Origin of the sequence: Enterococcus sp. AZ120 (assembly GCF_050546165.1) — a bacterium.
GTDB classification, from domain to species: domain Bacteria; phylum Bacillota; class Bacilli; order Lactobacillales; family Enterococcaceae; genus Enterococcus; species Enterococcus faecalis.
Map to the genome: position 1 here is coordinate 222,501 of NZ_CP172950.1, position 57,671 is coordinate 280,171.

Sequence of the window (57,671 nt, forward strand, 5' to 3'; positions counted from 1 at the left end):
GAATTAAGTTTCCTTGGTCTAATTATCGCGGGGTGGAGCAGTCAGGTAGCTCGTCGGGCTCATAACCCGAAGGTCGTAGGTTCAAATCCTGCCCCCGCAATTGCTTTTATTTTTTAAAGCATACATTTGCATAAAGCAAAAACGAATTGGTTTGGTAGTTCAGCTGGTTAGAATGCCTGCCTGTCACGCAGGAGGTCGCGGGTTCGAGTCCCGTCCAGACCGTTTTTGGCTCGGTAGCTCAGTTGGTAGAGCAATGGATTGAAGCTCCATGTGTCGGCAGTTCGATTCTGTCCCGCGCCATCCAAGAAAAATTTGCGGGTGTAGTTTAGTGGTAAAACCACAGCCTTCCAAGCTGTTGTCGCGAGTTCGATTCTCGTCACCCGCTTTTTTCTTATTTGGGGCCTATAGCTCAGCTGGTTAGAGCGCACGCCTGATAAGCGTGAGGTCGATGGTTCGAGTCCATTTAGGCCCATTTATTTCTTGGGGAAGTACTCAAGTGGCTGAAGAGGCGCCCCTGCTAAGGGTGTAGGTCGGGAAACCGGCGCGAGGGTTCAAATCCCTCCTTCTCCGTTTTTTCTTTTTAATGGCCCGTTGGTCAAGCGGTTAAGACACCGCCCTTTCACGGCGGTAACACGGGTTCGAGTCCCGTACGGGTCATAGTGAAGCATACAAACATTGTTTGTATGCTTTTTTTATTTTTATTACAAAAAAATGTCGTTGAAAGCGTTGACATTTGTTGTAAATATGTTATTCTTTGGATGTAGGGATAAGTAAATAGATGGATAGTGATTGTTTAAAGACAAGCTAAACCTAATTTTTTCATGAAGCGACATATGTGTCGTTCTTTTTGAAGAAATTGGGTTTTTCTTTTTTCAACGAAACACAAAGGAGGTGGGGCATTGATTATTCACAAAATTTTAAACAATAATGTGGTTATTACATTAGATGATGATAAACGAGAGCAAATTGTTATGGGCAAAGGAATTGCTTTTAAGAAACGCATTGGGGATTGGGTTCCTGATGAAAGTATCGATCAAGTTTTTTATTTAGCCAATCAAGAAACATCACTTAAGTTTCAAGAATTGTTAGGAAATATTCCTTTAGAGATGATGAAACTCTCGGATGACATTATTGTTTATGCAAAATCAACGTTGAAAAAGAGTTTGAATGATACCATTTACATTTCTCTGACGGATCATTTGTACACAGCTTTAGAAAGAAAAAAACAAGGAATTGCAATTAAGAATTTATTATTATGGGATATTAAACGTTTTTTTCCTGAAGAGTACGAAGTAGGAGTAAATGCTTTAAAAATGGTACAAAAGCGCGTAGGAATGGAATTGTCAACGGATGAGGCAGGTTTTATCGCATTGCACTTGGTAAATGCGGAGATGGAGGAAGAAGTCGGTAATATTTACGAATTGACAAAGTTGATGCAAGAGATTACAAATATCGTCAAATACTATTTTAAGGTAAGTTTTGATGAAGACTCTGTCTACTTTTATCGATTTAGCACACATTTAAAATTTTTCTGTTATCGCTTATTACACCAACGTGAAGTTGTCGAAAATGATGATGAAGAACTGTATGCGGTAATTAAAAAGAAATATCTCAACGCCTATCGTTGCGTGGAAAAGATCAGCTTGTATTTAAATGAGAACTATGACTATCAAGTTTCAAATGAAGAACGCTTGTACCTAACGATTCACATTGCACGAATTGTACAAACAACGGAACAATAAACGCACCACTTTGGATAGTGACATTCAGTTGGCTAAACCTTCAAATGAAAATAAATTTTTGGAGGAAAAAAAGATGGGAAAATATCATGAACTAGCAGAAAAAATTGTAAAAAATGTCGGTGGGCAAGAGAATATTAATAGTTTGACACATTGTATCACACGTCTTCGCTTCAAATTAAAAGATGAGAGTCAAGCGAATGATGATGTCTTAAAAAATATGGACGGTGTGGTAACTGTTATGAAAAGCGGTGGACAATACCAAGTCGTTATTGGGAACCATGTTCCAGCCGTTTACGAAGAAGTAGTTAGTATTGCAGGCTTGTCAGGAGAACGTGAAGAAGAAGCTTCCAGTGGGAATTTATTTGATCGCTTAATAGATATTTTAAGTGGTTGTTTCCAACCCTTTTTAGGGGCGTTAGCAGCGGCTGGGATGGTTAAAGGGTTAAATGCCTTATTGGTTTTCTTAAAGCTCTATACGGCTACGTCAGGGACTTATACCATGTTAAATGGGATTGGCGATGCAATTTTCTACTTTATGCCAGTTATTTTAGGTTATACAGCAGCTAAAAAATTCCGGTTGCATCCAATGGTAGGGATCGTGATTGGCGCAGCTTTATGTTACCCAACGATTCAAGGAAGTGCATTACAAACGGCCTTTGAAACAACAGCGGGTGCCGGAGCCGCAGCACCGTATAATTTATTCGGCTTACCTGCCTATAATACATTTATGGGGATTCCTTGGGTCGGTGCGAACTATACAAGTAGTGTCGTACCAATCATCTTCATTATTGCTTTTGCGGCACAAGTTCAAAAAGTGTTTAAACGTATTATTCCAGAAGTTGTTCAAACGTTCTTAGTACCGTTTTTCGTCTTGTTGATTGCCTTACCAATTGGTTTCTTAGTAATTGGGCCAATCGTTAGCATGCTAACAGATTTATTAAGCGCTGGCTTTACAGCATTAATGAGTTTCTCACCAGCTTTGTATGGTTTGATTCTTGGTTTCTTCTGGCAAGTCTTAGTTATTTTTGGTTTACATTGGAGCGTTGTGCCATTAGCTATTATGCAAGTGACACAAGAAGGTTCAAGCCAAGTATTAACGGGATCATTTGCAGCTAGTTTTGCGCAAACAGCGGTTGTTTTAGCGATGTTCTTCAAATTGAAAGATAAAAAGTTAAAAGCTTTGTGTCCGCCAGCAATTATCTCTGGTATTTTTGGTGTAACAGAGCCAGCAATTTATGGAATCACTTTACCAAAAAAATGGCCATTTATTTATTCAATGATTGGTGGCGCTGTCGGTGGTTTATATTTGATGATCAACAATGTGACAGCTTATACAATGGGTGGTTTAGGAATTTTCGGTGTGCTAAACTTTATCAATGGTGATGATGCAAGTGGGATGATTCAGTCCTTTATTGCAATTGCCATTGCAGCGGTCGTTGGTTTTGGTCTAACATTCTTCTTCTGGAAAGACAATACAGTTGAGGAAGAAGAAGTGATTATTGATAAAACAACGATTAAAAAAGAAAATATTACAAGTCCAGTCAAAGGACGAGTGTTATCTTTAAAAAATGCAGAGGATCCTGCTTTTGCAAATGGAGCTTTAGGAAATGGAGTCGTGATTGAACCAACGGAAGGTAAAGTGGTTGCACCCTTTGATGGAACGATTGTCACACTATTCCCAACAAAACATGCATTAGGTTTGATTTCAGATAACGGCACAGAATTATTGATTCATATTGGGATTGATACAGTTCAATTAGAAGGCGAAGGCTTTGAAGCTTTTGTAAAACAAGGTGACCGCGTGAAAAAAGGTCAAACATTAGTAACCTTTGATTTAGAAGGAATTAAAAAAGCTGGGTTTAGTACACAAATTCCAATCGTTGTGACGAATACAGCGGATTATTTAGATATTTTGGAAGTCGGCAGTAATGAAGTTTCAACAAGTGATGATTTGCTGACCGCTTTAATATAAAAAGATGTGGAGGAAGAGAATTTATGGCATTTAGAAAAGACTTTTTATGGGGTGGCGCAACAGCAGCCAATCAATGTGAAGGTGGCTATAACGAAGGCGGACGTGGTTTGGCAAACGTCGATTTAGCGCCAACTGGTCCAGATCGTTTTCCAGTAATCACTGGTGAAAAGAAAATGTTTAACTTTGATGAGGAACATTTCTATCCTGCACAAGAGGCGATTGATATGTATCATCGCTATAAAGAAGATATCGCCTTGTTTGGTGAAATGGGTTTTAAAACATACCGTTTATCCATTGCTTGGAGTCGAATTTTTCCAATGGGAGATGAAACAGAGCCGAATGAAGAAGGCTTGAAGTTCTATGAAGACTTATTCAAAGAATGTCATAAATATGGGATTGAGCCACTAGTAACGATTACACACTTTGACTGTCCAATGCACTTAGTGGAAGAATATGGCGCTTGGCGTAGTCGTAAGTTAGTAGGTTTCTATGAAAATCTTTGCCGTGTAATTTTCAACCGATATAAAGGATTAGTCAAATATTGGTTAACATTTAACGAAATTAATATGATTTTACATGCACCATTTATGGGAGCAGGTCTATACTTTGAAGAAGGCGAAAACAAAGAACAAGTGAAATACCAAGCGGCCCATCATGAACTACTAGCAAGTGCAATTGCGACAAAAATTGCTCATGAGGTAGATCCTGAAAACCAAGTAGGTTGTATGTTAGCGGCTGGTTCCAACTACGCTTATACTTGTAAACCAGAAGATGTTTTCGCTGCTCGACAAGCAGATCGTGAAAATTATTTCTTTATTGATGTCCAATCACGTGGGGAATACCCTGCGTATGCTTTAAAAGAAATGGCACGTAAAGGTATTCAAATTGAAATGGAAGAAGGCGACGAAGAACTTTTAAAAGAACATACGGTGGACTTCATTTCGTTCTCTTATTATTCTTCTCGTGTCACATCAACAGATCCAGAAATTAATGAGCAAACAGCTGGTAACATCTTTGCCTCTGTGAAAAATCCTTATTTAAAGGCCAGTGAATGGGGTTGGCAAATTGATCCACTTGGTTTGAGAATTACGATGAATGACTTATATGATCGTTATCAAAAACCACTATTTATTGTTGAAAATGGCTTAGGAGCGGTAGACACACCAGACGAAAATGGTTATGTAGTCGATGATTATCGTATCGATTATTTGGCGGCGCATATTCAAGCGATGAAAGATGCCGTTGAACAAGATGGTGTCGACTTGTTAGGTTATACGACTTGGGGCTGTATTGATTTAGTATCAGCTGGAACAGGTGAAATGAAAAAACGCTATGGCTTTATCTATGTGGATCGCGATAACGAAGGAAATGGTACGTTAAAACGAAGCAAGAAGAAATCGTTTGATTGGTACAAAAAAGTAATCGCAACAAATGGTGAAGATTTAAGTAATTAATAAAATTAGCAACTATTAAAGGGCGTTTGACGTTGGTAGAAAAAACAAGGACTCTTCTGCCAGCGTCAATTCCCTTGATGGTTTCTTTGTTATGCCTAAAAACAGAGGGAAAGAGGGATTTTATGGGATTTCCAGAAAATTTTTTATGGGGCGGCGCAACAGCTGCTAACCAATATGAAGGTGGCTACCTTTCAGGAGGCAAAGGTCTGAGTACATTAGATGCAATTACTGGTGGTAGTCAAACAGAACCGCGACGGATTACGTATTTAACTAAAGAAGGCCAAAAAGCTTCGTGTACACGCGATCAAGCATTACCCGAAGGAGCGATTGGCTATATCGATGAAGAATTATACTACCCTAGTCATGTAGCGACGGACTTTTACCATCATTACGAAGAAGATATCGCCTTATTTGCAGAAATGGGTTTCAAATGTTTTCGGCTGTCTATCGCCTGGAGCCGGATTTGCCCAAATGGAACAAAAGAGATTAATGAAGAAGGCTTAGCCTTTTATGATAAAGTTTTTGATGCTTTGCTGCGCCATGGAATTGAGCCCGTTGTGACGATTAACCATTTTGATATTCCGATGTATTTGGCCGATGAATATGATGGTTGGAAAAATCGTGAAGTGATTGATTTCTTTGTTTTCTTTTGCGAAACCATTTTTACGCGTTATCAGGATAAAGTGAAGTATTGGATGACTTTTAATGAAATTAATTTTTTAAGAAGTTGGACGCAAATTGGGATTCACAATAATGATAAACAAAGTAAATATCAAGCAGCGCATCATCTATTTGTAGCAAGTGCGAAAGCAGTTGAATTGGGACATTCCATCAATCCAGATTTCCAGATTGGTATGATGGTGGCTTATATACCGAGTTATCCTTTGTCCTGCAAACCTGAGGACGTGATGGCAGCTGTTCAATTTAACCGAGAGCAAGAATTTTATATGGATGTCCAGGCTAAGGGATATTATCCAGCGCATAAGCTCAAAGAATTTGAGCGTGAAGGAATGACAATTCAAATGGAGTCAGAGGATTTAGCGATTATTCAAAAAGGAACAGTTGATTATATCGGGTTTAGTTATTATATGTCGACTGTTTCGACTGCTTATCCCGAAGAAGTAAAATATGTCGGAGGCAACCAAATGCCTGCGGTTAAAAATCCTTATTTGCAAGAATCTGAATGGGGCTGGGCTGTCGATCCTTTAGGGTTAAGAATTTCATTGTGTCAGTTGTCAGATCGTTACAATATGCCATTGTTTGTGGTTGAAAACGGGTTTGGTGCGGTGGATACATTGCAAGAGGATGGCTCGATTGTCGACGATTACCGCATTGATTATTTTAAACAACATATTGAAGCCATGAGAACCGCAGTAGAAGAAGACGGGGTTAACTTAATTGGTTATACGCCATGGGGTTGTATTGACTTAGTTTCAGCAGGGACTGGCGAAATGAAAAAACGTTACGGCTTTATCTATGTAGACATGGATGACCAAGGTCAGGGAACCTTGAAACGAACTAAGAAAAAATCATTTAATTGGTACAAACAAGTTATCGCTAGTAATGGTGAAAACTTAACAACTGAGTAGAAAATGAGGGGAAATAAAAAATGAAAAAACGATTGACGATTGTGGGGGTGCTTTTTCTGGCCATTTTAGTAATGGTTGGTTGTGGTAAAAATCAGCAAGCAACGACAAAAGAAAAAGAGACAAAACCTGAAGGACTAACTCTTTACATTGTGCGCCATGGAAAAACCATGTTAAATACGACGGACCGCGTACAAGGATGGTCAGATGCGGTCTTAACACCAGAAGGTGAAAAAGTTGTGACAGCAACTGGGATTGGCCTGAAAGATGTTGCCTTTCAAAATGCATATAGTAGTGATAGTGGCCGCGCCTTGCAAACTGCTCAACTTATTTTAGATCAAAATAAAGCAGGCAAAGACCTTGAAGTCGTGCGTGACCCAGATTTACGTGAATTTAATTTTGGTAGCTATGAAGGGGATTTAAACAAGACAATGTGGCAGGATATTGCTGATGATCAAGGTGTTTCCTTAGAAGAATTTATGAAAAACATGACTCCTGAATCCTTTGCCAACAGCGTAGCTAAACTGGATCAACAGCGCGAGGAAAGCAAGAATAACTGGCCTGCAGAAGACTATGCTACAATTACCAAACGTTTGAAAAAAGGCATAGATAAAATTGTTGCCACAGAATCAGCCAATCCCGGAAATGGCAATGTTTTAGTGGTCTCTCATGGCTTGAGTATTTCAGCGTTGTTAGCAACTTTATTTGATGATTTTAAAGTCCCAGAAGGCGGTTTGAAGAATGCTAGTGTTACAACGATTCATTACAAAAATGGCGAGTATACTTTGGATAAAGTCAATGATGTCAGCTACTTAGAAGCAGGCGGAAAAGAGACAAAATAATCCATCGATTAGAGAAACAGTCTATTTAGGAGTTGGTGGAGCAAGAAAAGGGTTGCTTCACCAACTCCTATTGTTTTTTTATTAAAAGTGAAGGCTTACCTCATCACATTTTTAAATAGAAGTGGTTCGAGCTCAAAAATGATTTATCGCATAACTATGCTGACTAGATTTTGGACCGTTTTTTTACTAACTGAATAAAAGCATGTTCTGATGGGGTATTTTTACATTTATATTAAGTGAAAATTAGAAATTATTTTTTTAATTAGTGAATCAACTATTAAATAAATAGAATGAAAACATTGTGACATGTATCTGTTAAAAACCAGTCCTTTTTATGACTATTGTTGTTTTAGTTAATGAAATAGGTTGTTATTTATTATCTAAATTGTATAAGGCTGTTACTATGTTTGCTTATATTAGTAATGTGTCCCTATAAAATAGAATAATAGCTATGTCTATTTAAAATAGTGTATGCTACTATTTTTTACAACAGACAAATTTATGAAAGGGAGGGAATTGATGAAGAAAGTACCATAGTATGTTTGTTGATCAGCAAAAATTAACAGTTGTTAGGTATTAAAAAATCGGATATCAAAGTAAAAGGAGGAGCTTTAAATTATGAAAAATAAATTTTTAATTTCTGTAGCTGTCTTAGGCATTTTAGGAATGACTATAATTCCTATGAGAGCTTTAGCAACCGACTCAACAAGTATTTTGGATTTTGGAGTTGTTTCAGTAGATAAAATTAATGAAACAATTACGGATATTGAAAATGAATATGGAACTTTAGATAAGGAAATGTTGCAGGCTAGTGAAAAATTAGAAGGCTATTTCGATACTGTTAATGGTGTTCTTGTAATTAACACAGATGTTGAGACTTTAGCTTCGGATTTAAATATTTCAGTTTCGGATGCGCAATTGATGATTGATGCTACAAATGAAATTGATTTAAATACACCACAATTATCCAGATTTGTAGGTGTATATATTAATTTAGGACCAAAAGTAAGAAAAATGAATGCATGGGCAGCTGGCGCATTTGTAGGTGGATATGTGGGCTGGTATGCCAAGCAATTTGCAGCAGCAGGACCAGTCGGTGCAGGTGTAGCAGCAGTTATAACAGCTGGAGCAGCTGCAACAGCAAAATGGGCAGTAGAAAACGGAATTAGAAGAATAAGTTTAGGGAAATATATCGGTGGCTGGAATTGGAACTATACAATTAATATTCCTTAGAGAGAAGTGTTAGAATGGCGAGGAAGCAATGGTTTATTGTTAAGTCAATGTTACTATCATTCCTTATTTTAGGAGTCCTTTCCTTCATTTTCAAAGAATATATTTTTGAAAATGTTGGTTTATTGAGGGCTTCGTTAGCTCTGATAGTATTTTTCATTGGCGAGTATATCTATTTAGACTATACTTTATCAAATAACAGGGCTTTATTGATCTGTTCGGTGTTGATATTTCTGCTTTCAGCTTCATTGTTATTTTAATAAGGGAAGTGTAGGAAAAATAAATGATGATTTGAAACGGTTATTATCAGCTACTTAGAAGCAGGCGAAAAAGAGACAAAATAATCCCTGGATTAGAGAAACAGTCTATTTAGGAGTTGGTGGAGCAACAGAAGGATTGCTTCACCAACTCCTATTGTTGTGTTCTTTTTTTATTAAGGGTAGAATCAGAAAGAAGAATTTTTTCATTGGGAGGAAATGAGATGAAAAATAGAACAAAATCACGCTGGAAAAAAATTGTCCTAGGACTTGGGCTTTTTTTAGTAATCTTAGTCATCGGTTTGACTATTTTTATTAAAAATAGTACGTATCAAGCAACCGATTCAGCCTTAAAAATAAGTCAAAGTGCCACGCAAGAAAAAAACTATGATTATTATACAAACGGGCAAAAAAATGATACAGCACTGATTTTTTATCCAGGTGCATTGGTTGCGCCCGCTAGTTATAGTGAATGGGCGCAAGAAGTTGCTACGAAAGGTTATGATGTCTATGTTGTTCATTTTCCTTTGAATTTAGCGGTTCTTGCACCAAATGCTGCAGAACAAATTATAAAGGATCATCCACAACAAAACTTCGTTTTGGCTGGGCATTCTCTGGGTGGTGTGATGGCTAGTCGTTTTGTAGCGGAAAATGAGCAACGAATCAAAGGCATGATTTATTTAGCCAGCTATCCTGACGAAAAAGGTGCACTAAACAAGCAAGATCTGCCGGTTCTGTCAATAACAGCCACAAACGATGGTGTTTTAAATTGGACTAGCTACCAAAAAGCCAAACAGTTTTTGCCAAAAGATACGCAGTATGTATCTATCGAAGGTGGGAATCATGCAGGGTTTGGTAATTACGGTGTCCAAAAAGGAGACAACAAAGCGACAATTTCTAACGAGCAACAGCAAACAGAAATCAGTCAATTGATTGTAGCGTGGCTACAATCACGCCCCAATAAATAATCCGATGAGCCGAAATGTTATTTTTTCGGCTCATTTTTACTGCGATAAACAGAGGGGGTTACGCCTGTTTCTTTTTTAAAAGTGGTGGCAAAATATGCTGCGGTTTGGAAGCCAACTTTTTTCGCGATTTGTTGAATCGTAAGGGGTGAATGGAGAAGCAATTCTTGGGCTTGCCTAATTCGGATACTTGTTAAATAAGCTAATGGGGTTTGTTTTGTCTGTTCCTTAAAGGTTCGCTGCAAATGAAAGGGACTACCGTGGCAGGCTTGCGCTAAATAGTCTAAACTTAATGGTTCCGCTGAATGCCGATCAATAAATTGCTTAATTTGAGCAACCCATTCCTCGTTAGGAACGACTTGCCCGGTTGGTTGACATCTTTTACATGGACGAAAACCAAGTGTTAAAGCTTCCTGAGCCGTTTTGAAGATCAGAACGTGGTTCTTGTTGGGCACACGGGAAGTGCACGAAGGACGACAAAAAATTTTAGTTGTGGTCACACCATAAAAAAAATCACCATCAAATTGCGTATTATTATTTTGAATGGCTTCCCAACGTTTCTGAGTAAGTCGATACGTTGTTTTCATTGTAAGCACACCTCCCGTTTTCTTCATTGTAAAAGAATCCCTAATAAAAACAAGTAAAAAGTGATAGGAGCGCAAGATTTTGAAAGCCAAAAGAATTATAATGAAGATAAGAAAAACACGAGAAAGAAGTGTAGAAATATGGCAAAAAAGATTTATTATGCGCAACAAGAATGGCAGAACGATCACTATTATCTTGGTGTGACAGACGCTGGACTAGCTTTTGTAGGTTCAGCCAATCAATCGATAGAAGAGCTGAAAAACTGGTACCCTCAAGCACAATTAGAAGCTTCTGAAAAGAAAACTGCGCCTTATAAAGAAGCATTAATAAGTTATCTTAACCAACATTCGACAACGTTTGCTTGCCCCATAGACATCGAAGGAACGCCCTTTCAAAAAGAAGTTTGGCAGGCGTTGCAAGAAATACCTTATGGTGAGACAATGACCTATCAAGAAATTTCAGAAAAAATTGGGCGTCCACGTGCGGTTCGAGCAGTTGGCACAGCGATTGGGAAAAATCCTTTATTAATGGTCATTCCTTGCCATCGAGTCATCGGCAGCAAGGGACAATTAACCGGTTACCGTGGTGGTTTAGCAATGAAACAAGCATTATTAACATTTGAACAGTCTTAAAAGGAGGCGGCGATGAACAACTATCAATGGTATACAGAACAATGGGGAAAACCTACAAGAGAGGATGATTTGCTGTTTTTATTGTTGACGGTGGGTGTTTTTCAAGTTGGTTTAAGTTGGAAAGCAGCCGCAGGGAAAAAAGTAGCATTCATGAAAAATTTTTGCCAAATGAAGCCGGAAAAAGTTGCCGCGCTGTTGCCTGACGAAGTCGATCGAATAGTAGCTGATCCAGATATGATTCGCAATCGGCGCAAAATTGAAGCAACCATTAAAAATGCGCAAGCAATTTTAAAAGTACAAGAAGAATTTGGCAGTTTTGCCAATTATCTATGGCAATTTGTAAAAAACGTCCCCGTTTTATCTATTTATGAAGAAGCATACCAAGTCCCACGCACACAGCTTTTGTCAGATAACGTAGCAAAAGACTTAAAAAAAAGAGGATTTTCTTTTGTAGGTCCGATTGTCACCAATATGTTTCTGAAAGCTAGCGGGATTATCCAGGTGGAAATTTTAAATCCAGAATAAAGGAGTGTTAGGATGTTTGAAAATGAATCTCTTAGTTTTGAAGAACAAACAATTATTCAAGCAGCAGAGCGTTATGTTCAACAAGAATTAGCCAACGAAGCAAGTGGCCATGACTGGTGGCATATTTATCGGGTGACACAATTAGCAAAAACAATTGCAGAGAAAGAACAAGCAAATTTATTTTTATGTATATTAACAGCATTGTTACATGATATTGGCGATGAAAAATTTAACGAAAGTGAAGAGGCTGGCTTACTAAAGGTGCAACAATGGTTGGAAGCGAATAACGTATCAACAGAGCAAACGAATCACATCCTTTCCATTATTGCTAATATGTCCTTTAAAGGAGGAAATACTGGGAAAACAGTCACTACATTAGAAGGAAAAGTGGTCCAGGATGCGGATCGATTAGATGCCATCGGTGCGATTGGAATTGCACGGGTGATGGCTTATTCGGGAAATAAAGGCCGTTTAATTCACGATCCTCACAAACAACCTCGTGAACAGTTAACCCAAGAAGAATACCGGAATGGGGAAGATACTGCCATTATGCATTTTTATGAGAAACTTTTAAAGTTAAAGGAACAAATGAATACAAATTATGGTCGCTTATTGGCGGAAAAGCGTCATCAATTTATGGAACTTTATCTGGAGGAATTTTATCAAGAGTGGGATGGACACCGATAAATGAGGGCCAACTAAAACAGTCAGTACATTTCTTTTTGAATTTTAAGAGAACTCTTTTTTACAAATACCTCAGAAGTGGTAAAATGATGGATGAATAAACGGGTGGTTTATCTTAGTTTTACGTTACATATAGGAGGTAATTATGGAGACAAAAAAATCGAGTGGCATGTTTGCAGTTATTGCCGCACTGATTGCGAATATTTTAGTAGCGATTAGTAAATTTGTTGGTTTTGCTTTAAGTGGTAGTACCGCTATGATGAATGAAAGTATCCACAGTGTCGTGGACTGTAGTAATCAGGTGTTATTACTTTTTGGGAATAAGCGCGCTTCTCGTGGACAAAGTGCGTTACATCAATTTGGAGAAGGACGTGCAAAATACTTTTTTAGTACAATTGTTGCAACGATGCTCTTTTTTGGTGGGGGCGCGTTAGGCGTAATGGAGGCTATTCAGAAGTTACTGCATCCCTCTCATGAAGTAGAAAATGTGGCTATTGTCATTGGTATTTTAATTTTTGGTTTGCTTGTGGAAGGTAGCTCTTTGCGTGTAGCGATGAAAGAAATCAAAGAATTGAATACAGAGAAGTTATCGCTCTTAAAATTTTTGCGAGAAAGTCGTCACAGTGAAATTTTAATTATTTTTACGGAAGACTTTTGTGCGGTTATTGGTTTGTGTTTAGCTTTGGTGGGAACCCTTTTAACAATGGTAACTGGGATTGCTGCATTTGATGCTATCAGTGGTTTACTGATTGGTTTACTATTAATGTGTGCAGCCATTTTCTTAGCGAAAGAATTTTATAGTTTGATTATAGGAGAAAGTGTGACCGCTACAGATTTAGCAAAAATTAAAACTGCATTTGATCGGGCGGATGTTGAAAAACTAATTGATGTAAAGACCGTTCATTTAGGTCCAACTGAAATTTTAGTAGCGGCAAAAATTGATGTGGTAGAACCAATGGAAGAAGATGCACCTGATGTTGTGAATGCGATTGAACGAGACATTCGCAGTAAAATGCCTGATAAAAAAATCTATATCTATATTGAAGTTGACGATTATGATGTGAATTACGTTCGTAAATAACAAATGAAAGAATAACTTTAAAAAACAATATGGGGGAAGAAACGATGCAAGAGGCAATTATAACAAGTACAGTAGATTTAACCAGTGGTGGTTGCAACGCCTGTGGTTTAGTGGAAGATACCGTCTACACATTAGCAATGAATGGAGTGGACATTCCGTTAGATGGCTTGACAGTTGCTCATCTAGTTTCTGCTGTTGTTGCCAGAAATGGATTTAAACAGGAGCTACAAATGGATATGCTAGATGACGAATATATCCTTTATCGAAAAGAAGACACAGCAGTAACCTTTAAAGAAGCGTACAATCATTTAAGCTACGATAACGGTTCTGAAAAAATCCAATCTAAAAATAAACTGGAAGATTTACCAAAACTTTTTGAACAAGTCAATCAAATCCTAACAACTGTTTTTGGAATTGGAACTGTCAATTTTATTATAGAATAAAGTACAAAATAGAACAGAAATTGGACAATCAATGAGTGAAAGAGATCGTCCAATCTCTGTTTTTTAATGTATAAATAGAAAATAAAGACAAAAAATGATTAAGTTAAGTGAACGCCTTTATCGACATAAATGATATCACCGACCACACCACTAGCTAGCTCACTGACTAAAAAGGCACAAGTGTTTCCGACTTCTTCAATGGTTACTCCTGTTTTATCTGGTGTCCGCTCATTAGAAATACTAATCAATTGATCGTAGTCTTTTACACCAGTCACAGCCAATGTTTTAATCGCTCCTGCGGAGATTCCGTTGACACGAATTTTATCTGCAGCTAATTCAAAAGCTAAATATTTCACGGCAGTTTCTAAAGATGCTTTAGCAATCCCCATCATATTATAGTTAGGAATCGCACGTTCGGAACCTAAATACGTCAATGTGACAATTCCTGAACCAGGATTTAACAAAGGTTTCGCATAATGAGTGACTGCTAAAAGAGAGTAGCTACTAATATCTTGTGCTAATAGGAAACCATCACGAGTGATGTCACTAACGTTTCCAGACAATTCTTCTTTTTTGGCAAAAGCAATCGCATGGACTAGTCCATCGATCGTGCCCACTTCATTTTTAATTGTTTCAAAGGCTGCTTGAATGGACGCATCAGAAGCAACATCGCACTCCACCAACAAATCATTTTCATCTGCTAATTTAACCACTTGCTTTTTCATGCGTTCGTTTTGATACGTATAAATAACATTGGCCCCTTGATCTTTTAATGCTTTTGCACAGCCCCAAGCAATACTTTTTTTGTTGGCAACACCCATTACGACGACATTCTTATTTTGTAAAAACATATAAAATCTCCTTTAATAAAAAATTTTTGTTGATAGAATAGGCTTTTCTTCATCAAAATGTAAAAGTTACATTTATTGAGTTGACGAATAAAATTTCAACTGGTATTATCTGTGTGAGAATGATAACAAAATCTTCTCAATTTTCTAATCTTGAAAAAAACAGACATTTTTCCTGATGTCTGAATTATTAACCAAAATACTTTGAAAGTCAAACTATTTTTCTTATTTTTTAAGAAAAAGTGCTGGAAACCGCATGAAATAATAGTTTGATAATCAAAATAAACTCGGAGGTACAGTATGAAAAGAGTGGTCATAACCGGCATGGGTGCCGTAACACCATTAGGCAATACCGTAAAAGAATTTTGGCATAATCTAGTGGATGGCAAGCTAGGAATTGGCAAAATTACTAAATTTGATTCTGAAGATACTGGGGTGGCTTTGGCTGGTGAAGTGAAAGAGTTTGACCCAAGTGCTGTTTTAGAACGCAAAGAGCAAAAAAGAATGGACTTATTTTCTCAATATGGCTTGGTCGCTGCTTTAGAAGCGTGGGAAATGAGTGGTTTAACAGAAGCAACGATTGACCCGACTCGTTTAGGTGTGATTGTCGGTAGTGGGATTGGCGGGATGACTACCTTACAAGACCAAGTACGGGTAATGGATAAAAAAGGCGCAAAACGCGTAACACCATTTTTCGTGCCCATGGTAATTGCTAATATGGCAGCGGGAAATATTTCGATTCGTTTAGGTGCAAAAGGACCTTCTCAAACTATCGTGACTGCTTGTGCTTCTGCGACGAATGCGATTGGTGAAGCTTTTCGCACGATTAAATATGGTTTAGCGGACATGATGGTAACTGGTGGGACAGAAGCCACAGTATGTGAAATTGGGATTGCCGGTTTTGCAGCATTGAATGCTTTAAATACAACAGAAGATGCGACTCGGGCTTCGATTCCTTTTGATAAAGAACGAAAAGGTTTTGTGATGGGTGAAGGCGCAGGAATGCTGGTTTTAGAAGAACTCGAGCATGCACAGAAACGTGGCGCAACTATCTACGGCGAAATTGTTGGCTATGGCAGCAACTGTGATGCTAGCCACATGACCGCTCCTTTAAAAGACGGTAGTGGCGCGGCGGCTGCGATGGAAATGGCGATTGCAGAAGCAGGGATTACGCCGGAACAAATTGGGTATATCAATGCTCATGGTACGTCAACCCCAGCGAATGACGCTGCGGAAACAACGGCCATCAAACGTGTCTTTGGTGAGCGAGCATCGCAAATTCCAATTTCAAGTACAAAGAGTATGACTGGACATTTATTGGGCGCGGCTGGCGGTATCGAAGCGATTGCTTGTGTACAAACATTGCAAGAAGGAAAAGCTCATCCGACAGTAGGCTACCAAGTTGCTGATCCAGATTGTGATTTAGATTATGTCACAGAAGGTGCACGTGACATTACAGCGGACTATACAATTAGTAATTCGTTTGGCTTTGGTGGCCATAATGGTGTAATTTGCTTGAAGAAATGGGAGGAAAACTAGTATGAAAAAAGTAATGACTGCAACAGAAATTATGGAAATGATTCCTAATCGCTATCCGATTTGTTATATTGATTATGTGGATGAAATTATTCCAAATGAAAAGATTATTGCAACAAAAAATGTGACAATTAACGAAGAGTTTTTCCAAGGACATTTTCCTGGAAATCCAACAATGCCAGGCGTTTTGATTATTGAAGCATTGGCACAAGTAGGTTCGATTTTAATCTTAAAAATGGATCAATTTGAAGGTGAAACAGCCTATATTGGCGGTATCAACAAAGCAAAATTCCGTCAAAAAGTGGTCCCTGGTGATGTCTTGAAATTACATTTTGAAATCGTCAAATTACGTGACTTTGTCGGCATCGGCAAAGCGACTGCTTACGTGGAAGATAAAAAGGTCTGCGAATGTGAATTGACGTTTATTGTGGGACGATAAGAATCAATCAATTTTGGATACGTTAGTTTCCCTAAGAAAAGGAATAAGTCACAATGGCTTATTCCTTTTTAAATTTATATAAATAACACTAACGCAAAAAAACATGCTATAATCATAAAAAGCTTACGTGAAGGTGGTAAGCTTATGAGTAAAACAATTTACAGGAGGGTTTTTCTTTTGGATATTTCAGTAGAGTTTTCGGGACATAAATTGGCGAATGTGTTAATGAACGCATCAGGCATTCATTGTATGACAATTAAGGAAATGGACGAGTTAGCGGCTTCTCAAGCAGGTGCTTTTGTCGCTAAGACGGCAACACCTAATCCTCGTCAGGGCAATGAGGAACCTCGGTATTTTGATACACCATTAGGAAGTATTAACTCAATGGGCTTGCCTAATTTAGGGATTGATTATTATTTAGATTATCAGATTGCACGTCAAAAGGAATTTCCTGAGGAGTTACGCTTTTTATCTGTATCTGGTATGAATTATGAGGAAAATATCGCTATTTTAAAAAAAGTGCAAGAAAGTGAATACACAGGAGTGACAGAATTTAATTTGTCTTGTCCCAATTTGCCTGGTAAACCGCAAATTGCTTATGATTTTGAATTAACAGAAAAGCTTTTAACAGAAGTTTTCCAATTTTTTACTAAACCATTAGGTGTAAAATTACCCCCATTTTTTGATATTGCACATTTTGACGCAATGGCTGAAATTTTAAATAAATTCCCTTTAGTATACGTGAATAGTATTAATAGCATCGGTAATGGTTTATATATTGACAGTGACAAGGAAGAAGTGGTCATTAAACCAAAAGGAGGCTTCGGTGGACTGGGCGGCGAATATGTCAAACCAACAGCGTTAGCCAATGTTCGTGCGTTTGCGCAACGTTTGAAACCAGAAATTAAAATTATTGGAACGGGCGGTATTACATGTGGAAAAGATGTTTTTGAGCATCTTTTATGTGGTGCGACATTAGTACAAGTCGGCACACAATTGCATCAAGAAGGTCCACAAGTTTTTGAGCGTCTAGCCAAAGAATTACAAGAAATCATGGCAGCAAAAGGTTATGAAAGTATTGAAGAATTTCGTGGGAAATTGAAAGAGATGTAACAAAAAAACCGTCAAGAAATTTTCTTGACGGTTTTTTGTTATTTCACAGCCTTAACATTTTCCATAAAGGCTTCCAAATATTCAGGTTGTGTTAATTGTTGGTTACAGGTGTCGCTATCATGGCAAATGTAATTGCCTTTTTTCGTGTAGGTTCCGTCACCGCCTGATTTGGTGGTAGCTAGGAACATAGACACATTCGTGATTGTTTGACAGATGGAGCAAACACCTTTAACAATGGTGGGTGAAAGGGTGCCGTGGACGCCGATTAATTTATTTTCTCGATAAGCTAAGATAAATTTTTTCTGAGTCCCAGCGTCGTTCCAACCGACATAGGTATTGTTCCGTAAATCCATGTTTTCCCACTCAGGAATCTTTAACTTTTTCACTTTGCGAAAGACTTTCGTGACTTGTGGTGTTGAAGGTTCTTTAAAGGGCAGCACGGTTTCTTTTAATTCGTCTAAATATTTTTCAGCACGTGCGCGTGTTAAACGACGATCCATCACTTTGTCCAACAAAATCGTAACAGCAGGGTGTTCTTCTGGAAATAACCCATTGATTTTTTCGACACATAGGGCCTGGACAGTTTTGACAGTCGTAGCATCGTTAACAGACGTATAGGTGTTTAGTAACACAGCGACTTGTTCTTTAATTATGTTAAATTGGTAAGGTTGAATAGTTGGGTTCATGATTTTAAATTCCTTTCAAATAGACCGAGTACATACGCTGAAAGGCAATTTGTCTCACCAACGTATGTTTAGTGACAGACAACCTCATGTGTTTTTGATAAAGATAGCGTTTGACGTATCATATCATCACCCCCTTTAATGATTGATTTTTTCTATGTAAAAAGTGAAAATAATTGATGAAAGCTTGGTAATTCTAACGCAATTCAAGAAAAAAGGCAAGTTAAACTCGTTTTATTTCCCAATTCAATGTCTGGGGAGTGATAAACTTCTAAAAAAGATACGTGATTTCCTAGATTAATCCTAGGTTATTTGCTACAATAATGAAGAATTAACCAGAGAAAAGGAGAAATTACAATGATTGCAGCAAGCGATTTAAAAGCCGGTATGACTTTTGAGCAAGACGGCAAATTAATTAAAGTAATGGAAGCTAGCCACCACAAACCAGGTAAAGGTAACACGGTTATGCGTATGAAATTAAAAGATGTTCGTACGGGTTCAACAACAGATACAACAATGCGCCCAGATGAAAAAGTGAAAAAAGCGCACATCGATACAAAACCGGTTCAATATTTATACAGCCAAGATGATATGGCTATTTTCATGGATTTAGAAACATATGAACAATATGAAGTACCAACTGCTTTAATTGAAGAAGAATTAAAATATTTATTAGAAAATATGGAAGTAAAAATTCAATTTTATGGTGAAGAAGTCATTGGTTTAACTTTACCAACAACGGTAATCTTACGTGTTGCTGAAACACAACCTTCAATCAAAGGCGCAACAGTAACTGGTTCTGGTAAACCCGCTACAATGGAAACAGGATTAGTTGTTAACGTTCCAGATTTTGTTGAAGCAGACGAATTATTAGAAATCAATACTGCGGAAGGTACGTATTTAAAACGTGCTAAATAAGTAGCAGAAAAACAGAAGGCTAGCCTTCTGTTTTTTTTGGTCTATTAATTCTTTTGCCTATAAGAAAACCATTGGTGTGATAGGAAATAGCAATCGTTAGAATCGTTGACACTAGAAAATGGGAAATGGTATAGTTTGGTCAACACATGACGAAGGAGGAAATCAACCATGACGAAAAAACAAGCTAGCCCTTTTTTAGAAACGGAAAGCTGTTGTTGTATGGTGCAAAATAGTGCAGCATACTCTTTTGTGATGGGGAAAACCTCCGTTATTTCTGAAAAATTGCCTAACACGATTCCTCTCTGAATCTAGACAACCAGAAATAAACAAAAAAGGTGCTGATGCGATCAGCACCTTTTTGTTTTATGTACATGTATTAGAAGGAGGAATTCGCTATGATTGTTCAGTCAATTTTAGACACAATCGGAGCAACACCATTATTTGAATTTACAAGTGAACAATATCCTATGCCAGAAGGCACTAAAATTTATGCGAAACTAGAATATTTGAATCCAGGTGGCAGCGTCAAAGATCGGCTTGGTGTGCATCTTCTCAAAGAAGCAATGAAAACGGGAAAGATAAATCAAGCCACAACAATTATTGAACCGACAGCGGGGAATACAGGGATTGGACTTGCATTAGCAGCCAGTCAACTGGGCCTCAAGACAATCTTTGTTGTGCCAGAAAAATTTAGTCAGGAAAAACAACAGCTGATGCAAGCGTTAGGTGCTAAAATTGTCCCTTCGCCAACAGAGCAAGGGATTGTCGGAGCGATAACTAGTGCCCAAGACTTAGCCAAGGAAATTCCTAATAGTTACGTGCCGTTACAATTTGAAAATCCGGATAATCCTGCTGCTTACTACGAAGGATTAGGACCTGAAATTGTTCAAGACCTAGGCGGGAAGATTACTAGCTTTGTCGCAGGTTTAGGCAGTGGTGGAACGTTTGCTGGTGTTGGCAGATATCTCAAAGAACAAAATAGTAAGACGCAATTATGGGGCGTGGAGCCAGAAGGTTCAATTTTAAATGGCGGACCTGCACACGGACATGAAATCGAAGGCATTGGCGTGGAGTTCGTGCCGCCTTTTCTTAAACAGATTCCTGTGGACGGCTTTTATACCATTTCAGACGAGGATGGTTTTTTCTGGGTCAAACAATTAGCCAAGAAAAGCGCTTTGCTGGTGGGAAGCTCCAGCGGCGCAGCATTTGCGGCGGCATTAAGAGAGGCGCGCCGCTTACCAGCAGGCAGCACAATTGTAACTATTTTTCCTGACGGTAGTGACCGTTATTTATCAAAAAATATTTATTCTTAGGAGGAAAACTTTTATGAAATTCAATACCAAATTAATTCATGGCGGCATTAGCAAAGACACAACAACAGGTGCAGTGAGTGTTCCTATTTATCAAACGTCAACCTTTGAACAAAATGGCGTGGGCCAGCCAAAAGAATATGAATATTCTCGTTCAGGTAATCCCACACGTCACGCGTTAGAAACCTTAATCGCTGAGTTAGAAGGTGGGAGCCATGGCTTTGCGTTTAGCTCAGGCTTAGCTGGTATCCATGCAATCATTTCTATGTTTGGACCCGAAGATCATATTTTATTAGGTGACGATGTCTATGGGGGGAGTTTCCGTTTATTGGATAAAGTATTTGTAGCAAATGGGTTAAGCTACACGATTGTAAACGCCAGCGACTTATCAACAATTGAAGCCGCAATTCAGCCAAATACAAAAGCCTTGTTTTTGGAAACACCAAGTAATCCACTGTTAAAAATTACAGATATTGAAGCGGCAGCTAAGCTTGCTAAAAAACATCAGTTGTTAACTATTGTCGATAATACATTTGCGACGCCTTATTTTCAACGGCCGTTAGCGTTAGGTGCTGATATTGTCGTTCACAGCGGGACAAAATATTTAGGGGGCCATAGTGATGTAGTCTCTGGTTTAGTCGTAACGAATCATCCAGAAAGCGCAGAAAAGATTGCCTTTTTACAAAATGCGATTGGTGCTGTTCTAGGACCACATGATAGTTGGCTGGTCCAACGTAGTTTAAAAACATTAGGCGTCCGGATGGCAGCGCATGCCCAAAATGCTCAAAAAATCGCAGAATTTTTAGAAGCGCATCCAGCGGTAGCAACGGTGTATTATCCAGGACTAGCGAGTCATCCTGGTCACGAAATTGCGCAAAAACAGATGTCGGGATTTAGTGGCATGATTTCTTTTGAATTAGCCAAGGATGAGCAAGTCGTTCCTTTCGTAGAAGCGTTGGAAATTTTTACTTTAGCGGAAAGTTTAGGTGGCGTAGAAAGTTTAATTGAAGTACCTGCCATTATGACTCACGCATCTATCCCCAAAGAAAATCGTGAAGCCGTGGGAATTAAAGATGGACTCATTCGTTTATCTGTAGGAATTGAAGCAGTCGAAGATTTATTGGCTGATTTAGAAAAGGGATTACAAGCATAAACAAAAGGCCCTCGTCTTTAGACGAAGGCCTTTTGTTTATAATTCTTCTCCATTCGTAGCAATCACTTGTTGATACCAAGCAAACGATTTTTTCTTTCGCCGCTCCAACGTTCCGTGACCATCGTTGTCTTTATCTACATAAATGAAGCCATACCGTTTCTTCATTTCGCCTGTACTAGCGCTCACTAAATCGATGAATCCCCAAGGTGTGTAGCCCATCAAATCAATGCCGTCATACGCAACGGCTTCTTTCATCATCTCAATATGTTCACGTAAATAAGCGATTCGGTAAGTGTCGTTAATCGTTCCGTCTGGTTCTAACTCATCAATAGCGCCAAAGCCATTTTCGACAATAAAAAGTGGTAATTCATACCGATCATTGAACCAATTCATTGCATAGCGTAAGCCCATAGGATCGATTTGCCAGCCCCAATCAGATGTTGCTACATAAGGATTTCGCACCAAGTCTTTTGCTTCATTGTAGTCAAAAGTAGGGGCCTTTTCTGTACCTTTCACAGCAAACGACATGTAATAGCTAAAGCCAATATAATCAACACAGCCATTAGCTAAATCAGTTAAATCTTCTTCTGTGACATCTAATGAAATGTTTTTTCGTTTCAAATAGCATTGAATTGCACTTGGATAATGACCGCGGACATGAACATCGGTAAACCAATAACGTTTTTGCATTGCGCTAACACTCATCATCATATCCTCAGGATTACAAGAATAAGGATAAATAGGCACCATCGCAATCATACAGCCAATTTGGAAGTCGGGATTGATAGCGTGGCCAATTTTCACTGCACGTGCGCTAGCGACTAGTTCATAATGAGCAGCCTGATACATAATTGCTTCGCGGTCTTCTCCTTCCTGGTAAGCAATACCAGAGTTAGTAAAAGGTGCAAAATCTTCTTCATAATTGGCTTGGTTGTTAATTTCGTTAAAGGTCATCCAATATTTGACTTTTTTCTGGTAACGAGTGAAACAGACTTCAGCAAATTTGACAAAAAAATCAATGACCTGGCGATTGCGAAAGCCGCCATATTTTGTGACTAAATGATAAGGCATTTCAAAGTGAGACAGTGTGACGACTGGCTCAATACCATTTTTCAAACACTCGTCAAAAAGTGCATCATAAAAACGGAGACCTTCTTCATTGGGCGTTTCTTCATCTCCGTTAGGAAAAATTCGTGTCCAAGCAATAGAGGTTCGGAAACAATTTAAACCAAGTTCTTTGAATAGTTGAATATCTTCTTGATAGCGATGGTAAAAATCAATCGCTTCATGGTTAGGATAGTGTTCATCTGGTAAAACGCCTGCGGTAATTTTACGAGGGACGCCATGTGCACCGGCAGTCATTACATCCGCCACGCTCACCCCTTTACCGCCTTGGTCCCAGCCTCCTTCTAATTGATGAGCAGCGACAGCGCCGCCCCAAAGAAAATCATTTTTCAAAATTGACATATCGTTTCAGTCCTTTGTTCAAATTTTTATACGTTTTGTGCTTCGACTTTTTCAAGGGTTTCTTCAGTAATCGGTTGATTGGTTTCTTCTGCGTAGTTAAGTGCATCCATTTTTTTAGCAAACGGTAAATAGATAAAGAAACTCATCGTCAGTACTACTACTTGAAGCAACGCGGCTTGCCAACCACCAACTAAAAGTCCAGAAATGATTGGAGGAGTAGTCCAGGGAACTTGTACCGCAGTAAAGAGAGGAACCAGTCCTGTGTACAAGGCAAAATATGTCACAACAGAAGAAACAATCGGTGTGATAATGAATGGCACAGCCATGATTGGGTTCATCACGATAGGTGTAGCAAAGACAATTGGCTCGTTAATATTGAAAACAGCTGGCCCAATTGAAAGCCGACCTAATTGCTTAAACTGAGCTGATTTGGCAAAGAAAACCATGAACACGACTAACCCGATTGTCATGCCCGCACCAGTGACCGTTAAAAATTGATCTAAAAATTGTTGTGTAACAATATGGCCACCATTAGCCAGTGTTAAGTCTTTTCCAGATTTCAAAATTTCGGTGTTTTCTAAAGAGTTTGCTTGTAAAATAGGACCCATGATGCCGCCAACGATTGTTGACCCGTGAACACCGAAAAACCAAAAGAGGGGAATGACAAAACCTAATAGTAATGCGCCACCTAGTGAATCTGTGACTCCTTGAAGTGGTGATTGTAGCACTTCGTAAATAAAGTCAAAGAATGTCGTATTGAAGACTTTATCTAGAAGAATGAAAATTAGCATTGCACCAGTTACAATGACGCTGGCAGGAATTAACGCAGTAAAGGAATTGGCCACATTTTCTGGTACAGCTTCTGGTAATTTGATACGAATATCATGACGTAAAAACCAACTATATACAACGCCGACTAACAAACCAACAATAATAGCTGTAATCATCCCTTTACCAGCTGTCCAATCTTTGTTGATGACATTGCCAACTACTGCGCCAGAAACCGCATCTTTGACTTCAGATGACATAAACAAAATGAAAACCACCATGGCAATCATGCCCGCTGGGAGGCCTTCAAATCCCTCGCTTTTTACATATGAGTAGGCAATACCGATGACCGCAAATAACGACATAATCGCAAAAGATGCCCCATATGCTTGATTGAAATAAACAGCCAGACCGCTTGCGTTAACCCATTCAGAAATAGCTGTAACTGGGAAATTCGCTAATAGAAGAAACACGGAACCAACAATGGTAAAAGGCATCGTGTAAAGCATCCCGTTCCGTAAGGCAGTAATTGCTTTGGTATTGACGAATTTTAGTACTGGAGGTAATAATTTCTCGTTAATCCATTCGTTCATAAAAATCTCTCCTTTGAAGAATAATATAAATGCAAATGTATCCGTTTACATATTTACTATATAAGGTTATTTGAAGAAAAAATAGACTTTTGCCTGAATGAGAAACATGTACCAAGAAAAAAAACAAAAAAGCTCATGCTGTTTTAGACAGCATGAGCTTTTGTGAAAAACAACTAGGAAGGTGTTTCATCTAGTTCCTTTAAAAGTTGACTTGCTTGATGAGCTAGGAGTTCAATTAAAGCAATGACAGGGATTTGAGTGGTTGTATTGACTGACTTATCTGCAAATGGAGAACGTTCGTCGGGCATATAATAGGAGATGTTGTAGTCAGCCAAGCGGGCAATAGTTGAATGTTGATTGTTGGTAATGCTTAGCACTTTGGCGCCAGCTGTTTTAAAGTCGGTCATTTGTTTAATCATTTCATTGGTTTCCCCAGATACAGACAGAATCAAGGCTAATGTATTTTCAAATCCGCGCTTGGGGATAGGCGTAAAGGGATCAGCAATACTGTAAGAATTGATATTTAAGTTGGCAAAATAACGACTGCCATAACTACCTAAAATTCCGCTAGTACCAATGCCAGTAAAGGCAACGTGACGTGCTTGAACAATCATTTGGATTGCTGGACGAAGCATTTCGTAATAGGTTTCTTGGTTTAATTTTTTTAAAAAAGCATCGACGTGAACCGTGGCATCATAAAAATTTTCAAACGTTTGTGTTTGTTTGGCTTCTTCTTTCACTGCGTATTTTAATTCGGAAAAACCAGCATAGCCCATTTTGTTACAAAATCGTAGAATCGTTGAGGTGGAGACATGACAGGAAGTAGCCAGTTGGCGAATGGTCTGTTGAGGGATTTGGTGCAGGTGTTCCAATACATAATGGTAAACGAGCATTTCTAATTCATTCAAGGTCTGAACCTTCTCTAAATCAAACAAAGTAATCCTCCTTTATATAAAAACTGAATATGTTATTTTTTTGTGTAAATCAAATAAACCAATTCTTATTTTTCTTGAAAAAAATGTAAAATAACTCAATAAAAAGTTTCTTATTTCCTATTTTACAAAAAGTAGCCCAATTATCCTAGTTTTTCTCTTTTTTCTTTTAAAAATAACAATGCGCACCCCTAGAGTTTTTTGAGAAAACAAGCTAAAATAGATAAGAAGAGAAAAGGAGGCGTTGATGTGGCACGGGAAGTAATTTTATTTATTGCAGCGAGTATTGATGGTTTCATTGCGGACAAAGCGGGCGGTGTTGCTTGGTTAGAAGAGAATATTCGTGGCGATGAAGAAGATCGTAGTTACGATGAAATGTATGAAAAAATAGACACTGTGGTAATGGGGCGGACTACTTATGATCAAGTTACACAAGAATTGTCCCCAGATGTGTATTTTTATGAAGACAAGCATTCTTATATCATTACCTCTCATCCAGAACCATCAACTGCTTCAAGAACTTTTACCAAGGAAGATCCAGTCACATTAATTCGTCGTCTCAAAGAAGAAGACGGCGCGGGAATTTGGATTGTTGGAGGCCCAAAAGTGGTTCAACCGCTTTTGGCAGCTGATTTAATTGATACCTTCATTTTGACGACAATACCACTGTTTCTGGGTGAGGGCATTGCTCTATACGAGACAATGGCTCAATCAATCCCAGTTCGTTTAAAACAGGTTTATCAAAAAAATGAGTTGGTTTATTCGATTTATCAACGTGAAAACAAAAATTAAAAAATAATTATTCGGTTGGGCAAGTTGCTTTCAAGGTTTTGAGTTTCTCATAGGGCGAGAGGAACAAAGCAACAGTTGTCTAGCCGTTTGTGTTGTTTTTGATTAACAAAGAAATGGTAGAGGAGAAAAAAATGAAACATCAGATCAAAAAAAGGTTGTATATTTCACCTGTTCAAACAATTGTCTTAGGCTTTTTTTTATTAATTGTTGTAGGCACGATCTTATTAATGATGCCTTTTTCTGCACAAGCTGGACAAAAAACGCAATGGATTGATGCTTTTTTCGTGGCAACTTCCGCCGTCTGTGTTACAGGGCTTTCGCCTTTGAATACGGCGGAACATTGGAGTCCTATCGGGCAAGTTATTATTATGATTTTGATTGAATTAGGCGGCTTAGGCTTTTTAACCGTTGCCACGATTTTCTTTAGTTTGCTGCGGAAAAAAGCGTCACTAAGTGTACGGATGTTGTATCAAGAAGCTTTAAATGTTAGTGAAGTTTCCGGAGTTTTTCGTTTAATGAAATATATTATGAAGTTTGCGGCCATTATTCAATTACTTGGAGCCTTCTTGTTGTCCTTTCAATTTGTGCCAACATTTGGGTGGAAAAAAGGGTTGTTTTTTAGTCTCTTCCATGCCGTTTCGGCATTTTGTAATGCTGGCTTTGATTTGCTAGGGGATAGTATGGTTCCTTATCAAAATTCGCCTTATCTTTTACTAGTCATTAGCTTTTTAATTATAGCTGGCGGCTTAGGATTTATTGTGTGGCGCGATATTTTTGCAATGATTAAAGGCTATAAAAATAAAATTAAGCACCGTGTTAGTATTCATACACGCCTTGCTTTAACGGTGACCGCCACCTTTTTAGTCTTAGGGACCGTTATTTTTTACATTTCAGAATATCGCCATTTTCCAGCTGACATGTCTTTTTGGCAGCGTCTTGTCAACAGTTGGTTCTTGTCGGTTACACCAAGAACGGCTGGCTTTTATTCAGTTGATTATTTGAAAATGAGTAATCCAGGCCTGATTGTCACGATTTTGTGGATGTTTATTGGTGGCACTTCAGGATCAACCGCTGGCGGCTTGAAAACCACTACGTTTGGTGTGTTATTTTTACAATTTCGTGCAATTTTTAAAGGGAAACAGCGAGTGGAATTCCATGAACGCACAATTCCTGAGCGAGTAGTGCTCCAAGCGTTTACTTTGTTCTTCTTAGCAACTTTTTTATGTGTAACTGCTTCGGTTATTCTCTCGTTTACAGAAACATTACCTTTAAAAAACGGGATTGAGTATATCGTTTTTGAAGTGATTTCTGCATTTGGAACGGTCGGTTTAACAATGGGGTTAACACCAGATTTAACTGTTTTTGGTAAACTGGTGATTATTTTTCTAATGTTCGTCGGTCGTGTGGGTGTGTACACGGTGTTATTGTCATTAATTAAGAAAGGCTTGGAAAGTCAGTCGAAAGTTCAATATCCAAAAGAATCAGTGATGATTGGTTAATAGAGAAAGAGGGAAATAGAATGGAATTTTTAGGTATTTTATGTTTGATTTTAATTACAACGACTTTAGCAGGTGTTGCTTGTAAAAGAGTAGGAATTCCTGCAGTAATTGGGCAATTGCTAGTAGGGATTGTGTTAGGTCCAGCGATGTTAAATATTGTGCATCAAGATGTGTTTGTGCATGACTTTTCAGAAATTGGTGTCATTATGCTGATGTTTATTGCTGGAATGGAATGTGAATTGGAATTATTGAAAAAATATGCGAAACCTAGTGTCATGGTCGCTATTTTGGGCATCGTTTTACCGGTTGGTTTTACTATGTTGATTGGTCAGCTGTTTGCTTTTTCTTGGAAAGAAGCTTTTTTCCTTGGGTTAGTTTTAGCAGCAACGTCGGTCAGCATTTCAGTAGAAGTATTAAGAGAGTTGAATGTTTTAAGTAGTAAAGAAGGTGCAACGATTCTTGGGGCTTCCGTCGTTGACGATATCGTGGTCGTGATTATTTTAAGTGTCGCTGTCGGCATGATTGGTGCAAGTACAGGCGGCAATACAGAAGTCAGCTTTATTGTTAAGTTAATTGAACAAGGCTTATTCTTTATTGGGATTTTCTTTTTGGTCCGCTTTATCGCTCCCTATTTACTACGTTTAAGTCAAAAAATGAACATTGGGTCGTCTGTTATTATCATGTCATTGATTATCTGTTTGGGCATGGCTTATTTGGCTGATTTAGTTGGTTTAAGTTCTGTCGTAGGTGCCTTTTTTGCAGGGATTGCTGTGGGACAAACGGATGCAAAAACAGAAATTGATTTCAATATTGAAGCTATTGGCTATGCCGTGTTTATTCCCGTCTTCTTTGCCAGCATTGGCTTATCAGTGACATTTAACACGTTAGGAAAAGATTTACCTTTTATTTTGGTAATGACGATTATGGCGATTTTAACGAAATTACTGGGCGGTGCCTGGGGAGCGAAAATGGTTGGTTTCTCCAATACAAGTTCTTTAATGGTCGGTGCTGGGATGGTTTCGCGTGGGGAAATGGCATTAATCATTGCGCAAATTGGCTACCAATCTAAATTACTTTCAGAAGCGTATTATACGAGCATGATTGTGGTAATTATCTTAACGACCTTAGTTGCACCGTTCTTATTGAAATACTTTGTTAAAAAACAAGAATCTGCGTTGCAATAAAAAAAGATGAGCAGAAGTTGTTGACAAAAAAATAAAATAGCTATATGATGAGTTCAAGACAAACGACTACATTTGTAGTCGATAACCTTGAACTCTTTTTTTATTGATGAAGGAGGAATTTAACGAGTATGGCAAAAGATAAATTAGCGACAATTACTGATGCAGAGTGGGAAGTCATGCGGGTTATTTGGACCCAAGGCAAAACCACGAGTCGTGAAGTGCATACACTTTTAAATGAGAAGAAAGAATGGAAATCAACGACCGTCAAGACGTTACTAAGTCGTTTAACAGATAAAGGGTTAGTTGGAACGGAGAAAGTAGGCAATAAATATATTTATTATCCGCTAGTAGAAGAACGTCGGAGCGTTGAAACGGTGGCAGATGAACTTTTAGCCAAAGTGTGCAGTCGTAAAGTTGGTTCCGTGGTGGAAACAATTTTAACAGAGAGTCAGTTGAGTTATGACGATTTGGATCGATTAGAGGAACTCTTGAAAGAGAAGCGCAAGACGGCGGTTGAATCCGTCCCTTGCAACTGTATTCCTGGTCAATGCCAATGTCATTTAATTTAAAAAGGAGTGAAAAAAATGGAAAGTAAAACGTTTGATATTGAAGGGATGAGCTGTGCTTCCTGTGCCCAAACGATTGAAAAGGCTACGGCGAAGTTACCTGGGATGGCAAAGGCAAGTGTCAATTTAGCTACGGAAAAATTAAGTGTCACGTATGATCAGACGGAAGTCACAGAAGAAGAAATTAAGGAAGCTGTGTCAGATGCTGGCTACAAGGCGATTAGCCCAGCCCAGCAACGAACGTTTGCGATTGAAGGAATGAGTTGTGCTTCCTGTGCCCAAACGATTGAAAAAGCTGTGAACCAATTATCTGGTGTTCAACAAGCGATTGTTAATTTAGCCACGGAAAAACTGGTGGTTAGTTATGACGACCATCAAGTAACGAGTGCTGAAATTATCAAAGCAGTTACGGATGCAGGTTATCAAGCGACAGAAGAAGTCGCTGCAGGTGCAACAGCGGACCAAGATCGTGAAAAGAAACAAAAACATATTGCTGAGATGTGGCAACGTTTTTGGATCTCATCGGTGTTTACAGTACCACTTCTTTATATTGCGATGGGACATATGGTAGGCTTACCATTGCCGGATTTTTTGAATCCAATGACACATGCGACGACCTTTGCAATGGTTCAATTGATTTTGACGTTACCCGTTCTATATGTCGGCAGAGAATTTTTCACAGTTGGTTTTAAAGCATTATTTAAAGGGCATCCGAATATGTTTTCTTTGGTGGCTTTAGGAACCAGTGCTGCTTTTGTGTATAGTTTATATGGCACAGTCATGATATTCTTAGGAGATACAAGTTTTACAATGGCTCTTTATTATGAATCAGCGGGTGTTATTTTAACTTTAATTACATTAGGAAAATATTTCGAAGCTGTTTCAAAAGGGAAAACCTCAGATGCGATAAAAAAATTAATGGGTTTAGCGCCGAAAACTGCTCATATTTTACGTGATGGCGCAGAAATTGAAGTGCCAGTTGATGCTGTTCAGTTGGATGACATTGTGATTGTTCGCCCAGGAGATAAAATCCCTGTTGATGGAGTGATTGTTTCAGGCAGTAGTTCTGTGGATGAAGCCATGTTAACGGGCGAAAGTTTGCCTGTTGAAAAGAAAGTCGGTGATGCAGTAATTGGTGCTAGCATCAATAAAAATGGCAGCTTTCAATTCAAGGCGACAAAAGTGGGAAAAGAGACGGCCCTTGCCCAAATCATTCAATTAGTGGAAGATGCGCAAGGCTCAAAAGCGCCGATTGCACAATTAGCTGATAAAATTTCGGGTGTTTTTGTCCCAATCGTCATTGGTTTGGCTGTTCTTTCTGGCTTGGCTTGGTTCTTTTTAGGACAAGAGTCATGGATTTTCGCTTTGACAATTACTATTTCTGTGTTAGTGATTGCTTGTCCTTGTGCGCTCGGCTTGGCAACGCCGACTGCGATTATGGTGGGGACAGGTAAGGGCGCTGAAAATGGCGTTTTAATTAAAAGTGGGGATGCTTTAGAAACCACTCACAAAATTCAAACAATCGTGTTTGATAAAACAGGGACTATTACAGAAGGCAAACCGGTGGTTACAGATATTTTAGTTGCTGATTCAGCACTTTCAGAAGCTGAGTTACTAACATTAGCAGCTTCTGCAGAACAAGGATCAGAACATCCTCTAGGTGAAGCAATTGTGGGAGCGGCTAAAGAACGTCAATTGCCATTAGTAGAAGGAAGCGATTTTTCAGCGATTCCAGGTCACGGCATCCGTGTGACAATCAACGAACGAGTCCTACTTTTGGGCAATATAAAATTAATGAAAGAAGAAGGCATTGAGCTATCAACGTTTGTTCAACAAGCGGATCGTTTGGCAGAAGAAGGGAAAACCCCAATGTTTGTGGCAAAAGATGGTTCGTTTGCGGGTATCATTGCGGTAGCAGATACTGTGAAGGATAGCAGTCAAACAGCCATTGCACGTTTGCATAAAATGGGGATCGAAGCCGTGATGATTACGGGAGACAACAAACGTACTGCCGAGGCGATTGCAAAACAAGTAGGTATCGATCGTGTCTTAAGTGAAGTTTTACCAGAAGATAAAGCGTTAGAAGTGAAAAAACTACAAGCAGAAGGCAAAAAAGTTGCGATGGTGGGTGACGGTATTAATGATGCACCAGCACTTGCCCAAGCAGATGTGGGGATTGCTATTGGTTCAGGCACAGATGTTGCAATGGAATCGGCCGACATTGTGCTAATGCGTAGTGATTTAATGGATGTGCCTACAGCAGTTGAATTAAGTAAAGCGACCATCAAAAACATCAAAGAAAATCTTTTCTGGGCATTTGCTTATAATACATTAGGTATTCCAGTGGCTATGGGTGTGTTACACTTATTTGGTGGACCTTTGTTAAGTCCGATGATTGCAGCAGCAGCTATGAGTTTTAGTTCAGTCTCTGTCTTACTAAACGCCTTACGCTTAAAAGGATTTAAACCTTCGACGGTGAAAAAAACTAGTGGAAGTCAAAAATAAAATTGAAAAGGATGAAGTGAAATGGAAAAAACAGTAAAAATTGATGGGATGAAATGTGATGGCTGTGTTCAAGCGGTCACTGAAAAATTTAGTGGAATTGATGGCGTAACGAATGTTGCGGTTCACTTGGCAGATCAAACAGCCATTGTGACAGCAGATCGTGAAGTAAGCCAAGATGAACTGAATACCACGTTGGCAGATACAAAATTTAAGGTTGTCAGCGAATAACAAAAAACAGGGCCTACCATCATGAGTAGGCTCTGTTTTTTTGTTATGGAAGTTTTGTTTTGATTTCCTGATAAATCTTAGTCGTTTCTTGACCCTCACGCGCAGTATAATAATAAACTTTTTCCCGCGTTTCTATTTTCAGAATCGGATGACTTTTTGTATAAATTAGTAAATAAGCAGGTTTTCCAGCGACTTTAAATTCTCCTGTTAAGTAACTATCTGTCGCAGCACCCATTGTGCGGATGCGTTCTTGAGGTAAGTCATCAATCAAAGAAACAGCAGTGATTTGGTTAAAAGGAATTGACCTTGTTTTTGCTAATGGGGCAGATAACTCAATTTGTTTATTTTCAATAGTTGCTTGAAAGGCATGACTAGAAAAATCATTTATAAACATCGGCACTGTGGCAAAGAACAGCACCGCAATCGTTAAAATACCAGTAGCGGCTAGAATAATTTTCCCAGCAGGCCGTCCTAGGTTAATAGATAAATTCATACCAATGCGATCAGGAACCATGATTTTGGGGTCCTTTGGATTGATATAAATCCCATACCGCCAATATTGATCATCATCCCCATAGCGATAATCGCCAGCCTGTAAAACGAATTGATCTTGTTTTTTGCGCATTGAAAATAGGTAGTAGAAGAGAAAGCCTACATAAACAAACAAAAGAATAAAATAACAAAAAGTAAGGGCCATCGCAACCGTATAATCAATTACAATTGTGAAAGTTGGTAAAATGGTTAGCGGTGCAAAAACTAAGGCGGATAAAACCATTAAAACAGACCAATGATGCCGAAATAAATCATTAATTTGCTGATTAATTTTTGAGTCACTAGTTAGCGGTTTGACAGGTAAGCGCGCGATAAAATAATAGCCGCCAATGAACAAACTTAACATCAAAACAGTAATTAAGAAAAGAATCCAGGAACCAATCGCCGTTTGCAAGGAATAAAAGCCCCCAGCAAAAGTAAGAATAATCGCAGGTAAAAACCACCAAAATGAAATAAGTTTCTGGTTTTTATTTAAAACTAATTGCGTATCGATTAAGAGAGGACGCTTAGGTAGCAACCAGCCGTTTTGCATTTTTAAAGCGGCCATTTTGCGAATATAAACGATTTGCAGATAGTAGCCACTGCCAATAAAACTAAATAAAAGTAACAGAAAAAGAAACAACAAAATCGAATCATAAGGAATAAATAACAAAGGTAAACTAAGAACACTAAAAACGGCTGCTAGTTGAACCAAGCGTTTTTTATAACGTTTTCGGATTGCTTGAACGCTAGGATCTTGTAGTTTATCTTCTGGTAAAGTGTTTTCCAAAATAATATTTTTGTGAGGATTTGCATAAATCCCCATAGTAAATGCCATAAAAAAAGCGACAGAAACTAGGATGAAATAAAAGAATACCGCCATTATAATGCACGCCCTTTCGAATCAAAATTTTGATAAATTTTCTGAATAAGTGCTTGGATTTCTGCTTCGGATTGCTGATGTAAAAAACTTTCAGCCAACAGAAGTTCTAAACGCTCATGCAATTGCTGTTGCCAAACAGCGGTAGCAGGTAACTTTGCGGCAATTTTGGTGCCGTTACGACGATCAGTCACAATATAACCTGATTGCTTTAACTTATTATAAGCTTTTGAAACAGTCATCATATTGACCCCGATTTCGTCCGCCAATTGTCGGATAGAAGGCAAACTTTCATTGGGAACCAGTTCACCTTTGGCAATGCCTACAATGATTTGATCAATGAGTTGCTGATAGATGGGCTGTTCGCTTTGTTCATCTATTTCTAAAAGCATCGAATCACTCCTGTCTTATTTGTGTTATCTGTATTATATATCCTAATGCAAAAAGAGTTGGAAAGCAAGGAATTTAGAGTAAATGGTTGTTTCTGTTTAAAGAGAAGCATATAATGAAGAAGAACGTAAAATGAAAGGACGATGAAAATATGACAGCAATTGAACCAAAATTAACAGAGAAATTCCATCAAGATTTCTTGAACAATAATAAACAAAATGCCTTACAACGTAGTGTAGTAAAAAATGGTATCAGCGCTTCAGGTGAATCTGTACAAGGAGCCGTGAATAACGTACCCGTCTTTTCAGTCGACTTAGCTACTGGAAAAGTGGCCAATCAAAAACAAAGCGGTCGCTGCTGGATGTTTGCGGCATTAAATACATTTAGACATAGAATGTTAAATGCGTTTCAATTAAAAGATTTTGAATTATCACAAAACTATACATTTTTCTGGGATAAATATGAAAAATCAAACTATTTCTATGAAAATATTATTGCAACAGCCGATCAACCGTTGACTAGTCGTAAAGTGGCCTTTTTATTAGCGACACCACAACAAGATGGTGGGCAATGGGATATGATCGTTTCAATTTTTGATAAATATGGCGTAGTGCCTAAAACGGCAATGCCTGAAAGCAGCAACAGTTCCAATTCACGTGATTTAAACAACTATTTAAATAAAAAATTACGCAAAGATGCAACAATTTTACGTAGTTTAATTGAAAAAGGCGCTTCTGCTGAAGAAGTCCAAAAAAACAAAGAAGCAATGTTACAAGAAATTTATAATTTCTTAGCAATCTCTTTAGGAACACCGCCAGAAACCTTTGATTTTGAATACCGTGACGAAGAAAAAAATTATCATTTGGATCAAAATCTAACACCGCAAACATTCTTTGAAAAATACGTTGGCGTTAATTTACATGATTATGTAAGTATTATTAATGCTCCTACAGAAGATAAACCCTTCAACAAAACATACACTGTTGAAATGTTAGGGAATGTTGTCGGCGGCAAAGAAGTTAAATATTTAAATGTAGAAATGGCTGCTTTCAAAAAATTAGCTGCTGCACAATTGGAACAAGGCGAATCTGTTTGGTTTGGTTGTGATGTTGGACAATCTTCAACACGTGACACAGGAATTATGGCATTAGACGTTTACGATATGAACGATCTTTTTGATATTGATTTTACGATGACTAAAGCAGAACGTTTAGACTTTGGTGAAAGCTTAATGACACACGCCATGGTTTTAACAGGTGTTGATATCGTTGATGGTCAAACAACAAAATGGAAAGTGGAAAATAGCTGGGGCGAAAAAGTCGGTGAAAATGGCTTCTTCGTTATGAGCGATGCGTGGATGGACGAATACACTTATCAAATCGTTGTGCACAAAGATTTATTAACTGATGAACAGAAAAAAGCTTGGGAACAAGCGCCAACTGTTTTGGCACCTTGGGATCCAATGGGAGCATTAGCATAAAACAGAAAAAGAAGGCCCCCGCCGTCATGGCGGGGGCCTTCTTTTTACGTTGGGCGGCGAATTTCACGGATTTCGCCCAATGTTGTATAATCATTGCCTGCTAAACGAGCAATCGGTTGGAGTTTTTCAGGTAAAATGTACTGATGTTCTTCATCGAAAACGGCTGAATCAAAATAGAAATCGGTAATTTCTACAATGAATAAATCCGTAATAATTTGACCTTCATGGTTAGCAATAGGTACATATTGATGTAAGCGAGCTTCCATCCGAATCGGCGCGGCTTTGATTGCTGGAACAGCAACAGTCTGGCTGGCAATGGTTTCAATACCAAATGTGTCAATTTCACTGATCTCTGCTACTAAAGGTGCCGAAGTCTGATTCATTTGAGTAAGAACGTCTTCGTTAACGAAATGGATGACAAGTTCTTTAGTAGCCAAGATGTTTCGTGCCGTATCTTTAGGCGCTTTGTCTGGTCGTAAAATGGATAACGTTGCTAAAGGAATTTCAGCTGCCGCCGCATTAAAGAAACTAAAGGGAGCAGCGTTGACGACACCTGTGGCTGTATCTTGTGTTGTAACCCAAGCGATTGGCCGAGGAATAATACTTCCTGATAAAAATTTATACGCTGTTTTTGCAGATAACTCGTTACTATTGTAATGAATCATAGGAGCCTCCTAGAAAAAATACTAATTTCTTTGAACATTCGCATCTGAAGTATCGAAAGGACGCACAAATTCTTCAATCCCTGCCCGTTTTGGTTCTAAAAATGGCGGTAATGATAATTTTTCACCAGCGTGTTCATAGGTTTCATCCTCTAAAAACCCAGGACCATCGGTTGCCAGTTCAAATAAAACATGTGTTGCTGCCAAGAAATATTCAGATTTAAAGTAAAAACGTTCCACAAAGCCAGAATTAGGAAATTCCAAACGATTAATTTTTTCAATCCAGAAACGTAGTGCTTCCTCATCGGCAACGCGCAAGGCTAAGTGATGGACATTGCCGTAGCCTTCTTGGGCCGCTGGCAAATCTTCTCGATGCTCTACGATAATGCTGGCACCATTCCCACCTTCGCCAACTTCAAATAAATGGAAACTACCTTCAGCATCAATCAATTTGAACCCTAAAACTTCAGTTAAAACTAGTTGCAGATGTTCGTAATTTTCGACAGTTACAAAGGCTGGACCTAAGCCGATTAAAGCATGTTCACTAGGGACGTTAGATTTTTTCCAAGGCGTGCCGGCTGCAACACCTTGGTTCTTTTCATCAGAAATAAGTTGGTAACGTTGATTGTCAAAGTCTTCAAATTCTAAATACTTTTTACCAAAACGTTCTTGAATTTCTCCATGATCAATTGCATATTCATTAAAGCGTGATACCCAGTAATCCAAAGCAGCATCATCTTTTACACGGAAGGAAGTACGAGAAATTGTATTGGTTCCTTTGGTTCCTTTAGGTAAGCCTGGGAAGTCAAAGAAAGTCATATCTGTTCCGGGAGAGCCGGCATCATCAGCAAAAAATAAATGATATGTTTCAATATCGTCTTGGTTGACAGTCTTCTTAATTAAACGTAGACCTAAAATATCGGTGAAAAAGTGATAAATTTTTTCGGCACTTGAAGTCATGGCAGTGACGTGGTGTAAACCTAAAATTTGTGTATTCATAATAAAAATCCTCCTAAAAGAAAAATAATTTTTTAATTAATTAACTTACTAAAAGTAAGTTTAAATGATTAGTCCTAAAAATGCAAAAGAAATGTCTCGAATTCGAACTATTGTTTTTTAGTTGATTTTTTAAAAAAATAAGAATATAATGACCTGAGATATTTTAATACATAAACTTTCGTAAACATCGCCGGATGCTTGCGACTAAAGTGTTAATGAACAGTTCTTAGGCCATAGCTGAACTGTTTGTTGGCACTTTTTTTGTTTGGAAGGGAAGGAAAACAAGATGAGTAAAGCTTGGTTAAAAGTTATTTTTGGCGCTTTTTGTGAAGTGATTTGGGTCATTGGCATGAAGCATAGTACAACATGGTGGGAGATTTTAGGGACAGTAATCGCAATCTTTATCAGTTTTTATGCGCTGATTAAAGCAGGAGAGGAATTGCCAGTCGGCACAGCCTATGCTGTATTTGTCGGCTTAGGTAGTGCTGGAACTATTGTAACAGATCATTTTTTATTCCACACACCATTGGGCATAGGAAAAGTTCTTTTTCTGTTGCTGTTATTAATAGGTGTAATTGGCTTAAAAATGGTAACTGGAAATAAAGAGGAGGAAACAAGATGAGTTGGTTATACTTAGTTATTGCAGGCTGTTTTGAAATCTTTGGCGTAGGTTCAATTAAATTATTTACAACAAAAAAAGACTTACGTTCATTGTTAATTTTAATTCTAGCGTTTAGTGGTAGTTTCTTATTCTTATATTTAGGGATGAGACAATTGCCGATGGGCGTTTCTTATGCGGTTTGGACAGGAATTGGTACAGCAGGAGGCGCTATTTTAGGAATGCTCTTAGGTGAATCAAAAGACCTACGCCGGATATTTTTTATTTTTTTAATCATTGTTTCTGTGATTGGTTTAAAATTAATTGGTTAGAAAGCAAGAGAACATTGTTTGGATTATTGAAAGACAGGTGAGTAAAATTTAAAAAGAGACAGAACCAAATGCGGTGTTCTGTCTCAAAATAGCTTTTATTTTACAAGGTTACTATAACGTGTCGCAAATTCATTGTTGTAGGACTTGCCGTTGACATCTTGACCAACGTCCCAATTTGCAGACCAAGTCATTAAGCCACGGATAGGGTTACCGTCTTTTGCTAACTGATCAAAAGTTTTGGCTACAGGGGTAGCCTCAACGACATAGCCGCTACCAGCAGCATCCCGATTTGCTGGTAAACCAAGGACTAATTTATCGTTTGGTATCTGTAGATAGCCGCGCGTGCCATGGATTAATGAATCAGACATATAATAGAGGAACTCGTATTTTAGAGCATCGTTGCTTTGAGCAACCCAAGTCATAATTTCATCAACCCAGACACCGTCGCCGCCTTGGTTATATAATTGTGGGGCAATGTAATCATAATAACCATTTAGGGAAGTAATGTATGTTTCATAAGCGGCACCAGGTTTTAAATAAGGGAATTCTGGCGCCATCGTAATGATGAAATTTTTTCCTTGTGCTCGATAATGGTCTTTGACTATTTTCAATGCAGCAGGGATGACGGTTTGGTTGTCGCCAGCAGTAATCGCCAATTGCTCTAAGTCAATGTCTAAACCATCAAAGCCGTATGTTTCCACTTGACGAATGATTTCATTCGCAAAGGCTTGTTCATCGCCTTTGACTAATTGGATATGTGCATCTGCTCCACCAAGTGCCAATAAAACTGCGCGATCTTGACTATTTAATTGTGCGACTTCTTGTCGGAAGGCAGTGTCCGTTTGGTTATAAGGCTTGAACGTAGGAATCCGTGTCGTACCATCGCTTTTCATGAAGGAAACCGGTACGACATTGTAGGCTTGATTTACTTCTGAAAGGTTCAGCGATGCTGATGTTCCTTGTTTGTAACCATCGCGTCCTTTTGAGGCCCAGTTATGCCAATATCCAACCAACACTTTTTTGCCAGAGATATCTACCATCGTATCCGCAGCATCTGCAGAAGCTTGAGTAGGCGTTAACCACAAGCCAACTGCAACGGTTGAAAGAAGGAGAAAAGCAGGAATTATTTTTTTTAGCTTCATTTTTTGAGAACTCCTTTAATGTAGTTTAAGATGTGAGTATTTTTACTGAATGTTCACATCAATCGCTTGGTAAAAGGCGTTCACCGTATCACCAATGCCCCAGACAGCGTAAATGACATGATAACCTTTGCGGTCTGTCGGAATATTAATTGTTTGTTTAACAACTTTATTAGGAACTTCTTGTTTACCGTCAATTGAAGCAATTTTGTCGAAGTTTTTAATGTCTAATGGTTGATTGGGATTCCAGCCATTTTTAGTAATATAGTAATCCCAAGAAGCAGTTCTATGTTGGGCAGTTAAGTTCCAAGTGATGTCAAGGGGACCTGTTGTAATGTTTGTTTTGTGCCAACGAGTAGCTGTTTGTTCATCCAAAGGTTCAAAACCTGAGACACCTGCACTGGCTAATTTACCAGTAATAAACGTATTTTTGGGCGCTTCGATACTTTGAGGTTCCCATTGTGCACGACCAACATTTGTATTTAAGTTACCACCAGCAGAACTACCAAAGAAAGCACGACTTCCAGGACTTGCTACGTAACCATGAGCCTCCGAAACAGTAGGGGCCAATGCAGCGCCACCTAAAACAAAACTAAAAGCCAGGACGATTGTTAATAAACTCTTTTTCACGAAAAAAACCTCCTAAAAAATTATTTTGTATGCGCTTACAGATAGGAATATAACATAATAATCTTTCGGATACAAATAATAAGAAATGTTATTTTTAAAAATAAAACAATATTTTTTAAGTAATATTAAGAATGTTTTTAAATAATATAAATAATAGTGTTTTTCAAAGTTTTGTTAATTTTTCATTCGGAATCGCAATTGAAGAAATCACGTGGTATACTTTTAAGAAGAAACAATGACACGAAAGTAGCCATTGGAAAAAGGAGATTATTTCGTGGGAAAAAAACATACATCCTCTTATGAAGTTGCCTACTATGACGGCGATTTTACTGGTGCAATGAAGATACCGGCTTTGTTAGCGGTTGTCATTAAAGTATCAGAAGAACAAACAGAATTACTAGGAAGAGATGCGGCTTATGTCGCTCAATTTGGTCTAGGCTGGGTCATCACCAATTATGAAATAGAGATTCACCGCTTACCAAAAGTTGGTGAAAAAGTAGCAATTACAACGCAAGCTATGAGTTATAACAAATATTTTTGTTATCGTAACTTTTGGGTTCATGATGAAGAAGGCAATGAATGTGTCTTTGTGAAATCAACCTTTGTCTTAATGGATCAAAAAAATCGGAAAATCAGTAGTGTGTTACCAGAAATTATTGCACCTTTTGATTCTGAAAAAATCACTAAAATTTATCGCCATGAAAAAATTGAAAAAGTCACAGAGGGGAACTTTTTACCTTATCGTGTGCGTTTTTTTGATATTGATGGCAATCAACATGTTAATAATGCGATTTACTTTAATTGGTTATTGGATGTGTTAGGGTATGACTTTTTAACAACGCATCAACCGAAAAAAATTCTTGTGAAATTTGACAAAGAAGTAGAATACGGCCAAGAAGTCGAAAGTCATTACGAAATTGTCGAACAAGAAAATCAGTTGAAAACGCGCCATGAGATTCGGATTGATGGTCAAACCTATTGTGAAGCGAATATCGATTGGACAAACTAAGTTAAGATGACGGTTTAGAAAATAAAAAGTTACGCAGAGGAGGAAGGACATGATTCGCTTAGGATTAACATCTTTTAGTGAACACGACTATTTAACTGGAAAAAAACGGGCCACGCTTTATGAATATGCCAGTCATTTACCGCTAGTTGAAATGGACACGGCGTATTACGGGATTCCTCCCAAAGAACGAGTAGCTGAATGGGTCAAAGCAGTTCCCGAAAACTTTCGCTTTGTCATGAAAGTTTATAGTGGAATCAGTTGTCAAGGTGAGTGGCAAACCTATTATGCAAGTGAAGAAGAAATGATCACCGCCTTTTTAGAAAGTATGGCCCCGTTAATTGAAAGTAAAAAATTATTTGCCTTTCTGGTACAATTTTCAGGAACATTTGGTTGTACGAAAGAAAATGTCGCTTACTTGCAAAAAATTCGTCACTGGTTTAAAGACCTACCCATCGCCATTGAATTACGAAATAATTCATGGTATCAACCAAACTTTGTAAAACAAATGTTGCAATTTATGAAAGAAAATCAATTTTCACTTGTGATTGTAGATGAACCGCAGATTCCTACGAATCCAGTGCCCTTTTATCCTTATGTAACGAATCCTAATCTCGTGCTCTTCCGGTTTCACGGACGTAATGCGGCTGGCTGGTTAGCCAATGATGCAGAGTGGCGTAAAAAAAGAACCCTCTATCATTATAATACGCAGGAAATCGCTGATTTAAGCGAAGCTGTTTTAAAAATGTCGCAAGAAGCTAAAGAAGTGGGCGTAATTTTTAATAATAATTCTGGCGGCGATGCTGCAGAAAACGCTCTACAGATGCAAAAAGTCTTGAATTTGAGTTACGATGATTTGAATCCAAAACAATTAGATTTATTTTGAGAAAGAAGGTAGCTGAATGTCTGAAAAGCAATCCCCTTATGAAATGGCTTGTGCATTCCACGAGGTTTTTAATCCACAACAACCAGAGCAACCAACTGCTTTTTCGCCAGAGTTAGCCAGTCGACGAGCAGAGTTTAAAGTTGAAGAACTTGTAGAATTTTTATATAGTGCTGCTGATAATGACCAAGTAATTTTTCAACAATTGGTCAACGGATTAAAAAAATCTGTCGATAAAGCAGAGCAGAAAGTCTTGGCGAAAGGCAAACCAGTATCTGATCCTTTAGTGGAGGAAGTGGATGCACTAGTTGATTTATTGTATTTTACTTATGGTTCGTTTTGCTTAATGGGCGTCAATCCAACAAAAATTATTGAAATCGTTCATCAAGCCAATATGGGGAAATTATTTCCAGATGGGCAGCCACATTATGATCCAGAAACAAATAAAGTATTAAAACCTGAAAATTGGGAACAAGATTTTGCGCCAGAAGCTAAAATTAAAGCGGAAATTCAACGCCAATTGAAAATTACTGAAACCAATGAAAAAGACGAATGAGAAAACTCATTCGTCTTTTTCATTAATCATGGAAGAACGTCCGATATAAGGCTTTGATGGCTTTTTCCTCTTGTTCTTTTTTGATACCAAACATAATACTTACTTCCGAAGATCCTTGGTTAATCATTTCTAAGTTGATTTTTTCTTTGGCTAACGCCATTGTACTTTCAGCAGTAACCCCAATTCGTTGGCGCATGCCTTCCCCGACAATCATAATCATGGAAAGGTGATGCGTGATGCGTAACTCATCAGGCGCTAAAACTTCTTGGAGTTGGGCCATCAGTTGATTTTCAATTTCAGTTGTTAACTGGTCTTCTCTTAAAACAATCGTGATGTCATCAATTCCTGAGGGCATATGCTCATAGCTCAAGGCTAATTTTTCTAGTACTTCTAAGAGCCGTCGCCCAAAACCTAACTCTCTATTCATTAAATACTTACTAATGTAAATACTTGCGAACCCTTGATCACTAGCAATTCCTACAACAGGGGCATGCTTCACTTTGCGAGAAGTAGTAATTAGGGTGCCAGGATGATGTGGGTTGTTAGTATTTTTGATAACGACTGGAATATTTGCGCGATAGGCAGGCATTAAGGCTTCGTCGTGGAGGACGGCAAAGCCTGCATAAGCTAACTCCCGCATTTCTCTGTAGGTCAATTCTTGAATCGTTTGAGGCTGTTCAATAATTCCAGGATGGGCGACATAAATTCCGTCCACATCGGTAAAGTTTTCATACAAATCTGCTTGAACACCTGCGGCAACAATGGACCCTGTGATATCGGAACCGCCACGAGAAAAAGTACAAATTTCGCCGGCTTCTGTATAACCAAAGAAACCTGGAATAACCAAGATTTGTTGAGTCTCACGATAGGCACTAATTTTCTCTAAAGCTTTTGGTAAAATGCGGGCATTGCCTGGCTCAGGTGTCACTAGGAGACCTAATTCTTTTGGACTAATGTAGCGAGCATCTAAGCCATTCTGATTGAAAAAACTGGCAACAACTTTTGCATTATTGTCCTCGCCGCTAGCTAAAAAATAGTCAAATAAAAAAGCATTGTTTTCTTTTGGTAAAGTGGCTAATTGGCGAATCGAAATAGCAATATCAGCTAAAACTGCTTTATCCAAGTGTAATTCATCAAAAAGATCTTCATAACGACGAATGATGGCAGAGATTGTCGATTCAATGTCCTCATTATTTAAGTAGCGCTGATAGTATTGAATCAATAAATCAGTCACTTTAATATCTTGCGGGGTTCGCTTTCCAGGAGCGGATACAACGACAAACGTTCGGCGCGGCTCTTCCTTGACGATTTGTAAGACTTTCTGTAACTGTGGTGCTGATGCTAGCGAGCTACCGCCGAATTTAACTACGTTCACGTTTATCACTCCTGTTTTTAATTATTTTCTCATTTGTAGATTAGTAAAAGGATACCGAAAAACATTTAGAAAAGCAACCACTTATTTTCAGAAAGTTAGGAAATCATGAAAATATTTGTTCTTCATTTTTCCTTAAAATTTTGTTAAACTGTAAAGATATGAGTCGTAACGAAGGAGTTAAATAGTATGACAGAATCCAAAACTGCCATTATTTTTGATATGGACGGTGTCCTAGTAGATAGCGAAGCTTATTATTATGAGCGACGTAAAGCATTTTTAGCGGAATTTGATTTGACCATTGAGGGCCTAACCTTGCCAGAATTAGTCGGTGCGGATATGCGTTCATTATGGCAAAAGATTGAACAAGTCAACAAAAAAGAGCTAGATATTGCTTTTTTAAATGAACAATACATAGCCTATAAAAAAGCGCATCCGATAGATTATTTAGCTGTGCTTGATGAAAATGCGAAACGTGTTTTACAATTTTTAAAAAGACAAGGCTATAAAATCGGATTAGCTTCTTCTTCCACAAAAGACGCAATTGAAGAGGTTTTGACAGTGGGGCAATTAAGTAGTTATTTTGATGCGGTCGTGAGTGGGGAAGATTTCGAAGAAAGTAAACCGGCGCCGGATATTTATCTGCACACGTTACAAGAATTAGCTGTTGCGCCACAGGAATGTATAGCCATTGAAGATTCAGAAAAAGGCATTGCCTCTGCCAAAGAAGCTGGGCTAGAAGTTTGGGCTATGCGCGATGAACACTTTGGGATGGATCAAAGTCAAGCGGATGCCTTCTTAACACAACTAAGTGATATTTGTAAAAAAATTAGTGAAAATCGGATCGATGAAAGCAGTGAATCAACCCCTTCGTAAGAAGATCGCGGGTTTTCTTAAAAAAGTTTGTTATAACTAGTGAATGAATATACAGTTTGTGCTATAATTTTCTATAGGTATTTCTGCAAGAATGCCCTTTTTCAAGGGTCAGGAACAATAGATAACCGTGTGAAGAGAACAAACAACCTTTCTTTTATTATAGAAAAATTATCGGAGGAGCCAAAATGAAGAATAATTGGATTATCATTTTAGTACTAGTAATCGTTATTATTGCTGCGGTGCTATACTTAATTGGTTATTTTATGCGCAAAAAAAATCAAGAACAATTAGATGAATTAGAAGTTCGTAAAGAAGCCCTGTTTGACTTGCCAGTCTTTGAAGAAATCGATGACATTAAAAAAATGCATCTAGTTGGACAGAGTCAAAATAGTTTCCGTGAATGGAATCAACGTTGGGTAGAACTATCGACGCGTTCTTTCGCCGAACTAGAGAGTCAAATTTATGAAGTCGAAAATCAAAATGAAATTTTCCGTTTCATGAAAGCGAAGAAAGCAGTCGTGGAAGCGAATGAAACGATGACCGAAATGGAAGCCGAAGTGGAAGTCATTCGTAATGGCTTGAAAGAATTACGTGAAAGTGAAGAGCGCAATTCATTAGAAGTTCAAAAAGCTTTGGATGTCTATGAAGAATTAAGTAAATCACTAAAAGATGATAAAGCTAGCTTTGGTCCAGCTTACTCCGAAATCCAAAAACAATTAAGAAACGTCGAAATTGAATTCACACAATTTGTCACACTAAATACATCGGGGGACCCAATTGAGGCTCGAGAAGTCCTAGAAGATGCGGAACGTCATACGTATGAATTGGAAGACTTAATGAAACGGATTCCACCAATGTATGAAGAATTAAATGAAACTTTCCCAGATCAATTAAAAGAAATCGAAGAAGGCTACAACCAATTATTAGCTGACGATTATGTGTTCCCTGAACAAAACTTTGCTGAAGAAATTCAACATGCGAAAAAACGTGTCGAGAATTCAATGGCTGATTTAGAGAAAACAGAGATTGCTGCAGTAGAGGTCGCAAATCGCGACACAGCAACGGCGATTGATGCATTATATGAAGTGATGGAACGTGAAATTGAAGCGAAGAAATATGTCGTGACCAATCAAAAAATTATTGACGATTATATTTCTCATTCCTTAAAAAATAACCGTCAATTAATGATTGAATTGGACCATGTATCACAAAGCTACACCTTAAACAACAACGAGCTAGGACGTAGTCGTGGCTTCCAAACGGAAATTGAAGAAATTATCCGCCGTCAAAAAGACTTGGAACCTCGAATGAAAGAACATACCGTTCCTTACTCTGAAATTCAAGCGTTCTATAAAGAATGCTATAAGATTTTAGATGATATTGAAAATCAACAATTAGAAATTGATGCTTCATTGAAAGAACTAAGAAAAGGCGAAAAAGTCGCCCAAGAAAAAGTCGACGAATACGAATTCCGTTTACGGAGTATCAAACGGTATGTTGAAAAGCAACGATTACCAGGTTTGTCTGCTGATTACTTAGAATTTTTCTATGTGGCAACGGATCGAATTGAAGATTTAAGCCGAGCCTTAAATAAAATGCGCATTAACATGGATGAAATCAATCGTTTGTGTGACTTATGCGAAGATGATTTAGAGTTATTAGATAAGAAAACAAAAGATTTAGTCAATGCAGCAGCTCTGACGGAACAAATGATGCAATATGCAAACCGCTATCGTCATACTCACGAGAACATCCGAGCGGCTTTAGATAAAAGCATGTATTTATTCTCGACAGAATTCCGTTATCAAGATGCATTAGATGAAATTGGAACGGCATTGGAAGCTGTTGAGCCAGGGGCGTTCAAACGAATCGAAGATTTTTATTTTAAAAATATCAATAACCCTAATTTAACAGCAATTTAATTAAACAATCACTAAACAGAGGTTTGTCGACAGACAAGCCTCTGTTTTTATGGCGTGGTGGTGACTTGAAGTGATACTTTAGAAAGTATATAATGGGAAAGAATTTTAAAAAAGAAGGGTGACAAATGATTTATTTTGATAATAGTGCAACTACACCGATTTACCCCCAGGCTTTAGATACATATGTAAAAACCAGTCAGCGGATTATTGGCAATCCGTCTAGTCTGCATGACTTAGGCAGCCAAGCGAATCGGCTCTTACAACAAGCACGGAAGCAGATTGCGGAGCTAATCAATGTTTCAACAAATGAAATCTATTTTACAAGTGGCGGAACTGAAGGAGATAACTGGGTTTTAAAAGGAACGGCAATCGAAAAACGAGAATTTGGTAATCATATTATTATTTCTGCAGTGGAACATCCAGCAGTTACAGAAACAGCGGAACAATTAGTCGAACTAGGTTTTGAACTTTCTTATGCGCCAGTGGATAAAGAAGGTCGTGTAAAAGTCGAGGAACTACAGAAATTAATTAGAAAAGAAACGATTTTGGTTTCTGTTATGGCAGTGAACAATGAAGTGGGAACGATTCAACCAATTAAAAAAATCAGCGAGGTTTTAGCGGAGTTTCCTAAAATTCATTTTCATGTAGACGCGGTTCAAGCAATTGGGAAAGTTAATTACTCAGAGTGGTTAACGGATCGGGTGGATTTTGCAACGTTTTCTGCACATAAATTTCATGGACCACGAGGCATTGGTTTTATGTATTGGAAACAAGGAAAACGTTTAGCGCCGCTTTTAACAGGAGGCGGGCAAGAAAACAACCAACGCAGTGGGACAGAAAACGTACCAGCAATTGTGGCAATGGCCAAAGCGTTACGCTTGCATTTAGAGAACGAACAACAACGGCCGCAACATGTGGCGACGTTACGGAGTTATTTATTAAAGGCGCTAGAAGAATTTCAAAATGTGACTGTTTTTTCACAAGATAATGAACATTTTGCGCCACACATTTTATGTTTTGCTTTGAAAGGGATTCGTGGCGAAGTGCTGGTCCATGCATTGGAAGAAAAACAAATTTATATTTCGACTACGAGTGCTTGTTCTAGCCGAAAAAAAATGGCTAGCAGCACCTTGTATGCCATGCATGTGCCTGGAGAATTGGCGACTTCCGCTGTGCGCATTAGTTTAGATGAAAGCAATACAATGGCAGAAATTGAACAATTTATGATTGTTTTCAACCAACTTTATCAAAAATTTTCTCGTGTAAATTAATAAAAAATAAGTCGGAGCCTAGAAATAGGCTCCGACTTATTTTTGCTCTCTTTATCGATTGAAGCGGTAGCCACTTCCCCAGAGTGTTTCAATTGGAGAGTCAGAAAGATTGGCTTTTTTTAATTTTTCCCGAATCCGTTTAATGTGAACAACGACAGTCGAAACCTCAGTATCTAAGGCATCAAACCCCCAGACACTTTCAAAAAGTTCTTCTTTATTCCACACACGGTTAGGATGTTCCATCAAGAAAACCAGCAATTTGTATTCTTTACTAGTAAAAATAACTTCATTTTCTAAAACAAACACTTTGTGGGCGGCAGTGTCGACAGCGATTTCATTGATTTTTAGTAATTGTGGTGGTTGTTCTGCGTTGCTTAACAATTGATAACGGTTCATATGGGCTTTTGCTCGAGCGACTAATTCATTGGGACTAAACGGCTTGATTATATAATCATCCGCACCTAAGCCAAGCCCACGAATTTTATCAATATCTTCTTTTTTAGCCGAAACAATCATGATCGGCGTTTGCTTTTTTTTTCGAATTGCACGACAGATTTCAAAACCATCCATAGTTGGCAGCATCACATCTAAAATAATTAAATCAAAGGGCTCATTTAAAGCTGCTTCCAATCCTTTTTTTCCATCATGTTCAATTGTGACAGTCATATCGTTAATTTCTAAATAATCTTTTTGCAAATCAGCAATGCTTGGATCATCTTCAATAATTAATACATGTGGTTTCATTTTTCATCCTCCAACAACGGCAGCGTAATTATCACGTTGGTGCCGTCTCCTTTTTTACTTGTGACAGTGATTGTTCCCTGATGATAGTCAATAATTTGTTTGACAATACTTAATCCCAAGCCGCTTCCTTTAACTGTTGGGGTTCGAGATTTGTCTACACGATAGAAGCGTTCGAATAAATAAGGTAATTCTTTTTTATCGATACCAATGCCGTTATCTGTAATGGTTAAAACTAAGTCTGTTTGATTATGCGTTAAAGAAATCGTAAAGGCTAGTTGTTCTTTAGTGGGATCCGCAAATTTAATGCTATTTTGAATTAGATTGGTAATCACGCGATTCATCTGCGTGGGATCCATTTGAACGTATAAAGCTTCGGTGGGAAGTACAGAAGTGATTACTAGTTCTTGTTCCAAACGGTATTCTTCAAGAATATGTGCAATAAAACGAGTGAAATTGGTCTTTTCCATTGTAAAGACAGCACGATCTAGGTCTAATTTAGAATACAAAAATAATTCTTCAATTAAATCATTGAGGCCTAAACTTTTTTCATGAATGACCGTTAAATAGCGCTGTTTTTTTTCTTCAGTATTGGCAACGCCATCCATCAAGCCTTCAACGTAACCAATAATAGAAGTAATTGGTGTTTTTAAGTCATGAGAAATATTTGCAATTAATTCTTTCCGATTAGCTTCATATTTTTCGCGTTCCGCATTGGCTTCTTCTAAATCTTGCCACATTTGTTCAAAACTAAGTTGGAGCTGTTTGACTTCTGTTGAAACGGTTTGGTGGCTAGTTGGTGTAAATGGATTTTCTTTTTGGGCATCCTTACCCAATGTTTTAGTCGCTTTTTCTAATGCTTCTAATGGCTCGATAGTGGTTTTGGTTAAGCGCTTATTAATGAGCCAAGCTGCCGCAATTGCTACAAGGATAATTAACAAAATCATCCAGATAATCCAGCGTGTGAAGAATTCAAAAAGGCTGCTTTCGCGTTTCAAGACAATAAAGCTCCCGTTAGAACCATCTAAATAATGAAAATCGGATTTGACATAATGATATAGACGCCCTGCATTATCCAGTGTGCCAGTTGGCATAATATTATTCATTTCGTAGTTTGGAATATGTACAGACAAAGATTTTTCTACTAAATTATCCGAATAATAAGGAAACCGTGCATTCTTTCGAATAATCACACTTAATCCTTTTGCTTCAATTGTTTGAATCGTTTCCTTTAATTCTTTACTTAAAGGTGTATCTAGTAATTTCGGTGACTTTTTTAACAATTGATCTAAGGCCAAATAACTTTCTTCTTCGTTAGCGGTCAATGGTCGTTGCTTATTCATCATTCGGTAAGCTTGGGGCAAACTGGGAACAGTTCCTAACGTGATGTAAGAAGCTAAGGATAAAACAGCTAAAACAGAGGCTAAAGTAATAATGATGGCACTAATATAAGAAATAAAAAAGCGGCGTTTAATGGTCAAAAGCGTCCCTCCTAGTGGTTTTAATCTATTTCTTACTTATAGTGTATTACAAGTGAACAAAAAAAAGCTAGTATTGTTATTAACTTTTTTTCATTTGTTTATAATTTGTTCATTTTTCGGCAAGTAGGAGTTTATAAGGCTTTGCTATTCTAAATATATCAAAAAGAAAAAGGGGATTACCAACCATGAAAAAGAAAAAAGTTTTTAGTGCGCTTACCTTATTAACCTTTAGTACGTTGTTGATTGCAGGCTGTGCTGGCGGAGCCAACTCTGCAACAGATAAATCAAGTGCAGCTAGCTCAAGCACTGCAGTCTCTAGTTCAGCAGAAGCAGCTAAAGAGCAATCAAAAGGACAAGAATTAACAGAAATTTTATCCAGTACTGATTGGCAAGGCACAAAAGTTTACGACAAAAATAATAATGATTTAACAGCAGAAAATGCTAATTTTATTGGTTTAGCAAAATATGATGGTGAAACAGGTTTTTATGAATTTTTCGACAAAGAAACAGGTGAAACCCGTGGCGATGAAGGCACATTCTTTGTGACAGACGATGGCGAAAAGCGTATCTTAATTTCGGATACACAAAACTATCAAGCGGTGGTCGATTTAACGGAAGTGACGAAAGATAAATTTACCTATAAGCGAATGGGTAAAGATAAAGACGGGAAAGATGTAGAAGTCTTTGTAGAACATATCCCTTATTCTGACGAGAAATTAACCTTTACGAATGGCCGTAAAGATTTAGAAACAGAAACTGGCAAGATTGTTACCAGTGAACCTGGGGATGACATTTTAGGGGCTACATTATGGAATGGCACGAAAGTTTTAGATGAAGACGGTAACGATGTTACTGAAGCAAATAAAATGTTTATTAGTTTAGCGAAATTTGATAATAAAACAAGTAAATATGAATTCTTTGATTTAGAAACGGGTAAAACCCGTGGAGATTTTGGTTACTTCCAAGTAATTGATAATAACAAAATCCGGGCCCACGTTTCAATTGGTGACAATAAATATGGAGCTGCGTTAGAATTAACAGAATTAAATGATAAACGTTTTACGTATACACGAATGGGTAAAGACAACAATGGCAAAGAAATTAAAGTCTTTGTAGAACATGAACCATATGAAGGAGACTTTACGCCAGACTTCACGTTCTAATTAGTCAATCACGAGTGGATGAAGCGGCCAAAAGGAAGTAAAGGATTCTTTTGACCGCTTCATTTTTAACAAAAAAATAGTTTATAGTTGTTTTTAATCGTTTATAAATTGTTCATTTTTCTGACAGTGGTAGTTTAGAATCGTTTGTTAAGATAGGTTTATCAAAGAAAAGGAGCGATGCTTTATGAAAAAGAAAGTATTAAGTTCGATTACTTTAGTAACATTAAGTACGTTACTTATAGCAGGTTATGCAAGTCCAGCATTTGCAGGTCATGCAGCCAATCCAAATAGTGCTACAGCAAATTTAGGCAAACATCAAAACAATGGCCAAACAAGAGGCGACAAGGCGACTAAGATTTTATCTGGCACGGACTGGCAAGGAACCCGTGTTTATGATGCTGCTGGTAATGATTTAACGGCAGAAAATGCTAATTTTATTGGTTTAGCAAAATATGATGGTGAAACCGGTTTTTATGAGTTTTTCGACAAAAATACTGGGGAAACCCGTGGTGACGAAGGAACATTTTTTGTGACAGGTGATGGCACAAAACGAATTTTAATTTCGCGGACACAAAATTATCAAGCCGTAGTGGATTTAACCGAAGTGAGTAAAGACAAATTTACTTACAAGCGTTTAGGGAAAGATAAACTGGGGAATGATGTTGAAGTTTACGTGGAACACATCCCTTATCATGGGAAAAAATTAGCTTTTACAAATGGACGTGAAGCATTAACCAATCAAACTGGCAAAATTGTGACAAATAAATCAGGGGATAAAATTTTAGGAACAACCTTGTGGAATGGCACAAAAGTCGTAGATAAAAACGGTAATGATGTGACAGCGGCCAATCAAAATTACATTAGTTTAGCGAAATTTGATCCAAACACAAGTAAATATGAATTTTTCAATTTACGAACAGGTGAAACCCGCGGCGACTTTGGGTACTTCCAAGTGGTGGACAATAACAAGATCCGGGCTCATGTATCTATTGGTACGAATCGCTACGGTGCAGCGCTAGAATTAACGGAACTAAACAATGATCGATTTACGTATACTCGAATGGGTAAAGATAATGCTGGTAATGATATTCAAGTGTTCGTGGAACATGAACCTTACCAAGGCACATATCATCCAGCCTTTACTTTCTAAAAGTCTCTTGTCTTCTCTCTTATTTAACAAAAGAACGTCCCCCAACGTTCTTTTGTTTTCTCTTCCTCTATAAATAAATTGTTATTAGTTATAATTAAATATTATTATTAAGATAATTATAATGATTATTATTTAATAATTTGTTCATATTATGGACAGGTGGAGTTAATAACTACTTGCTATCCTTAAATTATCAAAAGGAAAGGGAGTAGTCGTTTATGAAGAAAAAAATCGTTGGTACAATTACGTTGTTGGCTTTAAGTGCGTTATTAGTTGGTGGAGCAGGAGGGGCTTTGACGGCAGAAGCATACGTTCCTCAAAGCGTAGACAATCCCAATAATTTAGGGGATTTACCTGAGTATTTACGTTCAGTTGGTATTAGACAAGATGAAGGATTATCAGAAAAAGATTGGGCTGGAACACGCGTTTATGATCGAAACGGGAATGACTTAACAGATGAAAATCAAAACCTATTACATGCAATCAAATTTGATGCAACCACTAGTTTCTATGAATTTTTTGATAAAGAGACTGGAGAATCAACAGGAGATGAAGGAACCTTCTTTATGACCGCTGGTATTACAGATGTTTCCCGTCTTGTAATTATTTCTGAAACCAAAAATTATCAAGGTGTATACCCACTTAGAACTTTATACCAAGATACTTTTACGTATAGACAGATGGGGAAAGATAAAAACGGAAATGATATTGAAGTTTTCGTAGAAAACAAAGCAACCTCAGGACCAGTTTATGGTCGTCCGCAGCCATACCCCAATAATCGTCCCAGAACACTAGAATTCACGAATGGACGCCGTGCCATGACAGAACAAACAGGCCAGATTGATGTAAATCGACAAGGGGATGAAATTATTGGTAAAACTTCCTTTGATGGGACACCGCAACTTCTTTGGAATGGCACAAAAGTAGTGGATAAAGATGGCAATGACGTAACTTCGGCCAACCAAAACTTTATCAGCTTAGCGAAATTTGACCAAGACAGCAGCAAATATGAATTTTTCAATTTACAAACTGGTGAAACTCGTGGCGACTATGGCTACTTTAAAGTAGGAAATCAAAATAAATTCCGTGCCCATGTTTCCATTGGAACCAATCGCTATGGCGCTGTCTTAGAGTTAACAGAATTGAATGATAATCGTTTTACGTACACACGAATGGGTAAAGATAACGAAGGAAACGATATCCAAGTCTATGTGGAACATGAACCATACCAAGGAACTTTTAATCCTGAATTTACCTTTTAAGAACAAAACATACGAATGGAAACCAAAAAAAGTTTCGACTTCTTTTGGTTTCTCTCTTTTTAAAATAGAAAAACAGAGAAAGCGTTTTAATCGACAAATAAAAAAAGATTCGTTAGATTAGAACCACTGGAGAAAAATCTCATATTTCTCTCGAGGAAAGGAAGTTGAGCACAATGAACAAAAAAATTTTAATGGGGCTATTAAGTGTCGTGACCATTCCATTACTTGCTGCGTGTCAAGGAGGAGAAACACCTTCCGCAGCGTCAAAAAATAGTCAAACGGTGACTACTCAAAGTAGTGCAAAAACTGAAAGCACCAGTACAACCCGTTCGGTGGCTCAAACAACATCAAAAGAGGAAGTGAAAGAACCGATGAAGACCTATGAAGTGGGTGCGCTTTTAGAAGCAGCCAATCAACGAGATACGAAGAAGGTCAAGGAAATTTTACAAGATACTACTTATCAAGTGGATGAAGTCGACACAGAAGGCAATACACCGCTCAATATTGCTGTGCACAATAATGACATTGAGATTGCAAAAGCGTTGATTGATCGGGATGCCGATATTAATCTGCAAAATAGCATTAGTGATAGTCCCTATCTTTATGCGGGAGCGCAAGGACGTACGGAGATTTTAGCGTATATGTTAAAAAATGCGACACCAGATTTAACTAAGCATAACCGTTACGGTGGCAATGCGTTAATTCCGGCAGCTGAAAAAGGACATATTGACAATGTGAAGCTCTTGTTAGAAGATGGACGAGAAGACATAGATTTCCAAAATGACTTTGGCTATACAGCATTGATTGAGGCAGTGGGGTTACGTGAAGGGAACCAACTTTACCAAGATATTGTAAAATTGTTAATGGAAAATGGTGCGGATCAATCCATTAAAGACAATTCTGGTCGAACAGCAATGGACTATGCCAATCAAAAAGGTTATACGGAAATTAGTAAAATTTTAGCACAGTACAACTAAGTATTGTGTCCTTTCGGGAAGGAATAAATACAGGTAGGAGTGAAGGAAAGCATGAATTATTGGTTAAAAAATGTTCGAATTGAAACAGGGTATCAAAAAGAAGGTGACTGGTTATCTGGGACAGTAACCAAAGAAGTGGCAATTGAAGTAACAGATGGAGTATTTACAAAAATCATCCCCAATGAAGAATTGGTAGAAGAACCTGGGTTGACAATTATTGATGGTCACCATCAATTGATTTTACCAGGTTTGATTGAAAAACATTGTCACTTTGATAAAAGTAAACTAGGTGTTCCGTGGTATCCGGTGACGCCAGCGAAGTCAATTGTGGAACGTGTCGAAACAGAAATCCCTTATTTAGATAGTTTAGAACTTTCTTTAACAGAACGCGCCAACCATTTAATTGACTTAGAATTACCACATGGCGCGACAGCCTTCAGAACACATGTCGACGTGGAACCGATGACAGACTTACGTTATTTTGATGAAGTCCAAGCGTTGGCCCAAACGAAACCATTTGCGGTAGAAATTGTCGTCTTTCCACAGCACGGCTTACTGCGTTCAGATTCCGTTGAATTAGTTGATCAAGCATTGGCAAAAGGTGCCGATTTTATTGGTGGCGTGGATCCTTATTCACTAGATGGTGATTACAAAAAATCATTGGCTGAAACATTCCGCTTAGCAGATAAACATGGTGTCGGTGTGGATATTCATTTACATGACCGTCACGAAGCTGGGACAACAACGATTAAAGAAATTATCCGTTTAACGAAAGAATATGGCCTACAAGACAAAGTATTTATCAGCCATGCCTTCGGGTTAAATGATTTCATTGGTGAAGAACGTGCCGAAGTTTATGATGCTTTAGCAGCAGAAAAAATTCATATTAATTCCAGCGTGCCAATCACACCTAACACGATTCCGCCAATTATGGAATTGTTACGTCATGGAGTCAATGTCCATCTTGGTTGTGACAATATCTACGATTGCTGGTCTCCCTATGGTGATGGTTCATTACAAGAAAAATTGGCTCGTTTAGGTGAACTTTTTAACGTGAAAGATCAAGATGCTTTAACCCAATTATTAGGCTTAGTGACAGATGGTGTCACAACTTTAGACGAACAAGGGCAAGTAAATTGGCCGCAAGTTGGTGCTGAAGCAACTTACTTACTCACTGAAGCAGAATGTGCGGCGGCTTTTGTCGCTCGTCAGACACCGGTGGAAATCAGTGTGGTAAAAGGAACCACACTTTATCAAAAATAACAAAAAGAAGCGAGATTTCTCGCTTCTTTTTTTGTTATTAAATTTATTTGTATTAGACGCTTAATTTTACAATTGAAAACGACATCCATCTTATATTTCATTGATGAAATTAGTGAGAAGAAGTATGATTTAATTTAGCTCTGATTACTTTTGATACATCGTTTTTCAACTGATCAAAATCTGATCTATAAGTAGCAATAAAAACCAATAAATCAACGCCTTCTTGCGTATCTAATTGGAAATCATAACCGTTTAATTGTAAAAATAAGTCGGTTGCCATTACAGCTGTCCGTTTATTTGCATTGTAAAAACAATGCTTTGTTGCAATGTTAATCATTAAAATAGCTGCTTTTTCTTCAATTGTTGGGTACAGGTCAACGTCAAAGATGAATTGTGCTGGTTGGTTGCTAGCCATTTCTAATGCATTACGATCTTTGATGCCAATTTGTTCTGCGGGAGAATACGTTTGGATCAAGAAAGTATTCATTTGAAATAGATCATCCGCTGATAAATAATAAATACTTTTCATTTAGTAACCAATTCTTTGTACAGCTCATTATGTTTTTGTTTTGAGTTCTCCATCATTTGTTGTAATTTTTTTTGATGTTCTGACATATTTTTTTTAACAATAATATCTTTTAATTTTTCTTCGTCTACATAAACGGTGTCTGTCGCAGTCGCACCAATGCTTTCTAGAAACTCTTTTGACAATGTCATAACAACAGAATTCCCAACTTTTCTAAGTTTTCTTTCTTTGATTTCCACTAGTAACCCACCTTTCGTATACATTGTATATACAGTATATCATGGATCATAAAAAAGTTTCTATCACAAGTCTAATACTTTAATAAAATTTCTTGATTGCTTATCGTTCCTTCAGCCAGCTATCCAATTGCTCAAATAAAGCGATGACCGAAGGATCTTTGGTTTGTTTTAAAAAATCATGTTCTAAATAGTAAACCGCTTTAAAGGTACTCTCAGGAATGGTCCGTCCGATTTTTTTGCTATAGCGGAACGGCACTTCTTCGTCTGAACTGCTAGCTGTACTGAAACAAGGTGGAAACGTTTTTAATGTTTCGTCTGACAGTGCGTAAGCAGACCAGTCCCCATTTTCTGGTAATCCGTAAAAGTGCGGCAATAGCGCTTGCTGAATACTGTAATGATACAGCAGATAGCGAGAAAGAAAAGGATCATCCCAAACAGGCTTCGTTTGGTCGATAGCAGCTATTTCTTTAGCGGAAATGGCTTGCTTTAATAATTTTCGTGGCTCTTTAATAAATTCTAAATCTGTATAGCCGTAAAAATTGACTAAAAATTGTGGCGTCAAATTTAGTGTTTGTAATTGTTTGGTTAACTGTAACATTAAATAACCGCCAGCGGAACGCCCGCACAAACCAAAGGACTGGTTTTGAATAATCTCTTCGTTTAACAATTGGAAGGTTTCTGTTAGCGTCCCTAAGATGTGATCGATTTTTGTATTTGGAGCCAACAAATAGTCCAGTGCTAAAACGGTATAGCCATTGCTTGTAAACAGCTCCTTCAGTTCTTCTGGTAAATCACTTTTGGTTCCATAAA

Annotated in this window: 57 protein-coding genes and 7 tRNA genes (1 of these 64 only partly in view); 46 read left to right on the plus strand and 18 right to left on the minus strand. The window is 38.0% G+C overall.

Annotated features, from left to right (window positions below):
• Positions 1-26 precede the first annotated feature (26 nt).
• The 14 genes from IGJ46_RS01135 (at position 27) to IGJ46_RS01200 (ending at position 10,051) form a co-directional block, all read left to right on the plus strand.
• Positions 27-100, plus strand: a tRNA-Met gene (locus tag IGJ46_RS01135).
• Between the two features lie 48 nt (positions 101-148).
• A tRNA-Asp gene (locus tag IGJ46_RS01140) sits at positions 149-222 on the plus strand.
• A gap of 5 nt (positions 223-227) precedes the next feature.
• Positions 228-300 (plus strand) — tRNA-Phe (locus IGJ46_RS01145).
• 14 nt (positions 301-314) lie between these two features.
• Positions 315-385 (plus strand) — tRNA-Gly (locus IGJ46_RS01150).
• A 13-nt stretch (positions 386-398) separates the two neighbouring features.
• A tRNA-Ile gene (locus IGJ46_RS01155) sits at positions 399-472 on the plus strand.
• A 10-nt stretch (positions 473-482) separates the two neighbouring features.
• Positions 483-570: transfer RNA gene (locus IGJ46_RS01160), tRNA-Ser, on the plus strand.
• A gap of 15 nt (positions 571-585) precedes the next feature.
• Positions 586-657: transfer RNA gene (locus IGJ46_RS01165), tRNA-Glu, on the plus strand.
• Between the two features lie 242 nt (positions 658-899).
• Positions 900-1,742 (plus strand): BglG family transcription antiterminator LicT, encoded by an 843-nt coding sequence (gene licT, locus IGJ46_RS01170; RefSeq protein WP_002355181.1) that lies wholly within the window; start codon positions 900-902, stop codon positions 1,740-1,742.
• Between the two features lie 73 nt (positions 1,743-1,815).
• Entirely contained in the window at positions 1,816-3,714 is a 1,899-nt protein-coding gene (locus tag IGJ46_RS01175) for a beta-glucoside-specific PTS transporter subunit IIABC (protein ID WP_002358327.1), read from the plus strand.
• 23 nt (positions 3,715-3,737) lie between these two features.
• Positions 3,738-5,168 carry a 6-phospho-beta-glucosidase gene (locus IGJ46_RS01180; RefSeq protein ID WP_002355183.1) on the plus strand — a complete coding sequence of 477 codons (1,431 nt, stop codon included), beginning with the start codon at positions 3,738-3,740 and terminating at the stop codon, positions 5,166-5,168.
• 122 nt (positions 5,169-5,290) lie between these two features.
• The gene (locus tag IGJ46_RS01185) at positions 5,291-6,757 is read left to right on the plus strand and encodes a glycoside hydrolase family 1 protein (protein WP_002366048.1); all 1,467 of its coding nucleotides are present in this window, start codon (positions 5,291-5,293) and stop codon (positions 6,755-6,757) included.
• 20 nt (positions 6,758-6,777) lie between these two features.
• Positions 6,778-7,596, plus strand: a complete 819-nt coding sequence (locus IGJ46_RS01190; protein WP_430613887.1) for a histidine phosphatase family protein — start codon at positions 6,778-6,780, stop codon at positions 7,594-7,596.
• A gap of 618 nt (positions 7,597-8,214) precedes the next feature.
• Complete coding sequence (locus tag IGJ46_RS01195; RefSeq protein ID WP_002377892.1) at positions 8,215-8,829, plus strand: hypothetical protein; 615 nt, start codon at positions 8,215-8,217, stop codon at positions 8,827-8,829.
• Positions 8,830-9,307: 478 nt separating this feature from the next.
• A complete protein-coding gene (locus tag IGJ46_RS01200; RefSeq protein WP_002385408.1) occupies positions 9,308-10,051 on the plus strand; it encodes an alpha/beta hydrolase in 744 nt (247 codons plus the stop codon).
• A 17-nt stretch (positions 10,052-10,068) separates the two neighbouring features.
• Here IGJ46_RS01200 and IGJ46_RS01205 read toward each other — a convergent pair whose 3' ends face one another.
• Positions 10,069-10,662: a bifunctional transcriptional activator/DNA repair enzyme AdaA gene (locus IGJ46_RS01205; protein WP_218391372.1), complete on the minus strand. Its 594-nt coding sequence runs from the start codon at positions 10,660-10,662 to the stop codon at positions 10,069-10,071.
• A gap of 111 nt (positions 10,663-10,773) precedes the next feature.
• On the opposite strand from IGJ46_RS01205, the gene IGJ46_RS01210 reads away from it, so the two are divergent.
• From IGJ46_RS01210 to IGJ46_RS01230, 5 genes are all read left to right on the plus strand, one after another.
• On the plus strand, positions 10,774-11,265 hold the full coding sequence (locus IGJ46_RS01210) for a methylated-DNA--[protein]-cysteine S-methyltransferase (RefSeq protein ID WP_002355188.1): 492 nt from the start codon (positions 10,774-10,776) through the stop codon (positions 11,263-11,265).
• A gap of 12 nt (positions 11,266-11,277) precedes the next feature.
• Positions 11,278-11,790, plus strand: coding sequence for a DNA-3-methyladenine glycosylase I (locus IGJ46_RS01215; RefSeq protein WP_002355189.1), 513 nt, complete (start codon positions 11,278-11,280; stop codon positions 11,788-11,790).
• Positions 11,791-11,802: 12 nt separating this feature from the next.
• Positions 11,803-12,477 carry an HD domain-containing protein gene (locus IGJ46_RS01220; RefSeq protein ID WP_002355190.1) on the plus strand — a complete coding sequence of 225 codons (675 nt, stop codon included), beginning with the start codon at positions 11,803-11,805 and terminating at the stop codon, positions 12,475-12,477.
• Between the two features lie 142 nt (positions 12,478-12,619).
• On the plus strand, positions 12,620-13,555 hold the full coding sequence (locus IGJ46_RS01225) for a cation diffusion facilitator family transporter (protein ID WP_002355191.1): 936 nt from the start codon (positions 12,620-12,622) through the stop codon (positions 13,553-13,555).
• A 29-nt stretch (positions 13,556-13,584) separates the two neighbouring features.
• Positions 13,585-13,998 (plus strand): DUF4809 family protein, encoded by a 414-nt coding sequence (locus IGJ46_RS01230; protein ID WP_002375755.1) that lies wholly within the window; start codon positions 13,585-13,587, stop codon positions 13,996-13,998.
• A gap of 98 nt (positions 13,999-14,096) precedes the next feature.
• Here the strand turns inward: IGJ46_RS01230 and fabI are convergent, their stop codons facing one another.
• Positions 14,097-14,849: an enoyl-ACP reductase FabI gene (gene fabI / locus IGJ46_RS01235; RefSeq protein WP_002358338.1), complete on the minus strand. Its 753-nt coding sequence runs from the start codon at positions 14,847-14,849 to the stop codon at positions 14,097-14,099.
• A gap of 297 nt (positions 14,850-15,146) precedes the next feature.
• Between fabI and fabF the strand changes: the two genes are divergently transcribed.
• The 3 genes from fabF (at position 15,147) to IGJ46_RS01250 (ending at position 17,934) form a co-directional block, all read left to right on the plus strand.
• Positions 15,147-16,385, plus strand: a complete 1,239-nt coding sequence (fabF, locus tag IGJ46_RS01240; protein ID WP_002358339.1) for a beta-ketoacyl-ACP synthase II — start codon at positions 15,147-15,149, stop codon at positions 16,383-16,385.
• A 1-nt stretch (position 16,386) separates the two neighbouring features.
• Entirely contained in the window at positions 16,387-16,821 is a 435-nt protein-coding gene (gene fabZ / locus IGJ46_RS01245; protein ID WP_002355197.1) for a 3-hydroxyacyl-ACP dehydratase FabZ, read from the plus strand.
• 144 nt (positions 16,822-16,965) lie between these two features.
• Positions 16,966-17,934 (plus strand): dihydroorotate oxidase, encoded by a 969-nt coding sequence (locus IGJ46_RS01250; RefSeq protein ID WP_002386045.1) that lies wholly within the window; start codon positions 16,966-16,968, stop codon positions 17,932-17,934.
• 38 nt (positions 17,935-17,972) lie between these two features.
• Here IGJ46_RS01250 and IGJ46_RS01255 read toward each other — a convergent pair whose 3' ends face one another.
• Complete coding sequence (locus IGJ46_RS01255; protein WP_002361142.1) at positions 17,973-18,620, minus strand: FusB/FusC family EF-G-binding protein; 648 nt, start codon at positions 18,618-18,620, stop codon at positions 17,973-17,975.
• Positions 18,621-18,974: 354 nt separating this feature from the next.
• Here IGJ46_RS01255 and efp point away from each other — a divergent pair, with 354 nt between their 5' ends.
• The 4 genes from efp to IGJ46_RS01275 all read left to right on the plus strand — a co-directional run bounded on the left by efp (position 18,975) and on the right by IGJ46_RS01275 (position 21,998).
• Entirely contained in the window at positions 18,975-19,535 is a 561-nt protein-coding gene (gene efp / locus IGJ46_RS01260; RefSeq protein WP_002355202.1) for an elongation factor P, read from the plus strand.
• 168 nt (positions 19,536-19,703) lie between these two features.
• On the plus strand, positions 19,704-19,841 hold the full coding sequence (locus IGJ46_RS01265) for a hypothetical protein (RefSeq protein ID WP_002355203.1): 138 nt from the start codon (positions 19,704-19,706) through the stop codon (positions 19,839-19,841).
• 89 nt (positions 19,842-19,930) lie between these two features.
• Positions 19,931-20,848, plus strand: a complete 918-nt coding sequence (locus tag IGJ46_RS01270) for a PLP-dependent cysteine synthase family protein (RefSeq protein WP_002361143.1) — start codon at positions 19,931-19,933, stop codon at positions 20,846-20,848.
• Between the two features lie 13 nt (positions 20,849-20,861).
• Entirely contained in the window at positions 20,862-21,998 is a 1,137-nt protein-coding gene (locus tag IGJ46_RS01275) for a cystathionine gamma-synthase (RefSeq protein ID WP_002358342.1), read from the plus strand.
• Between the two features lie 36 nt (positions 21,999-22,034).
• Here the strand turns inward: IGJ46_RS01275 and genA are convergent, their stop codons facing one another.
• From genA to genR, 3 genes are all read right to left on the minus strand, one after another.
• Positions 22,035-23,465, minus strand: a complete 1,431-nt coding sequence (gene genA, locus IGJ46_RS01280; RefSeq protein ID WP_202575786.1) for a 6-phospho-beta-glucosidase GenA — start codon at positions 23,463-23,465, stop codon at positions 22,035-22,037.
• 26 nt (positions 23,466-23,491) lie between these two features.
• Positions 23,492-24,826 carry a PTS sugar transporter subunit IIC gene (gene genB / locus IGJ46_RS01285; RefSeq protein WP_002355207.1) on the minus strand — a complete coding sequence of 445 codons (1,335 nt, stop codon included), beginning with the start codon at positions 24,824-24,826 and terminating at the stop codon, positions 23,492-23,494.
• Positions 24,827-24,999: 173 nt separating this feature from the next.
• On the minus strand, positions 25,000-25,761 hold the full coding sequence (gene genR / locus IGJ46_RS01290) for a transcriptional regulator GenR (protein ID WP_002362941.1): 762 nt from the start codon (positions 25,759-25,761) through the stop codon (positions 25,000-25,002).
• Positions 25,762-25,959: 198 nt separating this feature from the next.
• Between genR and IGJ46_RS01295 the strand changes: the two genes are divergently transcribed.
• The 6 genes from IGJ46_RS01295 (at position 25,960) to IGJ46_RS01320 (ending at position 32,532) form a co-directional block, all read left to right on the plus strand.
• The gene (locus tag IGJ46_RS01295; RefSeq protein ID WP_002386047.1) at positions 25,960-26,550 is read left to right on the plus strand and encodes a dihydrofolate reductase family protein; all 591 of its coding nucleotides are present in this window, start codon (positions 25,960-25,962) and stop codon (positions 26,548-26,550) included.
• Positions 26,551-26,681: 131 nt separating this feature from the next.
• Positions 26,682-28,049, plus strand: coding sequence for a TrkH family potassium uptake protein (locus IGJ46_RS01300; RefSeq protein ID WP_002366061.1), 1,368 nt, complete (start codon positions 26,682-26,684; stop codon positions 28,047-28,049).
• A 20-nt stretch (positions 28,050-28,069) separates the two neighbouring features.
• Complete coding sequence (locus IGJ46_RS01305; protein WP_002355211.1) at positions 28,070-29,233, plus strand: cation:proton antiporter; 1,164 nt, start codon at positions 28,070-28,072, stop codon at positions 29,231-29,233.
• A gap of 128 nt (positions 29,234-29,361) precedes the next feature.
• Entirely contained in the window at positions 29,362-29,802 is a 441-nt protein-coding gene (locus tag IGJ46_RS01310) for a CopY/TcrY family copper transport repressor (protein WP_002355212.1), read from the plus strand.
• Positions 29,803-29,817: 15 nt separating this feature from the next.
• Positions 29,818-32,304, plus strand: a complete 2,487-nt coding sequence (locus tag IGJ46_RS01315; RefSeq protein ID WP_218391373.1) for a heavy metal translocating P-type ATPase — start codon at positions 29,818-29,820, stop codon at positions 32,302-32,304.
• 21 nt (positions 32,305-32,325) lie between these two features.
• A complete protein-coding gene (locus tag IGJ46_RS01320; RefSeq protein ID WP_002370181.1) occupies positions 32,326-32,532 on the plus strand; it encodes a heavy-metal-associated domain-containing protein in 207 nt (68 codons plus the stop codon).
• A 43-nt stretch (positions 32,533-32,575) separates the two neighbouring features.
• Here IGJ46_RS01320 and IGJ46_RS01325 read toward each other — a convergent pair whose 3' ends face one another.
• A complete protein-coding gene (locus tag IGJ46_RS01325) occupies positions 32,576-33,946 on the minus strand; it encodes a DUF5808 domain-containing protein (RefSeq protein ID WP_002386051.1) in 1,371 nt (456 codons plus the stop codon).
• Positions 33,946-34,335 carry a GntR family transcriptional regulator gene (locus IGJ46_RS01330; RefSeq protein WP_002358356.1) on the minus strand — a complete coding sequence of 130 codons (390 nt, stop codon included), beginning with the start codon at positions 34,333-34,335 and terminating at the stop codon, positions 33,946-33,948. Before IGJ46_RS01330 ends, IGJ46_RS01325 begins: the two co-directional genes overlap by 1 nt.
• A 149-nt stretch (positions 34,336-34,484) precedes the next feature.
• On the opposite strand from IGJ46_RS01330, the gene IGJ46_RS01335 reads away from it, so the two are divergent.
• Positions 34,485-35,813 carry an aminopeptidase C gene (locus tag IGJ46_RS01335; protein WP_002358357.1) on the plus strand — a complete coding sequence of 443 codons (1,329 nt, stop codon included), beginning with the start codon at positions 34,485-34,487 and terminating at the stop codon, positions 35,811-35,813.
• A 44-nt stretch (positions 35,814-35,857) separates the two neighbouring features.
• Here the strand turns inward: IGJ46_RS01335 and IGJ46_RS01340 are convergent, their stop codons facing one another.
• Together IGJ46_RS01340 and IGJ46_RS01345 are read right to left on the minus strand one after the other, a co-directional pair.
• Positions 35,858-36,478 carry a flavin reductase family protein gene (locus IGJ46_RS01340; RefSeq protein WP_002364981.1) on the minus strand — a complete coding sequence of 207 codons (621 nt, stop codon included), beginning with the start codon at positions 36,476-36,478 and terminating at the stop codon, positions 35,858-35,860.
• Between the two features lie 21 nt (positions 36,479-36,499).
• On the minus strand, positions 36,500-37,474 hold the full coding sequence (locus IGJ46_RS01345; RefSeq protein WP_002355221.1) for a ring-cleaving dioxygenase: 975 nt from the start codon (positions 37,472-37,474) through the stop codon (positions 36,500-36,502).
• Between the two features lie 265 nt (positions 37,475-37,739).
• Here IGJ46_RS01345 and IGJ46_RS01350 point away from each other — a divergent pair, with 265 nt between their 5' ends.
• Both IGJ46_RS01350 and IGJ46_RS01355 read left to right on the plus strand, forming a co-directional pair.
• On the plus strand, positions 37,740-38,096 hold the full coding sequence (locus tag IGJ46_RS01350) for a DMT family transporter (protein WP_002386054.1): 357 nt from the start codon (positions 37,740-37,742) through the stop codon (positions 38,094-38,096).
• Positions 38,093-38,404, plus strand: a complete 312-nt coding sequence (locus IGJ46_RS01355; protein ID WP_002355223.1) for a DMT family transporter — start codon at positions 38,093-38,095, stop codon at positions 38,402-38,404. The genes IGJ46_RS01350 and IGJ46_RS01355 overlap by 4 nt, the downstream gene beginning before the upstream one ends.
• A 95-nt stretch (positions 38,405-38,499) precedes the next feature.
• On the opposite strand, the gene IGJ46_RS01360 is transcribed toward IGJ46_RS01355, so the two are convergent.
• Together IGJ46_RS01360 and IGJ46_RS01365 are read right to left on the minus strand one after the other, a co-directional pair.
• Complete coding sequence (locus tag IGJ46_RS01360; protein WP_002380011.1) at positions 38,500-39,546, minus strand: chitinase; 1,047 nt, start codon at positions 39,544-39,546, stop codon at positions 38,500-38,502.
• A gap of 42 nt (positions 39,547-39,588) precedes the next feature.
• Complete coding sequence (locus IGJ46_RS01365; protein WP_002355225.1) at positions 39,589-40,173, minus strand: lytic polysaccharide monooxygenase; 585 nt, start codon at positions 40,171-40,173, stop codon at positions 39,589-39,591.
• A 274-nt stretch (positions 40,174-40,447) separates the two neighbouring features.
• Between IGJ46_RS01365 and IGJ46_RS01370 the strand changes: the two genes are divergently transcribed.
• Genes IGJ46_RS01370 through IGJ46_RS01380 form a run of 3 tightly spaced genes read left to right on the plus strand, consistent with a single transcriptional unit; the run spans position 40,448 to position 42,618 of the window.
• Positions 40,448-41,182 carry an acyl-ACP thioesterase domain-containing protein gene (locus tag IGJ46_RS01370; protein ID WP_002355227.1) on the plus strand — a complete coding sequence of 245 codons (735 nt, stop codon included), beginning with the start codon at positions 40,448-40,450 and terminating at the stop codon, positions 41,180-41,182.
• 49 nt (positions 41,183-41,231) lie between these two features.
• Positions 41,232-42,065, plus strand: a complete 834-nt coding sequence (locus IGJ46_RS01375; protein ID WP_002358361.1) for a DUF72 domain-containing protein — start codon at positions 41,232-41,234, stop codon at positions 42,063-42,065.
• Positions 42,066-42,081: 16 nt separating this feature from the next.
• Positions 42,082-42,618: an HAD family hydrolase gene (locus tag IGJ46_RS01380; protein ID WP_218391375.1), complete on the plus strand. Its 537-nt coding sequence runs from the start codon at positions 42,082-42,084 to the stop codon at positions 42,616-42,618.
• Between the two features lie 22 nt (positions 42,619-42,640).
• On the opposite strand, the gene IGJ46_RS01385 is transcribed toward IGJ46_RS01380, so the two are convergent.
• On the minus strand, positions 42,641-43,993 hold the full coding sequence (locus IGJ46_RS01385) for an aspartate kinase (protein ID WP_218391376.1): 1,353 nt from the start codon (positions 43,991-43,993) through the stop codon (positions 42,641-42,643).
• 186 nt (positions 43,994-44,179) lie between these two features.
• Between IGJ46_RS01385 and IGJ46_RS01390 the strand changes: the two genes are divergently transcribed.
• From IGJ46_RS01390 to IGJ46_RS01400, 3 genes are all read left to right on the plus strand, one after another.
• On the plus strand, positions 44,180-44,866 hold the full coding sequence (locus tag IGJ46_RS01390; protein ID WP_002355232.1) for an HAD family hydrolase: 687 nt from the start codon (positions 44,180-44,182) through the stop codon (positions 44,864-44,866).
• Positions 44,867-45,051: 185 nt separating this feature from the next.
• Complete coding sequence (ezrA, locus tag IGJ46_RS01395) at positions 45,052-46,788, plus strand: septation ring formation regulator EzrA (protein ID WP_002355233.1); 1,737 nt, start codon at positions 45,052-45,054, stop codon at positions 46,786-46,788.
• 125 nt (positions 46,789-46,913) lie between these two features.
• Positions 46,914-48,059, plus strand: coding sequence for a cysteine desulfurase family protein (locus tag IGJ46_RS01400; RefSeq protein ID WP_218391377.1), 1,146 nt, complete (start codon positions 46,914-46,916; stop codon positions 48,057-48,059).
• 51 nt (positions 48,060-48,110) lie between these two features.
• Here IGJ46_RS01400 and IGJ46_RS01405 read toward each other — a convergent pair whose 3' ends face one another.
• Positions 48,111-48,803, minus strand: coding sequence for a response regulator transcription factor (locus IGJ46_RS01405; RefSeq protein WP_002358364.1), 693 nt, complete (start codon positions 48,801-48,803; stop codon positions 48,111-48,113).
• Entirely contained in the window at positions 48,800-50,143 is a 1,344-nt protein-coding gene (locus IGJ46_RS01410; protein WP_002385380.1) for a sensor histidine kinase, read from the minus strand. Before IGJ46_RS01410 ends, IGJ46_RS01405 begins: the two co-directional genes overlap by 4 nt.
• Positions 50,144-50,466: 323 nt before the next feature.
• On the opposite strand from IGJ46_RS01410, the gene IGJ46_RS01415 reads away from it, so the two are divergent.
• The 5 genes from IGJ46_RS01415 to IGJ46_RS01435 all read left to right on the plus strand — a co-directional run bounded on the left by IGJ46_RS01415 (position 50,467) and on the right by IGJ46_RS01435 (position 56,096).
• Positions 50,467-51,444 carry a DUF4822 domain-containing protein gene (locus IGJ46_RS01415; RefSeq protein WP_002358366.1) on the plus strand — a complete coding sequence of 326 codons (978 nt, stop codon included), beginning with the start codon at positions 50,467-50,469 and terminating at the stop codon, positions 51,442-51,444.
• Between the two features lie 184 nt (positions 51,445-51,628).
• Complete coding sequence (locus tag IGJ46_RS01420; RefSeq protein WP_218391378.1) at positions 51,629-52,594, plus strand: DUF4822 domain-containing protein; 966 nt, start codon at positions 51,629-51,631, stop codon at positions 52,592-52,594.
• A 218-nt stretch (positions 52,595-52,812) separates the two neighbouring features.
• The gene (locus IGJ46_RS01425; protein WP_002387660.1) at positions 52,813-53,856 is read left to right on the plus strand and encodes a DUF4822 domain-containing protein; all 1,044 of its coding nucleotides are present in this window, start codon (positions 52,813-52,815) and stop codon (positions 53,854-53,856) included.
• A 173-nt stretch (positions 53,857-54,029) separates the two neighbouring features.
• Complete coding sequence (locus IGJ46_RS01430) at positions 54,030-54,833, plus strand: ankyrin repeat domain-containing protein (RefSeq protein WP_002364973.1); 804 nt, start codon at positions 54,030-54,032, stop codon at positions 54,831-54,833.
• A gap of 51 nt (positions 54,834-54,884) precedes the next feature.
• Positions 54,885-56,096, plus strand: coding sequence for an amidohydrolase family protein (locus tag IGJ46_RS01435; protein WP_218391384.1), 1,212 nt, complete (start codon positions 54,885-54,887; stop codon positions 56,094-56,096).
• Positions 56,097-56,205: 109 nt separating this feature from the next.
• On the opposite strand, the gene IGJ46_RS01440 is transcribed toward IGJ46_RS01435, so the two are convergent.
• The 3 genes from IGJ46_RS01440 to IGJ46_RS01450 form a co-directional block, all read right to left on the minus strand.
• Entirely contained in the window at positions 56,206-56,625 is a 420-nt protein-coding gene (locus IGJ46_RS01440; protein WP_218391386.1) for a type II toxin-antitoxin system death-on-curing family toxin, read from the minus strand.
• A complete protein-coding gene (locus IGJ46_RS01445; RefSeq protein WP_002358371.1) occupies positions 56,622-56,861 on the minus strand; it encodes an AbrB/MazE/SpoVT family DNA-binding domain-containing protein in 240 nt (79 codons plus the stop codon). Before IGJ46_RS01445 ends, IGJ46_RS01440 begins: the two co-directional genes overlap by 4 nt.
• Positions 56,862-56,961: 100 nt before the next feature.
• Positions 56,962-57,671, minus strand: partial view of an alpha/beta hydrolase gene (locus IGJ46_RS01450; RefSeq protein ID WP_070416041.1) — the 3' portion only. The gene runs 103 nt beyond the window's last position; 710 of the gene's 813 nt are visible here — the last part of the coding sequence; the start codon falls outside the window, past its right edge; it ends in the stop codon at positions 56,962-56,964.

Coding starts and splice junctions, on each gene's coding strand:
- IGJ46_RS01205 (WP_218391372.1), bottom strand. CDS start 10,662: ATGAAGAAAACGGGAGGTGTGCTTACAATGAAAACAACGTATCGACTT.
- ezrA (WP_002355233.1), top strand. CDS start 45,052: ATGAAGAATAATTGGATTATCATTTTAGTACTAGTAATCGTTATTATT.
- IGJ46_RS01230 (WP_002375755.1), top strand. CDS start 13,585: ATGGGGGAAGAAACGATGCAAGAGGCAATTATAACAAGTACAGTAGAT.
- efp (WP_002355202.1), top strand. CDS start 18,975: ATGATTGCAGCAAGCGATTTAAAAGCCGGTATGACTTTTGAGCAAGAC.
- IGJ46_RS01360 (WP_002380011.1), bottom strand. CDS start 39,546: ATGAAGCTAAAAAAAATAATTCCTGCTTTTCTCCTTCTTTCAACCGTT.
- IGJ46_RS01200 (WP_002385408.1), top strand. CDS start 9,308: ATGAAAAATAGAACAAAATCACGCTGGAAAAAAATTGTCCTAGGACTT.
- IGJ46_RS01410 (WP_002385380.1), bottom strand. CDS start 50,143: ATGAATAAGCAACGACCATTGACCGCTAACGAAGAAGAAAGTTATTTG.
- IGJ46_RS01255 (WP_002361142.1), bottom strand. CDS start 18,620: ATGAACCCAACTATTCAACCTTACCAATTTAACATAATTAAAGAACAA.
- genA (WP_202575786.1), bottom strand. CDS start 23,465: ATGTCAATTTTGAAAAATGATTTTCTTTGGGGCGGCGCTGTCGCTGCT.
- IGJ46_RS01325 (WP_002386051.1), bottom strand. CDS start 33,946: ATGGCGGTATTCTTTTATTTCATCCTAGTTTCTGTCGCTTTTTTTATG.
- IGJ46_RS01345 (WP_002355221.1), bottom strand. CDS start 37,474: ATGAATACACAAATTTTAGGTTTACACCACGTCACTGCCATGACTTCA.
- IGJ46_RS01195 (WP_002377892.1), top strand. CDS start 8,215: ATGAAAAATAAATTTTTAATTTCTGTAGCTGTCTTAGGCATTTTAGGA.
- IGJ46_RS01420 (WP_218391378.1), top strand. CDS start 51,629: ATGAAAAAGAAAGTATTAAGTTCGATTACTTTAGTAACATTAAGTACG.
- fabF (WP_002358339.1), top strand. CDS start 15,147: ATGAAAAGAGTGGTCATAACCGGCATGGGTGCCGTAACACCATTAGGC.
- fabZ (WP_002355197.1), top strand. CDS start 16,387: ATGAAAAAAGTAATGACTGCAACAGAAATTATGGAAATGATTCCTAAT.
- IGJ46_RS01430 (WP_002364973.1), top strand. CDS start 54,030: ATGAACAAAAAAATTTTAATGGGGCTATTAAGTGTCGTGACCATTCCA.
- IGJ46_RS01315 (WP_218391373.1), top strand. CDS start 29,818: ATGGAAAGTAAAACGTTTGATATTGAAGGGATGAGCTGTGCTTCCTGT.
- IGJ46_RS01275 (WP_002358342.1), top strand. CDS start 20,862: ATGAAATTCAATACCAAATTAATTCATGGCGGCATTAGCAAAGACACA.
- IGJ46_RS01310 (WP_002355212.1), top strand. CDS start 29,362: ATGGCAAAAGATAAATTAGCGACAATTACTGATGCAGAGTGGGAAGTC.
- IGJ46_RS01390 (WP_002355232.1), top strand. CDS start 44,180: ATGACAGAATCCAAAACTGCCATTATTTTTGATATGGACGGTGTCCTA.
- IGJ46_RS01210 (WP_002355188.1), top strand. CDS start 10,774: ATGGCAAAAAAGATTTATTATGCGCAACAAGAATGGCAGAACGATCAC.
- IGJ46_RS01340 (WP_002364981.1), bottom strand. CDS start 36,478: ATGATTCATTACAATAGTAACGAGTTATCTGCAAAAACAGCGTATAAA.
- IGJ46_RS01415 (WP_002358366.1), top strand. CDS start 50,467: ATGAAAAAGAAAAAAGTTTTTAGTGCGCTTACCTTATTAACCTTTAGT.
- IGJ46_RS01250 (WP_002386045.1), top strand. CDS start 16,966: ATGAGTAAAACAATTTACAGGAGGGTTTTTCTTTTGGATATTTCAGTA.
- IGJ46_RS01405 (WP_002358364.1), bottom strand. CDS start 48,803: ATGAAACCACATGTATTAATTATTGAAGATGATCCAAGCATTGCTGAT.
- fabI (WP_002358338.1), bottom strand. CDS start 14,849: ATGTTTTTACAAAATAAGAATGTCGTCGTAATGGGTGTTGCCAACAAA.
- IGJ46_RS01215 (WP_002355189.1), top strand. CDS start 11,278: ATGAACAACTATCAATGGTATACAGAACAATGGGGAAAACCTACAAGA.
- genB (WP_002355207.1), bottom strand. CDS start 24,826: ATGAACGAATGGATTAACGAGAAATTATTACCTCCAGTACTAAAATTC.
- IGJ46_RS01220 (WP_002355190.1), top strand. CDS start 11,803: ATGTTTGAAAATGAATCTCTTAGTTTTGAAGAACAAACAATTATTCAA.
- IGJ46_RS01265 (WP_002355203.1), top strand. CDS start 19,704: ATGACGAAAAAACAAGCTAGCCCTTTTTTAGAAACGGAAAGCTGTTGT.
- IGJ46_RS01270 (WP_002361143.1), top strand. CDS start 19,931: ATGATTGTTCAGTCAATTTTAGACACAATCGGAGCAACACCATTATTT.
- IGJ46_RS01400 (WP_218391377.1), top strand. CDS start 46,914: ATGATTTATTTTGATAATAGTGCAACTACACCGATTTACCCCCAGGCT.
- IGJ46_RS01380 (WP_218391375.1), top strand. CDS start 42,082: ATGTCTGAAAAGCAATCCCCTTATGAAATGGCTTGTGCATTCCACGAG.
- IGJ46_RS01425 (WP_002387660.1), top strand. CDS start 52,813: ATGAAGAAAAAAATCGTTGGTACAATTACGTTGTTGGCTTTAAGTGCG.
- IGJ46_RS01225 (WP_002355191.1), top strand. CDS start 12,620: ATGGAGACAAAAAAATCGAGTGGCATGTTTGCAGTTATTGCCGCACTG.
- IGJ46_RS01355 (WP_002355223.1), top strand. CDS start 38,093: ATGAGTTGGTTATACTTAGTTATTGCAGGCTGTTTTGAAATCTTTGGC.
- IGJ46_RS01375 (WP_002358361.1), top strand. CDS start 41,232: ATGATTCGCTTAGGATTAACATCTTTTAGTGAACACGACTATTTAACT.
- IGJ46_RS01335 (WP_002358357.1), top strand. CDS start 34,485: ATGACAGCAATTGAACCAAAATTAACAGAGAAATTCCATCAAGATTTC.
- IGJ46_RS01175 (WP_002358327.1), top strand. CDS start 1,816: ATGGGAAAATATCATGAACTAGCAGAAAAAATTGTAAAAAATGTCGGT.
- IGJ46_RS01440 (WP_218391386.1), bottom strand. CDS start 56,625: ATGAAAAGTATTTATTATTTATCAGCGGATGATCTATTTCAAATGAAT.
- IGJ46_RS01180 (WP_002355183.1), top strand. CDS start 3,738: ATGGCATTTAGAAAAGACTTTTTATGGGGTGGCGCAACAGCAGCCAAT.
- IGJ46_RS01320 (WP_002370181.1), top strand. CDS start 32,326: ATGGAAAAAACAGTAAAAATTGATGGGATGAAATGTGATGGCTGTGTT.
- IGJ46_RS01330 (WP_002358356.1), bottom strand. CDS start 34,335: ATGCTTTTAGAAATAGATGAACAAAGCGAACAGCCCATCTATCAGCAA.
- IGJ46_RS01300 (WP_002366061.1), top strand. CDS start 26,682: ATGAAACATCAGATCAAAAAAAGGTTGTATATTTCACCTGTTCAAACA.
- IGJ46_RS01190 (WP_430613887.1), top strand. CDS start 6,778: ATGAAAAAACGATTGACGATTGTGGGGGTGCTTTTTCTGGCCATTTTA.
- IGJ46_RS01435 (WP_218391384.1), top strand. CDS start 54,885: ATGAATTATTGGTTAAAAAATGTTCGAATTGAAACAGGGTATCAAAAA.
- IGJ46_RS01185 (WP_002366048.1), top strand. CDS start 5,291: ATGGGATTTCCAGAAAATTTTTTATGGGGCGGCGCAACAGCTGCTAAC.
- IGJ46_RS01305 (WP_002355211.1), top strand. CDS start 28,070: ATGGAATTTTTAGGTATTTTATGTTTGATTTTAATTACAACGACTTTA.